This window comes from Aeromicrobium changchenzhani, assembly GCF_057586615.1.
Map to the genome: position 1 here is coordinate 3139042 of NZ_CM172480.1, position 57303 is coordinate 3196344.

At 61.0% G+C, this 57303-nt stretch carries 57 protein-coding genes and 1 tRNA gene (2 of these 58 cut by a window edge); 9 read left to right on the plus strand and 49 right to left on the minus strand.

From position 1 onward, the window contains the following. From AC2YB9_RS15830 to AC2YB9_RS15850, 5 genes are all read right to left on the minus strand, one after another. Window positions 1-82, minus strand: partial view of a hydroxymethylglutaryl-CoA reductase, degradative gene (locus tag AC2YB9_RS15830; RefSeq protein WP_487266324.1) — the start only. 1202 nt of this gene lie to the left of the window's left edge; only the first 82 of its 1284 coding nucleotides appear in the window; the start codon lies at window positions 80-82; its stop codon lies off the left edge, out of view. Between the two features lie 143 nt (window positions 83-225). Further along, window positions 226-2175, minus strand: a complete 1950-nt coding sequence (locus AC2YB9_RS15835) for a helix-turn-helix domain-containing protein (protein WP_487266325.1) — start codon at window positions 2173-2175, stop codon at window positions 226-228. Further along, complete coding sequence (locus AC2YB9_RS15840; RefSeq protein WP_487266326.1) at window positions 2163-3629, minus strand: FAD-binding oxidoreductase; 1467 nt, start codon at window positions 3627-3629, stop codon at window positions 2163-2165. The genes AC2YB9_RS15835 and AC2YB9_RS15840 overlap by 13 nt, the downstream gene beginning before the upstream one ends. A gap of 31 nt (window positions 3630-3660) precedes the next feature. Then, window positions 3661-4587: a cytochrome b/b6 domain-containing protein gene (locus AC2YB9_RS15845; protein ID WP_487266327.1), complete on the minus strand. Its 927-nt coding sequence runs from the start codon at window positions 4585-4587 to the stop codon at window positions 3661-3663. A gap of 189 nt (window positions 4588-4776) precedes the next feature. Continuing rightward, window positions 4777-5079, minus strand: coding sequence for a CBU_0592 family membrane protein (locus AC2YB9_RS15850; RefSeq protein ID WP_487266328.1), 303 nt, complete (start codon window positions 5077-5079; stop codon window positions 4777-4779). Window positions 5080-5194: 115 nt separating this feature from the next. On the opposite strand from AC2YB9_RS15850, the gene AC2YB9_RS15855 reads away from it, so the two are divergent. Then, on the plus strand, window positions 5195-6118 hold the full coding sequence (locus AC2YB9_RS15855; RefSeq protein WP_487266329.1) for a LysR family transcriptional regulator: 924 nt from the start codon (window positions 5195-5197) through the stop codon (window positions 6116-6118). A 100-nt stretch (window positions 6119-6218) separates the two neighbouring features. Here AC2YB9_RS15855 and AC2YB9_RS15860 read toward each other — a convergent pair. Continuing rightward, window positions 6219-6300 (minus strand) — tRNA-Tyr (locus AC2YB9_RS15860). Between the two features lie 91 nt (window positions 6301-6391). Here AC2YB9_RS15860 and AC2YB9_RS15865 point away from each other — a divergent pair. Next, on the plus strand, window positions 6392-6883 hold the full coding sequence (locus AC2YB9_RS15865; RefSeq protein WP_487266330.1) for a YajQ family cyclic di-GMP-binding protein: 492 nt from the start codon (window positions 6392-6394) through the stop codon (window positions 6881-6883). Between the two features lie 41 nt (window positions 6884-6924). Further along, window positions 6925-8100, plus strand: a complete 1176-nt coding sequence (locus AC2YB9_RS15870; RefSeq protein ID WP_487266331.1) for an aminotransferase class I/II-fold pyridoxal phosphate-dependent enzyme — start codon at window positions 6925-6927, stop codon at window positions 8098-8100. Window positions 8101-8157: 57 nt separating this feature from the next. Here AC2YB9_RS15870 and AC2YB9_RS15875 read toward each other — a convergent pair whose 3' ends face one another. From AC2YB9_RS15875 to pdhA, 4 genes are all read right to left on the minus strand, one after another. Next, window positions 8158-9207 carry a Glu/Leu/Phe/Val dehydrogenase family protein gene (locus tag AC2YB9_RS15875; RefSeq protein ID WP_487266332.1) on the minus strand — a complete coding sequence of 350 codons (1050 nt, stop codon included), beginning with the start codon at window positions 9205-9207 and terminating at the stop codon, window positions 8158-8160. A 13-nt stretch (window positions 9208-9220) separates the two neighbouring features. Continuing rightward, on the minus strand, window positions 9221-10513 hold the full coding sequence (locus AC2YB9_RS15880; RefSeq protein WP_487266333.1) for a dihydrolipoamide acetyltransferase family protein: 1293 nt from the start codon (window positions 10511-10513) through the stop codon (window positions 9221-9223). Between the two features lie 162 nt (window positions 10514-10675). Further along, complete coding sequence (locus tag AC2YB9_RS15885) at window positions 10676-11659, minus strand: alpha-ketoacid dehydrogenase subunit beta (RefSeq protein ID WP_487266334.1); 984 nt, start codon at window positions 11657-11659, stop codon at window positions 10676-10678. After that, entirely contained in the window at window positions 11659-12744 is a 1086-nt protein-coding gene (pdhA, locus tag AC2YB9_RS15890) for a pyruvate dehydrogenase (acetyl-transferring) E1 component subunit alpha (protein ID WP_487266335.1), read from the minus strand. Before pdhA ends, AC2YB9_RS15885 begins: the two co-directional genes overlap by 1 nt. 157 nt (window positions 12745-12901) lie before the next feature. Here pdhA and AC2YB9_RS15895 point away from each other — a divergent pair, with 157 nt between their 5' ends. Continuing rightward, the gene (locus AC2YB9_RS15895) at window positions 12902-13351 is read left to right on the plus strand and encodes an Lrp/AsnC family transcriptional regulator (protein ID WP_487266336.1); all 450 of its coding nucleotides are present in this window, start codon (window positions 12902-12904) and stop codon (window positions 13349-13351) included. Window positions 13352-13378: 27 nt separating this feature from the next. On the opposite strand, the gene AC2YB9_RS15900 is transcribed toward AC2YB9_RS15895, so the two are convergent. Both AC2YB9_RS15900 and AC2YB9_RS15905 read right to left on the minus strand, forming a co-directional pair. After that, window positions 13379-13942, minus strand: coding sequence for a TetR/AcrR family transcriptional regulator (locus tag AC2YB9_RS15900; protein ID WP_487266337.1), 564 nt, complete (start codon window positions 13940-13942; stop codon window positions 13379-13381). A 50-nt stretch (window positions 13943-13992) separates the two neighbouring features. Then, window positions 13993-14817 (minus strand): esterase/lipase family protein, encoded by an 825-nt coding sequence (locus tag AC2YB9_RS15905; RefSeq protein WP_487266338.1) that lies wholly within the window; start codon window positions 14815-14817, stop codon window positions 13993-13995. 59 nt (window positions 14818-14876) lie between these two features. On the opposite strand from AC2YB9_RS15905, the gene AC2YB9_RS15910 reads away from it, so the two are divergent. The 3 genes from AC2YB9_RS15910 to AC2YB9_RS15920 are packed head-to-tail and all read left to right on the plus strand — an operon-like array spanning window position 14877 to window position 19078. After that, entirely contained in the window at window positions 14877-16679 is a 1803-nt protein-coding gene (locus tag AC2YB9_RS15910; RefSeq protein ID WP_487266339.1) for a multicopper oxidase family protein, read from the plus strand. A 32-nt stretch (window positions 16680-16711) separates the two neighbouring features. Beyond that, window positions 16712-17983 (plus strand): oxygenase MpaB family protein, encoded by a 1272-nt coding sequence (locus AC2YB9_RS15915; RefSeq protein ID WP_487266340.1) that lies wholly within the window; start codon window positions 16712-16714, stop codon window positions 17981-17983. 33 nt (window positions 17984-18016) lie between these two features. Further along, window positions 18017-19078: a lipocalin-like domain-containing protein gene (locus tag AC2YB9_RS15920; RefSeq protein WP_487266341.1), complete on the plus strand. Its 1062-nt coding sequence runs from the start codon at window positions 18017-18019 to the stop codon at window positions 19076-19078. A gap of 37 nt (window positions 19079-19115) precedes the next feature. Here the strand turns inward: AC2YB9_RS15920 and AC2YB9_RS15925 are convergent, their stop codons facing one another. From AC2YB9_RS15925 to AC2YB9_RS16015, 19 genes are all read right to left on the minus strand, one after another. Next, complete coding sequence (locus AC2YB9_RS15925) at window positions 19116-20297, minus strand: MCE family protein (protein ID WP_487266342.1); 1182 nt, start codon at window positions 20295-20297, stop codon at window positions 19116-19118. After that, entirely contained in the window at window positions 20294-21454 is a 1161-nt protein-coding gene (locus tag AC2YB9_RS15930) for an MCE family protein (RefSeq protein ID WP_487268628.1), read from the minus strand. The genes AC2YB9_RS15925 and AC2YB9_RS15930 overlap by 4 nt, the downstream gene beginning before the upstream one ends. After that, the gene (locus tag AC2YB9_RS15935) at window positions 21454-22659 is read right to left on the minus strand and encodes an MCE family protein (protein ID WP_487266343.1); all 1206 of its coding nucleotides are present in this window, start codon (window positions 22657-22659) and stop codon (window positions 21454-21456) included. The genes AC2YB9_RS15930 and AC2YB9_RS15935 overlap by 1 nt, the downstream gene beginning before the upstream one ends. Window position 22660: 1 nt before the next feature. Continuing rightward, the gene (locus AC2YB9_RS15940) at window positions 22661-23632 is read right to left on the minus strand and encodes an MCE family protein (RefSeq protein ID WP_487266344.1); all 972 of its coding nucleotides are present in this window, start codon (window positions 23630-23632) and stop codon (window positions 22661-22663) included. Further along, window positions 23629-24687, minus strand: coding sequence for an MCE family protein (locus AC2YB9_RS15945; protein ID WP_487266345.1), 1059 nt, complete (start codon window positions 24685-24687; stop codon window positions 23629-23631). The genes AC2YB9_RS15940 and AC2YB9_RS15945 overlap by 4 nt, the downstream gene beginning before the upstream one ends. Beyond that, the gene (locus tag AC2YB9_RS15950; RefSeq protein ID WP_487266346.1) at window positions 24684-25871 is read right to left on the minus strand and encodes an MCE family protein; all 1188 of its coding nucleotides are present in this window, start codon (window positions 25869-25871) and stop codon (window positions 24684-24686) included. Before AC2YB9_RS15950 ends, AC2YB9_RS15945 begins: the two co-directional genes overlap by 4 nt. Beyond that, complete coding sequence (locus tag AC2YB9_RS15955; RefSeq protein ID WP_487268629.1) at window positions 25835-26623, minus strand: MlaE family ABC transporter permease; 789 nt, start codon at window positions 26621-26623, stop codon at window positions 25835-25837. Before AC2YB9_RS15955 ends, AC2YB9_RS15950 begins: the two co-directional genes overlap by 37 nt. Window positions 26624-26647: 24 nt before the next feature. Then, on the minus strand, window positions 26648-27427 hold the full coding sequence (locus AC2YB9_RS15960; RefSeq protein WP_487266347.1) for an MlaE family ABC transporter permease: 780 nt from the start codon (window positions 27425-27427) through the stop codon (window positions 26648-26650). 152 nt (window positions 27428-27579) lie between these two features. Next, complete coding sequence (locus AC2YB9_RS15965; protein WP_487266348.1) at window positions 27580-28977, minus strand: NADH-quinone oxidoreductase subunit N; 1398 nt, start codon at window positions 28975-28977, stop codon at window positions 27580-27582. Then, complete coding sequence (locus AC2YB9_RS15970) at window positions 28974-30506, minus strand: complex I subunit 4 family protein (protein ID WP_487266349.1); 1533 nt, start codon at window positions 30504-30506, stop codon at window positions 28974-28976. The genes AC2YB9_RS15965 and AC2YB9_RS15970 overlap by 4 nt, the downstream gene beginning before the upstream one ends. Further along, window positions 30503-32200 (minus strand): NADH-quinone oxidoreductase subunit 5 family protein, encoded by a 1698-nt coding sequence (locus AC2YB9_RS15975; RefSeq protein ID WP_487266350.1) that lies wholly within the window; start codon window positions 32198-32200, stop codon window positions 30503-30505. The genes AC2YB9_RS15970 and AC2YB9_RS15975 overlap by 4 nt, the downstream gene beginning before the upstream one ends. Further along, complete coding sequence (nuoK, locus tag AC2YB9_RS15980; RefSeq protein ID WP_487266351.1) at window positions 32197-32499, minus strand: NADH-quinone oxidoreductase subunit NuoK; 303 nt, start codon at window positions 32497-32499, stop codon at window positions 32197-32199. Before nuoK (AC2YB9_RS15980) ends, AC2YB9_RS15975 begins: the two co-directional genes overlap by 4 nt. Next, on the minus strand, window positions 32499-32999 hold the full coding sequence (locus tag AC2YB9_RS15985; protein ID WP_487266352.1) for an NADH-quinone oxidoreductase subunit J family protein: 501 nt from the start codon (window positions 32997-32999) through the stop codon (window positions 32499-32501). The genes nuoK (AC2YB9_RS15980) and AC2YB9_RS15985 overlap by 1 nt, the downstream gene beginning before the upstream one ends. Then, window positions 32996-33559, minus strand: coding sequence for a NuoI/complex I 23 kDa subunit family protein (locus AC2YB9_RS15990; protein WP_487266353.1), 564 nt, complete (start codon window positions 33557-33559; stop codon window positions 32996-32998). The genes AC2YB9_RS15985 and AC2YB9_RS15990 overlap by 4 nt, the downstream gene beginning before the upstream one ends. Then, entirely contained in the window at window positions 33556-34515 is a 960-nt protein-coding gene (nuoH, locus tag AC2YB9_RS15995; protein WP_487266354.1) for an NADH-quinone oxidoreductase subunit NuoH, read from the minus strand. The genes AC2YB9_RS15990 and nuoH (AC2YB9_RS15995) overlap by 4 nt, the downstream gene beginning before the upstream one ends. Continuing rightward, the gene (locus AC2YB9_RS16000; protein WP_487266355.1) at window positions 34508-35044 is read right to left on the minus strand and encodes an NADH-quinone oxidoreductase subunit C; all 537 of its coding nucleotides are present in this window, start codon (window positions 35042-35044) and stop codon (window positions 34508-34510) included. Before AC2YB9_RS16000 ends, nuoH (AC2YB9_RS15995) begins: the two co-directional genes overlap by 8 nt. After that, window positions 35041-35628 (minus strand): NADH-quinone oxidoreductase subunit B, encoded by a 588-nt coding sequence (locus AC2YB9_RS16005; protein WP_487266356.1) that lies wholly within the window; start codon window positions 35626-35628, stop codon window positions 35041-35043. The genes AC2YB9_RS16000 and AC2YB9_RS16005 overlap by 4 nt, the downstream gene beginning before the upstream one ends. Further along, the gene (locus AC2YB9_RS16010) at window positions 35616-35984 is read right to left on the minus strand and encodes an NADH-quinone oxidoreductase subunit A (RefSeq protein ID WP_487266357.1); all 369 of its coding nucleotides are present in this window, start codon (window positions 35982-35984) and stop codon (window positions 35616-35618) included. The genes AC2YB9_RS16005 and AC2YB9_RS16010 overlap by 13 nt, the downstream gene beginning before the upstream one ends. 75 nt (window positions 35985-36059) lie before the next feature. Continuing rightward, window positions 36060-36659: a class I SAM-dependent methyltransferase gene (locus AC2YB9_RS16015; protein WP_487266358.1), complete on the minus strand. Its 600-nt coding sequence runs from the start codon at window positions 36657-36659 to the stop codon at window positions 36060-36062. 123 nt (window positions 36660-36782) lie between these two features. Here AC2YB9_RS16015 and rarD point away from each other — a divergent pair, with 123 nt between their 5' ends. After that, window positions 36783-37691 (plus strand): EamA family transporter RarD, encoded by a 909-nt coding sequence (rarD, locus tag AC2YB9_RS16020; protein ID WP_487266359.1) that lies wholly within the window; start codon window positions 36783-36785, stop codon window positions 37689-37691. 37 nt (window positions 37692-37728) lie between these two features. Here rarD and AC2YB9_RS16025 read toward each other — a convergent pair whose 3' ends face one another. From AC2YB9_RS16025 to AC2YB9_RS16100, 16 genes are all read right to left on the minus strand, one after another. Further along, window positions 37729-38721 (minus strand): polyprenyl synthetase family protein, encoded by a 993-nt coding sequence (locus tag AC2YB9_RS16025; protein ID WP_487266360.1) that lies wholly within the window; start codon window positions 38719-38721, stop codon window positions 37729-37731. A 25-nt stretch (window positions 38722-38746) separates the two neighbouring features. Continuing rightward, window positions 38747-40354, minus strand: coding sequence for an NADH-quinone oxidoreductase subunit NuoN (nuoN, locus tag AC2YB9_RS16030; RefSeq protein ID WP_487266361.1), 1608 nt, complete (start codon window positions 40352-40354; stop codon window positions 38747-38749). Beyond that, a complete protein-coding gene (locus tag AC2YB9_RS16035) occupies window positions 40351-41883 on the minus strand; it encodes an NADH-quinone oxidoreductase subunit M (protein WP_487266362.1) in 1533 nt (510 codons plus the stop codon). The genes nuoN and AC2YB9_RS16035 overlap by 4 nt, the downstream gene beginning before the upstream one ends. Then, window positions 41880-43799, minus strand: a complete 1920-nt coding sequence (nuoL, locus tag AC2YB9_RS16040) for an NADH-quinone oxidoreductase subunit L (RefSeq protein WP_487266363.1) — start codon at window positions 43797-43799, stop codon at window positions 41880-41882. Before nuoL ends, AC2YB9_RS16035 begins: the two co-directional genes overlap by 4 nt. A 7-nt stretch (window positions 43800-43806) precedes the next feature. Further along, window positions 43807-44100 (minus strand): NADH-quinone oxidoreductase subunit NuoK, encoded by a 294-nt coding sequence (nuoK, locus tag AC2YB9_RS16045; RefSeq protein ID WP_487266364.1) that lies wholly within the window; start codon window positions 44098-44100, stop codon window positions 43807-43809. Continuing rightward, window positions 44097-44858 carry an NADH-quinone oxidoreductase subunit J gene (locus tag AC2YB9_RS16050; protein WP_487266365.1) on the minus strand — a complete coding sequence of 254 codons (762 nt, stop codon included), beginning with the start codon at window positions 44856-44858 and terminating at the stop codon, window positions 44097-44099. The genes nuoK (AC2YB9_RS16045) and AC2YB9_RS16050 overlap by 4 nt, the downstream gene beginning before the upstream one ends. Next, entirely contained in the window at window positions 44858-45439 is a 582-nt protein-coding gene (gene nuoI, locus AC2YB9_RS16055; protein WP_487266366.1) for an NADH-quinone oxidoreductase subunit NuoI, read from the minus strand. Before nuoI ends, AC2YB9_RS16050 begins: the two co-directional genes overlap by 1 nt. Continuing rightward, a complete protein-coding gene (gene nuoH / locus AC2YB9_RS16060; RefSeq protein WP_487266367.1) occupies window positions 45432-46679 on the minus strand; it encodes an NADH-quinone oxidoreductase subunit NuoH in 1248 nt (415 codons plus the stop codon). The genes nuoI and nuoH (AC2YB9_RS16060) overlap by 8 nt, the downstream gene beginning before the upstream one ends. Beyond that, a complete protein-coding gene (locus AC2YB9_RS16065) occupies window positions 46676-49060 on the minus strand; it encodes an NADH-quinone oxidoreductase subunit G (RefSeq protein WP_487266368.1) in 2385 nt (794 codons plus the stop codon). Before AC2YB9_RS16065 ends, nuoH (AC2YB9_RS16060) begins: the two co-directional genes overlap by 4 nt. After that, window positions 49057-50391 (minus strand): NADH-quinone oxidoreductase subunit NuoF, encoded by a 1335-nt coding sequence (gene nuoF, locus AC2YB9_RS16070; RefSeq protein WP_487266369.1) that lies wholly within the window; start codon window positions 50389-50391, stop codon window positions 49057-49059. Before nuoF ends, AC2YB9_RS16065 begins: the two co-directional genes overlap by 4 nt. Next, a complete protein-coding gene (gene nuoE / locus AC2YB9_RS16075; protein ID WP_487266370.1) occupies window positions 50388-51137 on the minus strand; it encodes an NADH-quinone oxidoreductase subunit NuoE in 750 nt (249 codons plus the stop codon). The genes nuoF and nuoE overlap by 4 nt, the downstream gene beginning before the upstream one ends. Continuing rightward, window positions 51134-52456 carry an NADH-quinone oxidoreductase subunit D gene (locus AC2YB9_RS16080; protein ID WP_487266371.1) on the minus strand — a complete coding sequence of 441 codons (1323 nt, stop codon included), beginning with the start codon at window positions 52454-52456 and terminating at the stop codon, window positions 51134-51136. The genes nuoE and AC2YB9_RS16080 overlap by 4 nt, the downstream gene beginning before the upstream one ends. Continuing rightward, complete coding sequence (locus AC2YB9_RS16085; protein WP_487268630.1) at window positions 52456-53121, minus strand: NADH-quinone oxidoreductase subunit C; 666 nt, start codon at window positions 53119-53121, stop codon at window positions 52456-52458. The genes AC2YB9_RS16080 and AC2YB9_RS16085 overlap by 1 nt, the downstream gene beginning before the upstream one ends. Before the next feature lie 77 nt (window positions 53122-53198). Continuing rightward, complete coding sequence (locus AC2YB9_RS16090; protein WP_487266372.1) at window positions 53199-53753, minus strand: NuoB/complex I 20 kDa subunit family protein; 555 nt, start codon at window positions 53751-53753, stop codon at window positions 53199-53201. A gap of 4 nt (window positions 53754-53757) precedes the next feature. Further along, complete coding sequence (locus AC2YB9_RS16095) at window positions 53758-54117, minus strand: NADH-quinone oxidoreductase subunit A (RefSeq protein WP_487266373.1); 360 nt, start codon at window positions 54115-54117, stop codon at window positions 53758-53760. Window positions 54118-54352: 235 nt separating this feature from the next. Beyond that, window positions 54353-55045 (minus strand): demethylmenaquinone methyltransferase, encoded by a 693-nt coding sequence (locus AC2YB9_RS16100; protein ID WP_487266374.1) that lies wholly within the window; start codon window positions 55043-55045, stop codon window positions 54353-54355. Window positions 55046-55078: 33 nt separating this feature from the next. Between AC2YB9_RS16100 and AC2YB9_RS16105 the strand changes: the two genes are divergently transcribed. Next, on the plus strand, window positions 55079-56338 hold the full coding sequence (locus AC2YB9_RS16105; protein ID WP_487266375.1) for an isochorismate synthase: 1260 nt from the start codon (window positions 55079-55081) through the stop codon (window positions 56336-56338). Window positions 56339-56413: 75 nt separating this feature from the next. Here the strand turns inward: AC2YB9_RS16105 and AC2YB9_RS16110 are convergent, their stop codons facing one another. Together AC2YB9_RS16110 and AC2YB9_RS16115 are read right to left on the minus strand one after the other, a co-directional pair. Next, window positions 56414-57172 (minus strand): SGNH/GDSL hydrolase family protein, encoded by a 759-nt coding sequence (locus AC2YB9_RS16110; protein WP_487266376.1) that lies wholly within the window; start codon window positions 57170-57172, stop codon window positions 56414-56416. Window positions 57173-57176: 4 nt separating this feature from the next. Next, window positions 57177-57303, minus strand: partial view of a cupin domain-containing protein gene (locus tag AC2YB9_RS16115; protein ID WP_487266377.1) — the 3' portion only. 167 nt of this gene lie beyond the right edge of the window; 127 of the gene's 294 nt are visible here — the last part of the coding sequence; its start codon lies off the right edge, out of view; it ends in the stop codon at window positions 57177-57179.

A 57303-nucleotide genomic window follows, 5' to 3' on the forward strand; every position in this document is an offset into this window, starting at 1 on the left:
CGAAAGCGAACTCCGCGGCAGCCAACGACCGGCGTGCCACCGGACCTTGATGTCGAAAATCTTTGATCCTGCTGCTTCGCACTGAGTATCTCCCTGTCATTGCGCCGCAAAGTTCGGAGTCGGGACTCCCATTCGGATCCGGGACCATTCCGCGACGGCGCCTAACTAGCCTAAAGCGACAGTGAGGTAGAACACATGGATTGAGAATCCATCATTCGTGTAATTTTATGGATGTTTTCTCCATTTCGGCGTCTCTGAAGCGATGGTGTGCATGCGAATCGCGACTTCAATACGAAACATCGCTTCGGATTGCCGCCAATTTGATCCCAGCAGTTTGGCAATGCGATCCAGCCGTTGCAGCACCGTATTCACGTGCAGATGAAGCTCTCGCGCAGTTCGAGTCGGGCTTGACTGAGATTCAACGAAAGCCTTCACGGTGATGACTAGGTTCCCCGGGTGCTTTTCATCCCACCGCAGAATCGGGCCAATGACGGAGTCGATGAAGCCCGCCAGTCCAGCACTACCTGAGCCGAACATCGCCATATATGGCTCATATTCGCGCGCATCAAAGACGCCAGACGGACTGTTCAGACTTGAGAGTAATTCAGTGCAACGTACGGCCGCCTCAAATGCCATTGGGGCTTGTTCGAAACCAAGAAACGGAGCCGCGACGACAACCGATACCGGCCCCGTCAGCACCGAAGCGACGGTCCGTTCAATGCGGGTTGCAATCTCCGTCGAGTCCGCGTCAACGGACAGCATGACAAGTACGCCGGCTTCTTCGCCCACAAGAAAATCTGGTCCAGTTCGACGCAATGCGTTCAATGCCGTTCGTCGTTCTGCCTGTGCAACAGGTACGACTACGAGCGTTCGAATCTGGTCAAGCTGGAAGCGGAGGCCGCGGGCACGCTTCCGCAATGCGTCTTGGCTATTAGTTCGCGGATTCAGAAGATCCGAAACAAGTTCGTCGTCGATTCGGTTCGCGGCGCTGTCGATTGCGTCCTGTTTCAATGCAACAAGTGTGATGATTTGCGCGGCTCGCTCGACCGTTCGGCGCTCGACTTCACCAAGCTCAGTGGCGCCGGAACCAACAATCAAGCCGCCCAAAAAAATGTCTTTAGAACCTACTGCGACAGCGCATTCAAAGTCGATTTCGGCTGCCGAAACACACATGCCGGTATGGCGGCTTGTTGCAATCGCAGCTTCAACCGCCGCAGCTAGCTGCGCAGGTTGACCAACGTGCGAGTCTCCACTCTCCGATGCTGTCTCTGCGACGACGAACCACTCTCGATCGACAATGACAATCCGCCGGTCGAGCGCGATACTTAGAGTTGTTGCTATCCCGCGTGCCGAGCCGCCTTGCACAACAACCGCGGTTAGGTCTTCGTGCACGACGCTTGCACGTTTCATTGCTTCCAGGTTGCTTCTCAAGACCTCATTGGCTTGCTTTGCCTCGTTCGCCCGCTCCTGAGCATTCTCAAGTAAGCGCGCGGTCTGCAACACAACGGCCGCATGATCTGCGAACGACCCCAGGAGTGCGACTTCATCGGGGCTAAACTCATAGACCGTTCGATTCGCCGCGAACAGCGCGCCGAGAATTTCGTTGCCGGCCAGGAGCGGCACACCCAGCAGCGACACCAGCCCCTCGGCCGTGACGGCATCGTCTACAACGTCATCATGGGATACGTCCTTGAGCTGCTCATAAGACGACGTCCACTGCGGCCGATGGGAAGAAACAACTTTGCTCGCAAGACCCGTCCCGGCGGGAACGAGCAGATCGCGCAGTTCAACCGTCACGACGCCAGATGCGGTCCGAACTTTCAGATGATCGCCGCGATATTCAGTTAGATAGGCGACATCGGCATTCAGCAGCGCTCTCGCTCGGTCAACCAAACGATCGAGCAGCGTGTCGACATCGCGCAGTTCGGACAGCTCTCTAAGCCCAGCCAGGATCGATGCAAGTTCTTGCTCACGGCGCCGCCAGCGATCGAACGCGTCGCGAGACTCGTCGACGTGCTTCAACAGCAATTCGATCTCATCCGCCGTCAACGATTCCGAAGCCAGCTCCGACCGGAGATTCGATCTTGCGGGCCGGCCCTTGGCGACAATGAGGTCGATCAGAGCCAGCGCTGCCCCAACGGACAACGTGGACTCACCAGCACTTACTTTAGGCATGATCTTGAAATGATATCTGCTGGCTGCACGCGCACGCCGTGAGATGCGGCGGGACGAGATCCAGCAAAAATCGTTCCCGGCGAAAATAGGTTGTCGGGATCAAGCGTCATCTTGATCGCATGCATAACGTCAATATCTTTTTGGCTGCGGCTGAGATTGAGCCAGCGAGCTTTGGCCCTTCCTACGCCGTGTTCGGCGCTTACGCTCCCGCCAAAAGCGCTTGTTAGCTGCAAGACCGCGTCCGAAAGGCTTCCATCGGTGTCGGCGTTCGCCGCGCCAAGAAGGTTTATGTGTAGGTTGCCTTCGGCCAGGTGGCCAAAGATGATAATCCCCGTTTCAGGTGCAATGTTCTGGATTGTGTCGCGCAAGCGCGCCTCAAATTCGGGCAACCGAGACAACGGGACGGCAACGTCCAACTTGATCGGCGTGCCGGCGGCATTGATGGCCTCCGAATGCGATTCCCGCAATTTCCACAGGTTGCGGCGACCTGTGAGGTCGTCAGCCACGACCGCGTCCAGCACTTGGGCTTGGCCTTCCAGAGCAGCGACTAGGTCATCGGTTGTTGACACCTGACCGGCGGTCTCAAACAAAACGTATGTCGGATAGTCATCGCGAAATGGCGCAGGCGTGCCAGTGTGTTCGAGGACCAGGCGCAACCCGTTGTGGTGGAACATTTCAGCAGCTTCTAATGCCGGCAGCAGGTGTCGCACGCCGGTGACGAGGCGGCAGGCGTCCTGGGTGTTAGCAACCGCAACAAGCGCAACTGTTCGCATGGGTTGAAGCGGAATGAGTTGCAGCAGTACTCGGGCGATGATCGCCAGAGTGCCTTCACTGCCGATCAGGATTTGGGTCAGGTCATAGCCGGCATTGTTTTTAGGTAGACCGGACATGTGGGTCAGCAGCGAACCATCGGGAAGAACAGCCTCGAGCCCCCGGACTTGAAAGCGCGTCATACCGTGACGCAGGACGCGTTCGCCGCCTGCGTTGGTCGCTACTATTCCCCCTATCGTCGCGCTGTCGCGCGCGGCGAAATCGATAGCAATATCAAAGCCATGCGCTCGAACATGCGATTGCACGGTAGCCAGGCTCGTGCCTGCACCAACCGAGATTGTTTGCGCATCCACATCGATCGGGCCCACATCGTTCAGCCGCTGAGTGCTGAGGAGGATTTCACCGGGTTGTGGCGTCGCTCCGCCAACGAGGCCAGTGTTTCCGCCCTGTGCGCGAAGTGGAACTTTGGCTCCGACGCACAGTTGCACGACCCTGGTGAGCTCATCGACACACGCTGGCCGCACGACCGCCAGCGCGCCGCCCTGCCAACGACCCGTCCAATCCTGGACGTAGCCCAACATAACCTGAGCATCGATGAGGACGTGCTGTTCACCAACAATGCTGCACAACTCGTCGACCAGGTCTGCCTCAGCCGTCTCCATGTTGCAGGGTTCTCCTTGCATTAACCGGCACCATGCCGATTGGTTGTGAACATCAGCGGCTGGTGACTTTCCCGGTGGGTCGTGCGAGCGAGCTCATGAATAGCGGGCGTGCTGCGATCCAGCCGACGACGAGAACAAGTATCCCGATCACGAAGATAATGAATCCGAGCCAGCTGGTTGAGCCTTCGCTTTGCCAGCTGTACATGTTATTGAGGTTCGAGCGCATACCCGTAGCGAATACAAGGGTCACATGCGCAACGATGAATCCGGCGAAATAGAACATCGTTGGCAGATGAAGGAGTCGAGCCAACTCCATCGGATAAATCCGGTTGATCTTCCACTTTGGCGACCAGCTGGCCGACATGCGCAGGCCGGTGATGATCGCTAGCGGAGCGGCCACGAACACCGTGACGAAATAGGCGATGACCTGTAATGCGTTGTAGTTCGTCCAGGCGCTCTCCGCTGGCCAATCCAGCGATAAATACTGCAACGCCGCCGACATCGCATTGGGGAAAATGTCCCAACTGGTCGGCAGGATGCGCCGCCAATGCCCCGAAGCGAACAACAGGATATAGAAGATCAGCCCATTCAGGACCCAAAAAATGTCGAGCACATAATGCAGCCACAGGTAGAGGCTGATCTTCACCGCTGATTTACGCCGTGGCCCGACTGTCCGCTTCCAAAAGGCCTCGGGCCGCCGATCGGCCCTGACTCGCCAACCCGATCGGATAATCAACACAATCATGAAAAAATTCAGAAAATGTTGCCACTGCAACCAGCCCGGGAAACCCGTCGCCGCGACCGTTGCTGGCGAGTGCCCCGAATAATTATCCAAAAAGCGCTGCCCAGTCGGGCTGTCTACAAACCAGCGCGATGCCAAAACCGCCGCACCCAACACGACGACGACGGCAGGGACAATCCATACGAGTTTGAACCACCGGGAGTGCACAACTCCGGGGCGCGGCGGGTTGCGTGGCATAGTCAAGAAACTTCCAAACGAGAACAGATGGCACAAAAATCACCAACAAATAACACGGTCACGACCGTAAATATATCAGCGGGGCTACACCGGACAAACCTGCCAAAGCGAATTACCACCCACCCCACCGGGTCAGGCCCCCAATAGAGCACGAACGTAACCGCGGCGGGACACACCATGCGCCGATGTTCAGAAGGCGTTGACCGGGACATCATCGAGATCTGGCGCCACCGGAGGCCTGACGATCTGGCGCCGCCGATTGCCCGCCACTACAAGCGATTGAATCCCGAACAATATCCACACGATATTGACGCATGCGCTTGGCAACGCACCACTATGAAAACACGACACCGACAGCAGCGTCGCGCCAACGATATTCAAGCCTTGGAATAGTGCTCTGTCGGGCGCGATACGCCGTCCGGAAACCAACACATAGGCCGCTGCGCACAACATGCCTCCCATCCACCCGAAGAGATCCAGACCGAATAACACCACACGCTCCCTACACCACGATCAGCCACTGACCCCATGCTTATGCTCCCAGTCTGGACTTCCGCACCGTTCAGGTCTAGCGGAAGAAATTGAATTCTGGGTTTATAATTTGTGGATGGAGTTAAATCTGCGACGGCTACGAATTTTCCGCGAAGTGAGTCATCACGGCGGGATGAGCGTGGCGGCGCGCGAGCTGCAATATTCAACATCGGGAATCTCCCAGCAGATTGCTGCGCTGGAGCATGAGGTCGGCGCTTCGGTGTTCGAGCGGAGCGGCCGCGGCCTCGCCGTCACCGAGGTCGGTCGAGTACTCCTCGAACATGCCGAAATCCTGTTGGCCGCAGAACAGGATGCACAAACAGCGGTCGAACGGGTACGCGACACACTGGCGGGCGCGTTGACTGTGGGTGTGTTCAGCACGGTGGCAGCCGGCTTGATGCCTGGCATTGTTAAGGACCTCGCACTGCATCATCCCGAGATCCGTCTACGGACGCGCGAGATCGACCCCGACGACGCCGGCATGGAACTGCGGCATGGGCACTTGGACCTTGCCTTCTTGATCGACTATCCGTATGCCACCGAACCTTGGGCCCCCGGCATCACAATTGTCCCGTCGATGCACGATGAGCTCCACCTCGCCGCGCCCACAGGCTGGTTCACGGGCGCCACGGTACGGCTCGCCGATCTCGCAGACCATGACTGGGTGATGTCTGGCCCCCGCACTTACTACGGCCGCGCCGTCCGATCCGCATGCCAGCAAGCAGGGTTCGACATCCGGATCGTCCATGAGGTTGACGAACAGGCCACCGCCCTCGTCATGGTCGCGGCGGGACTCGGGATCACTCTCATTTCTGACCTCAGCCGCGCTTTCGTACCCGATGCCGGCATTGACGTTCTCGATCTTTCCCGTCGCTTGCGGCGCCAAATCCTGGTCGCCCACGCGGACGCTGCCAAAGGCCGCCCCGCCATCAACATGTTCCTAGCGAGCGCCGCCCGAGTCGCGAGTCAACTGTCCAGACTGACAGACCCACAACTGTGAAAACCTACGACAATGCAGACTGACTTGCATGTCTCGACACGTATGCAGAAAGGGCCCCCACTCAGCGTTTCCGCTGTTCAGAGGCCCTTCTGTTGTGCTGTGGCGGGTGTAGGGTTCGAACCTACGTAGGCGTTGCCGTCTGATTTACAGTCAGATCCCTTTGGCCACTCGGGCAACCCGCCAAACGCTGCACCCCGTTTCCGGGGGCAACAGCAAGCAACAATAGCGCAGCACCATAGGTTGGACGCAAACGGATATACCTCAGGAGGACTCATGGCCGACTCATCATTCGACATCGTCAACAAGATTGATCGACAAGAAGTCGACAACGCACTCAATCAGGCGGCGAAAGAGATCGCCACGCGCTACGACTTCAAGAACACCGGTGCTTCGATCGACTGGAGCGGTGAATTCGGGATCGAGGTCAAAGCCAATGCCGATGAGCGTGCGCTCGCGATCCTCGATGTGTTCAAGGAGAAGTTGATCAAGCGCGGCATTTCACTCAAGACGCTTGAGGACGGTGAGCCCCGCCAGTCCGGCAAAGACGTACGGATCTCGTCGACGATCACCGAGGGAATCAACCAGGAACAGGCCAAGAAGGTCTCGAAACTGATCCGCGACGAAGGCCCCAAGGGTGTCAAGGTACAGATCCAGGGCGATGAACTTCGCGTGTCCAGCAAGAAACGTGATGACCTGCAGGCAATCATCGCGCTCGTCAAGGGTGCCGACCTCGACTTCGCGGTGCAGTTCACCAACTACCGCTAACAGCGGCTAGCTGTTGCAATGAGAGAGTCCAGAGCCACTGCATGAAGATCTCCGAACGCGCAAACAACACCTCCCCGTTTTATGCGATGGAATTCGGCAAGAAGGCCGCGGTCCTTGAAGCACAGGGGCATCACGTCATCAAGCTCAGTCTTGGCGAGCCGGATTTCGGCGCTCCCTCCCCGGTTGCGGATGCCATGCGGGAAATCATGGATGGCAGACCACTCCCATACACCCCCGCGCTCGGAATTCCAGAGTTGCGGGCAGCGATCGCCAGGTTCTATCTGGAACAGCACGATGTCGTGGTGGATCCGGCCCGAGTCGTCATCACCGCAGGAGCTTCTGCCGCCCTGTTATTGGTTTTGGCGGCAGTCGTCGATCCCGGCGACACGGTCATCATGGGAGATCCTTCCTACCCCTGTAACCGCCAACTCGTCGAAACATTTGGCGCACAGGTCACCCTTGTCCCGACCTTCCCCGAGACACGATTCCAACTGGATGCGGAACTGGTTCGTTCCAACTGGACAGACCGCACGCGCGCACTCATGGTCGCAACGCCATCGAACCCCACTGGAACCTCGGTACCCACCGGTGAACTCGCCGCGATGTGTCAGTTCGCGCGGGAACAGGGCGCGTGGCGCATCGTCGATGAGATTTATCTCAATCTCAGTGATCATGTCGAAGGCGGCAAATCCCCCAGCAGCGTGCTGTCCTTCGATCCCGACGCCATCGTGATCAACAGCTTTTCCAAATACTTCGGCATGACTGGCTGGCGACTCGGCTGGTGCATCGTCCCCGACGTGCTCGTGCCGGTAATCGAACGCCTCGCGCAGAATTACCTCATTTGTGCATCCACGCCCGCCCAGAATGCTGCTCTCGCCTGCTTCACCCCAGAATCGCTCGCAATCTGCGAGACTCGCCGGGATATCTTCCTACAGCGGCGCGCGGTCGTTCTCGAGGGCCTGACTTCAATCGGCCTCCCAGTACCGGTACAACCCGATGGTGCTTTCTACGTCTATTTCGACGTGTCCCAAACGGGTCTGACGTCCTGGGAGTTCTGCGAACGTGCGCTGCTGGAGGAGCATGTTGCTCTGACCCCCGGCAAAGACTTCGGTCGCCACACTGCCGATTCATACGTACGACTTTCTTATGCCGCATCGATCGATGACCTGCACGAGGGAATCTCCCGACTCGGAAGATTCATGACCGCCCTTCAGTGAGCATCATCCTCAGGCAGGGTGCTGTCGAGGTCTGATCAGCGGCTCAGCCTTCAGGATTCAGACCAGGGCAAGACGCGACTCAGCAAGTTGTCGGGCGGCCTTGTCCGTACCGGTCCGACCTTCATGTGCTTTGCTGAAGATATCCCTCAACGTCGACGCAATTCCCTCGACATGCTCAGACACATCATCGGGCGTCCAGCCGAGAACTTCGCGCCCAACCAAGTGGATGGCTCCCCCACCGTTCGCCACGAAATCCGGCGCGTAGACGATGCCGCGTCGGGCGAGCTCGTCCCCGGCCGACGCGTCGACAAGCAGGTTGTTGGCGGCCCCGGCGATAACCCGTGCCCGGATGCGACGTGCGATCTCCTGATCTAATACGCCGCCCATCGCGCACGGCACGAAAATGTCGGACTCCCGTTCGAGGATCTCCTCGGGCGACACGACAAGCGCACCGAGGTCACTGGCCCGGCGGCACCGCTCGGCGTCAACATCGGTAACGATCAAATCCGCTCCGTCCTTGCGGGCCAGGTCGAAGACGTCCATGCCGACTGCCCCAAGGCCCTGGATGGCAATGCGCTTGCCGGCAAGATCGTGGATGCCCGCCTCGGCTGCCGCGGCCTTGATGGATACATAAACACCATGCGCGGTCTCCGGCGCACTCGAACCGGGTCCGCCTGAAGCCTCAGATCGGCCGAAGGCAAAGCCCGATGCTGCGTGCAGGACATCCATATCGGCCGAAGTCGTACCAACGTCAGGACCGGTCCAGTAGCTGCCGTTGAGGGTGGAGAGGTTCTCGGCGTGGATCTCGAGGATGCGGCGCCACTGATCATCGGGGATCTCATGGCGTGGCAGTGGAAGGGCGATGACCGATTTGCCGCCGCCCATCGGGAGGTCAGCGGCGGCCATCTTCAGGGTCATGGCGCCCGCAAGCCGCATCGCATCGGCGACAGCATCGGCATACGACCCGTAGTGCGCGGCCCTCGTCCCACCGCCCGCCGGCCCGCGCTGTTGCGAATGCACAGCGATCGCGAAGAAGGTTCCGGTCTCTTGGTCGAACCGGGTCGAACATAAAGATCCGTCCCAAGTGGTGATGACGTCTTCGAGCATGGCAATTCCTTAGCTAGAGATGGCTGATGGCGGTGAGTGGCTGTTCGATTGAATTAGCGACGAGTCGCATGAAGCCCGCGGCGGTTCCGCCGTCGCAGACACGATGATCGAATACGAAGGACAGTTGGCCGATCTTGCGGATCACGATCTCCCCGTTGACGACCCAGGGTTTGTCGATGATGCGGCCGAAGCCGAGGATCGCGACCTGCGGGTGATTGATGATCGCGGCGCTGCCGTCGACGTTGAATGATCCGTAGTTGTTAAGCGTGAACGTGCCGCCGGTGAGTTCGCCCTGCGTTGCTTTGCCGTCTCGAGCAGCGTCAGTAATGCGTCGGATCTCAGTGTCGATCTCGATAGTCGTGAGGCCATGGGCAGCCATGACTGCGGGCACGACGAGGCCCCGATCGGTCTGTACGGCGAGCCCCAGATTAGTCTCCGCATACTGGATGAGCTCCTGGCGAACGCTGTCGACTTCACCGTTGAGCGCTGGATATGCCCGCAGCGCAGCAACGGTAAATCGGGCGAGATAGGCCAGCAGGCTCGGAACGGAGCCGCCCGTGGCCTTGGCAGATTCGCGCAGTGCGAACAGTTCGGTGAAGTCGACATCGACCCAAACCGTTGCTTCAGGGATCTCGCTGCGGCTGCGAGTCAACGCGGCTGAAACCGCCTTGCGGAATCCGTTCATCGGCGTGCGGTGTGCAACGGTCACCCCCGTTCGCGTGGTCGCTGCAGTCGGGGCGGAGCTGGCGCCGATCGCGGTCTGCACGTCACGGCGGGTAATGAGCCCGTCGATGCCGCTGCCCGGGATCGACGGGATCGATAAGCCGGCCGATCGTGCAAGGTTGCGCACCAGCGGTGAGGTCACCCGTGAAATCGTCCCGACAGTGCTGGCGATCGGCGTGGACGTGGACAATGGGTTCGTACGCGGGCGGCGACGACGGCGTGAAGCTCCACCGACATCTGAGGTTCCGTAGCCGATCAGCACATTTCCTGAGCCGGCCTGTTCCTCTTCGCGGTAGACCTCTGCTGCAGGCTCTACCTGAGGTTTGGTCGCTGGAGGCGCTTCGGTAGCGCTGACGGAGATAAGCGGCTTGCCGACATCGACGGTTTCGCCTTCCGTGCCATGGAGCTCGGCAACACGGCCCGCATACGGCGAGGGAACCTCGACAATCGACTTGGCCGTCTCGACCTCGACAATCGCTTGGTCGACCACAATGACATCGCCGACTGCCACCAGCCAGCGGACGACTTCGGCCTCGGTCAGGCCTTCGCCGAGGTCGGGGAGCGTGAAAGTCTGCATGCTCATGCCGCAGCCTCCCTGAAAAGCCCACAATAGGGACACGACGGCATGATCCACGCCTCATAGTTCGTTCGCTGGCGCTCACTCATGCCGCAGCCTCCCTGAAAAGCCCACAATAGGGACACGACGGCATGATCCACGCCTCATAGTTCGTTCGCTGGCGCTCACTCATGAGTCCTCCCACTGAAGGGTGTCGACGGCGTCGAGGATGCGATCGACACTGGGCAGGTGAAACAGTTCGAGTTTCGGTGGCGGGAAAGGGATGTCGAAGCCCGTGACTCTGCGGATGGGTGCGGCAAGTGAATGGAAGCAACGCTCGGTGACCCGGGCGACGATCTCCGAAGACACGCTCGCGAATCCTGGCGCCTCAGCAATGACCACCGCGCGGCCGGTCGAGTTGACGGCGTCACACACAGTCTCATCATCAAACGGGACTAGCGATCGCACGTCGACGACCTGCAAGCTGCGGCCTTCGGCAGCGGCAGCCTCCGCGGCTTCCAACGCGATCGGCACCGAGGTGCCGTAGGCAATGAGAGTCGCATCGGTTCCCGCCCGCAGAACAGCCGCTTTGCCAATGCCGGGCCGCGCTTGATCCAGATCGGCTTCTTCGTTGCTGAAGTAGAGCTTTTTGGGCTCAAGCACAACCACCGGATCCGGCGACTTGATGGCTTCGCGCATGAGCGTGTAGGCATCGGCAACCGTTGCCGGCGCCACAACGGTGAGACCCGGGGTGTGGACGTAGTAGACCTCAGAAGAGTCGCAATGATGTTCAACGCCACCGATTCCGCCGGCATACGGGATGCGAATCACGATCGGCATTGACAGCTTGCCTTTGGTCCGATTGCGCATTTTGGCGACGTGGCTGACTACCTGTTCGAAGGCCGGATAGGCGAAGGCGTCAAATTGCATCTCGACGACCGGGCGCATGCCATTCATCGCGAGCCCAATCGCCATGCCCATAATTCCCGCTTCGGCCAGTGGGGTGTCGAAGCAGCGCTGTTCGCCGAATTCCTCGGTCAGGCCTTCGGTGATGCGGAAGACTCCGCCGAGCGGTCCGACGTCCTCGCCGAAGACTAGGACCGAGTCATCTTCGGCCATAGCGTCACGCAGTGCTCGGTTGAGGGCGGCCGCCATCGTAATTTTGCTAGTCATCAGCGGGGTTCCTCTCGGCTTAATTCCTCGGCAAGGAAGGCCGCCTGTTCGGCCAGTTGCGGAGTCGGTGTCGCATAAACATGGTTGAACAACTCCTGCGGATCAACCTCCACCTCGGCCATCAGACCGCTACGCATCTGCGCGGCAACGGCTTCGGCCGCGTCGGTGATCTTGGCTTGGCGAGCTTTGGTCAGCAGGCGCTTGCTCAACAGATAAGCCTCGGCACGGATGATCGGATCGCGCGCCGCCCAGGATTCAACCTCGCCGTCAGGGCGATAGCGGGTGGCATCATCGGCATTGGTATGTGCCTGCATCCGATACGTGTGGGCTTCGACCAACTGCGGTCCGCCGCCGGCACGGGCAGAAGCGATCGCCTCACCCAACACCGAGAGCAATGCTGCAACATCGTTGCCGTCAACACGCTCACCGGGGACGCCATACCCAATGCCCTTATGGGCGAGCGACGGCGCTGCGCTTTGGCGCGCGAGTGGGACCGAGATCGCATACTCATTGTTCTGCACGAAGAAGACGACCGGAGTTTTAAAGACCGCGGCGAAGTTGAGCGCCTCGTGGAAGTCGCCTTCGCTGGTGGCGCCATCGCCGCACATCGCCATCACCACCGTGTCCTCACCTCGCAGCGTTGCCGCATGAGCGACGCCGACGGCATGGATCAACTGCGTGGCTAGCGGGGTCGACTGCGGGGCGACATGGCGCTCGGTGGGGTCATAGCCCGAGTGCCAGTCGCCACGTAAGAGCACGAGCGCCTCGACCGGGTCCACGCCACGAGCGATTACCGAAACGGTGTCTCGGTAGGTTGGAAACAGCCAGTCTTGATCTTCAAGCACGAGGGCGGCAGCAACCTCGCAGGCTTCCTGACCGTGCGAGGACGGATACACCGCTAGTCGCCCTTGACGCACCAACGCATAGGCCTGATCGTTGATCCGACGGCCGATGACGAGCGCCTCATACGCACGGACCATATCGGCGTTCGACGGCAGCGCCCGTCTCGAGTTCTTGACTGGGCTTCCGGCCTCGTCGATCAACCGTACCGGCGTATCACCTGGGAGCAGTTGTGCAGTGGACATGGATTGGCCCTTCGCCGAACTGTGTCCGCTAAATCTTCACCTGAACAGCCACTTGATCGCAATGGTTGCTAATAATCCGAGAAGACGTCTAATCATTTGTGCAAAGATGTGGCCAAACATCCAAATATTGTCAAACATTCGACGGAGTACGAGACACATGGCCGCACCGCAACTCGACGAGATCGACGAATTGATCCTCGTAGCACTCGAACGCGATGGCCGACTGTCTATGCGCCAGCTCGCCGAAGCGGTACACATTTCTCGCGCCAACGCCTACAGCCGGATCGAGCGGCTCCAGAACACCGGTGTGATCACGGGGTTCTCCGCATCCATTGATCCCGTCGCCCGCGGATTCGGCACCTCGGCGTACATCACGCTCAACGTCCACCAAACCGATTGGCGCGATGTCCACGCTCGGCTCCGCACTTTCAAAAGCATCGAACACATCGCTCTCGTCGGCGGCGAGTTCGACGTGGTCCTGCTCGTACGCGCGAAGGACAACGCCGACCTCCGCCGCCTTGTTCTCGAAGAAATCCAAGGCATCGACGGTGTGGTCAACACCCGAACACTGCTGATCTTCGAAGAGTCGCTTTCGTCAAAACCTTGACCCCCGCTCCGCTAGCGGCCGGTTCGGTCAGGAGTCGTCGCCGGCGATGAACTCCAAGAGGTCGTCAATGTCATCGACTGTGGGCCTGGGCAGCGACTGCTGGCCGTGGGCGAAGCCGATCCCGGCATAAACCAACAGGCCAGCGCGAAGCCGTGCCTTGGCGGGGCTACGGCCCAAATCCTCCAGCGATCGCTGGACCAGATCGAACACGAACTGATCGGACTCGACGATGACTGCTGCGACCTTGTCATCACTTCGCGCCCAGTCACGCAGCGCCCGTTCGACGCTCCACGATTCATCGTCGACAAGCCGGAGCGTCATGGCACGTAGCCGCTCCAGCGGCGGCAAATCGTCCAGTACGGACAACTGTTCGAGAACCTCGCGGGTCAGCGAACACCAGCGCTCGGCAACGGCTGCCTTGAGACTTTCCAGATCAGCAAAATGCCAATAAAAACTGCCTTTGGTGACCTCAAGTTCGGCACACAGCCGGCTGATCTTGACCGCGCTGACGCCTTCCTTCATGAGGAGTTCAAGCGCTCGAGCTGTCCAGTCATCCAGCGATAGCCGTTTCGATGGCGATTTCGATCCCACAGTTGTCTCCGCATTTTGGTCGGCTGCTGTCGCGTCGAGCATACGGAATCTCAGCTCCCAATCAACTGGACGACTCGCCTAATCACTGGAGCCGATCTCGGCATGCCGCCGTGCCCAACTCGCGTCGAGGGGTCCAGGTCTTGGAGCACGATGTTCGCCATCCCTGCCGCCGAACCACTCGACACTGGGACCACGAACCAATCATCGACGGTCATGATATTGGTCTGCCGCACGCCCGGTATCACTATGCCTCTAGCCCGCATCGCCCGGATAAAGTCCGAACCCATGATCATCTCGCGGCAGACAGTGCAGATGGGATCCTCGAGCGGTGCCTCGATCGACAGAACGAGTCGATAGGTCCCGGCATCACGACTGAGTTGCTCGAGTGTGCCCAGTCCACCCACGTTCGTACCGTTCCAGAGCGGCCCAAGCGAAATCAAGGACCGCACGGCGTGATCTCGGCGATGTGCCTGCAGATAGGACATGGCCACGAGCGAACCGGTGCCATGCGCGACCAGGTCGATCCGCACGTCGGGAGCATTGTCACGGAGTTGAGTAAGGTCATCGGCCAACTCTTGGCTACTCGCCGCAATCGATGTCAGCCCACCGGGAAGCAAGCCGAAAAGTCCGGGATTTCGACCGTACTCGAAAATCTGCACGCAGCGCCCCTGAGCTCTCAGCGACGCAGCCATTTGACGCCACACCGCTCCGCTCGCGGCCACGTCATGAATCAGCACGACGGGATTCTGCTGGGCTGCCAATCCACATGCCTCAGCGGCCGAAGCAGCCGAAGTAAGCGTGATCGCCGGGCCGAGCCCAAACAGCAATGCCAGCAGAGCCGTGCCGACACGAACTTTCACCGTTTTGCTTGTCACATCCCGAACCATACCGTAGGGTATGGAATTCCACCACCGTTTTTTGATAGGACCCACGTATGGTGCCTGAGCTCAGCCGCCGGAACGTTCTCCGGGCCAGCGCGATCGGCGTTGCTGGCGTTGCTGCGGGAGCGACCGGGTCCGCATTCGGTCTGAATCTGCCCTTCCCCTCGCCACTTATTTTCCATTCGCCCAAAGTCGCACCGTTCACCGACGCGATGCCTGTACTGCCCTATCTGCGCGGCAGCCGGCTCACGATCGACGCCAACAGCACGTCACACCAGTTCCATTCTTCGTATGGCCGGTCACCGGCGTTCGGTTACGGCGGCATGAATTACCTCGGCCCGGTTATCGAGGCCCAAAGTGGCGAACCGACGGAGCTGACCGTGCGCAACCGGCTCGGCGCGCATCCCTTTGCAGCCGACATTGACACGACGCTTCATGGGGCCATGGTCAGCGATAAAGTCTCACCGCACAGCGTTTTTCACCTGCACGGCGGAGTAACCCCGCCAATCTCTGACGGACATCCAGATACCGCCACCGTGCCGGGCATGGACTACACCCATCATTTCCCGAACAACCAGGACGCCGGCAGCCTCTGGTACCACGATCACGCGATGGGCATCACTCGGCTCAACGTGTATGCCGGCTTGGCCTCGTTCTATCTGTTGAGGGATGACTGGGACACCGGCCGATCCGGCAATCGCCTCGGCTTGCCGCACGGCAAGTTCGAAGTTCCGCTGGTTCTTCAAGAAAAAATCTTCACCAAGGGCGGTGTACAGAGCGTCCGCTCAACGCCGATCGTCCCGCAGGGCGGCTGGGAAGGCGGTGCTGTCGGCGACGTCGGCGTCGTCAACGGTGCGGTCTGGCCCGAGCTTAAAGTTGCCCGCGGTCTTTACCGATTCCGAGTCATCAATGCTGGCTCCTTCAGTGTGTGGAACCTCTTCTTCAGCAACTCAATGAAATTCTGGGTCATCGGCAATGACGCCGGCCTTCTTGATGCGCCCGTTCAAACGAAGTCGCTCCGGCTCGCTCCGGCCGAACGGGTCGACATTCTCGTCGACTTCAATGGCCTCGCTCCTGGTGAGACCGTAACGTTGTGCAACAACGACCCGGTGCCAGGCCAGGCAGCCGTCCTCGGCGAGAAGATCATGCCGTTCTTCTGCCGCTTTCGTGCGACGACGGCACGCGGCTTCCGCGGAACCGTACCCACCGTATTGCGCGGACGTCGCCGGCTACCGCCCGCAACTCCCAGAATCGGTAAGCCAGACCGAGTTCGCGATGTCACCGTGAATCAGGGCTTCCAACTCCGCATCCCCCCGGCCATGATGAATCTCAATAACCTGCCGTTCAGCAGCGATGACGTCGAAATGCCCCGGCAGGGGACCGTTGAGCAATGGAACTTCATCAATACGACCTCTGACCCCCACCCGATGCACCTGCACCTCGTTCACTTCCGCGTGTTGGGGCGCCAGGCCTATAACGTTTCCCGCTACATGCGCGCGAACCCAGTGCCCGCTTTCGGTCAGCGCTGGACTAACTCCGCCGAGCGTTTTACGACCGGTCCGATGATGCCCGCGGCGAGCTGGGAGTCCGGCATGAAGGACACCGTCCTGGCCGACGGCAACACGATCACCCGCATGCTCGTCCGGTTCCCCACCGCCGATGAACTCGGCTTCGATCCCGATGCCGCCTTCCTGCCCCCGGCAGGCGTTCCAATGGATCACGGCGCTTCCCGCACGGACCGTATGCACAGCCATCCGGACCCGGATAAAAAGCTCCAAGGCTACATGTGGCACTGCCACATCCTGGACCACGAAGACCACGAAATGATGCTCAAATATCGGTCGATCGCGCAATAACCCGCATGATCCGCACCGCTCAGGAGAACAATATGACTGTCCAAGATACTGACCGTGGAATTGCGGCCGCACGCTGTCCCACCGACTTCCGCTATTGGGAAGCAAAGGAAGAACCCGTCTGGAAAAAACGCGAAAAGCTCGCCAAAAAACTATTCCGCCACGACCTGTTCCCCACCGATGAACAGGCGCATGCGCTGTGCGACGACCTCTATGGCGGAGATCCGGTGGCCGAGGCCTACGTTGCCGAGGTGTTCTTTGGCGACAAGGGCCATCAAAAGGGCCGCGCGGAGTTATTGCAGGCACTCGATCACGGCATTGAATCGCTGCCCGACGCACCCCAATCAATGAAAGACCTGTTTGCCGAGTTCGATGCGGTCCCCGACTGGGTCGACCGTGACATGGTGGAAAAGGGCGCCGAGATCTGGCGCCGTTGGGGCACGATGCTGTTCAGCGTCGCCGGCGCGATAACGCTTGAGATCTACACCGAAAACGGTGTCGCAACTCCCCTGTCGCTATCTGGCGGCTACGCCGGCGACAACGCGCTGCGACGCTTCCTTGAATCGGCGAAGTTCTGGATCGACGTCTCAACTGCAGACGATCTGTTCAACCCCGGCTCCGAGGGCCGCTCGACCGCGATGCAGGTACGTGTCATGCACGTGGCGGTGCGCAAGCGGGTCGGCGAACACCCCGAGTGGGACCACGAAAAATGGGGTCTGCCGATCTGCCAGACCTACATGATGCTGACCCAGATCGGCGGTAGCGTGGCGCCTGCCATGGCCTTGTGGCTGCTGGGCTATCAAACCTCCGCCAAGGAAATGCGGGCTCTGCTGCACTTCAACCGCTACATGGGTTATCTCCTGGGCGTCCAACCGAAATGGATGCCAACAACGGTCCGCGAATGCCTCCAGGTCCTCGCTTTGGCGACCGCAGCGCGCTCCTACAACTCCGGCGACTACGGCAAGGAACTCATCGAGTCTTTCCCGCAGGCCTTCGCTCCGCGGCCCGGCCAAAAAGGGCTGGCTCGTCTGCGCGCGGCCTACAACTACCGGATCTACTCGGCCTACTGCGCGATCTGGATGGCGCCCGGCACCCGAAAAATGTATGCCATGCCGCGCGCATTCCCCTGGATCCTGATCCCGATTGCGCGCTTTCCACTGATCACGGTCGTCGAACTCCTGCGCCGTCTGCCGGGCCTCAAACAACTACACGAACGCGTCATGGTCAAGCATCGATTGAGCTGGCACACCGCACAGATGGACGGCCGCCAGGCCGAGTTCGACGCCAGCAGCGCGCTGCGTCGCTGACCCACCCCCTTTCAATTGACCCGGAGCACCTATATGACCCCCACGATCGTCGAAGGCTGGAACGGACCCGGCAGCAAAGATGCTGAGCTGACCGTCGTGACGCCGGCGCACAATGGCTGGCACGACTCAACCAGCAAGAAGGCCTTCGAACACTGGTATTTCGATGCCCATCTGAACAGCGGGCATACCGTGATCGGCTTTTTCACGAAACGCCGTCCCGAGGAGCGCGCCAACTGCGATCCGTCGGTCGAAATGCTGGTCTATGGACCAGACGGGTCACGCCGGCAGATTCGCAAGTCCTACCCCAAATCGCAGGCATCGTTCTCGACCGAGCAGTGCGATGTGACGATCGGAACGAACACTGCCCTGCAGAGCACCGGAGCCAACGGCCTCCCGACGTTCACAATCCACCTGGCCGAGGACGGTATGGCATTCGATCTCGAATTCCAGAATGAACTATCCAGTTGGATGCCCGGCCGCGGTGACACGTTCTATGGCGAGGTCGACCATTTCGGTTGGTGCGTTGGCGGACCCCGCGAACGCGTGACCGGCTCAATCACCCTCGATGGTCAGACCACCCAGGTAACAGGCATCGGGTATGCCGACCACAACTGGGGCGTCGGCGATATGAAGCGCATTATCGACCGCTGGCACTGGGGCCGGCTCTACCTCGACGATTTTTCCTTGATCTTCGCAAGTGTCCTGACCCAGAAGCGGATGGGCGCCCACATGTCGCGGCCGTTGATGCTCGCGAAGGATGGCGAGATCATCCTGAGCACCGGCGAAGTCAAGGTCAGCGAAGGCCCCCTAGTGTTCAGTCCGGCGGCCAATCGCAGCTATCCGACGTGGCTGCGCCTCCAGGTTCCCGGCCAAATCGATCTGACCTTCACGATCGAACGCATCATCGATCAGCAGGATCTGCTCGACGAGATCCCGATCGCGCGGACCAGGCTGATCAAGCCCCTCATCAACAAATTTATCGGCCGGCCCGGCTATTTCCGCTTCGACTCAACCTATAAACTCGACATCACGCTCGACGGCGAAACTGTCACTCGTTCGGGGCGGACGCTCCATGAAATGGTCGCACTGAGCTGATTCGATCCAAGCTGAGCTGGTGCCATTCGTCGCCGAATTATTCGGCGACGAGCGGGAGTGTCAGCAGGGTGGTCCACGGGCGACTGCCCGATGGAGTCCCGATGATGGCCGAACGATTCAGCTGTTGTTGACCGCCCAGCACGCTTGCCGAGCCCCGCGGTACGACCGACAATGGCTCTTTGCAACCGATCTTGTTGTCCAGCGGAATGGCTGATTCATCACTCGGCGAACGCCATTGCGAAGCGGGGACATAGCCGACCCGGCAGGGCGCCGGATCTTGTGAAAGATCGAGCGCGAAGTGGGCACGCCCATCCCGCCCGGGGGTCTGGGCGCTCGCCAGTGCATACGGCAGGGCAACGAGGGTTTCTTCGAGCCCGTCGGTTCGCTGGTAGGCGATTCCGCTGAGCGACGTGAGATCGGCGAGCAGCGGTTTCAACTGCGGCTCGATTTGCTTGAGCAGCAAGGTGATCTGGCCAGCCGCACGAGAACCATCGCGCAGGATCACCCGCAGGTCCCCGTCCTGAGTACTCAGCACACCGGACACCTCCGCCAAATTATCGAGATAACTCGCAATGATCGATGCCTGCTGGTCCTGCCGCGCCAGCACCACCTCACCGGCCCGCAGCAATGTCTGCGTCTCTGCAAATGATTGCGTCGCCCGCGCCACGATCGTGGATCCGCCGTCGATCAAGGTGCTCAGATCGAGAGCGGAATCGTCGAAGGCATTACCCAACTCATGAACGACCGTTTGCAAATCTTTGCTGTCGATGGACTTGAGGAAACTGTCAAGAGTCAATAAGAGTTCTTGATCGCTGACCGGCAACACCGTCTTATCGGCGTTGATTTGATCACCTGCGACCAGGTATGGCCCGCCATCTTGTTTGGGCACCAAATCCAGATACTGCTCGCCGACAGCAGAACGGTTATGGACCTCGGCCATCAGATTATTGGGGATTTTCCATTGCTTGCCGATTGCCAAATGGGCCGTGACACCGCGGCGTTGGAACTCAAGATCTTTAACCCGCCCGACGGTCACGCCTCGGAACGTCACTTCGGCCCGATCAAACAACCCACCGCTCGCGGCGAGCTGCACGTCGACCGCAAATGTCGTCGGGCGAATAATTTCGGCCAGCCCCGCATACTTCACGCCGGCTTGGACGACCGCAATCGCGCCAATGACTAGGAAGATCAGCAGCCTCAACCGCACCGCCGCCTTCATCGAGGCAGTCCTTGCAACGGCGTCAACAACAGCTCCAGCAACGTCGGCGCCGGATTGGCATCCAGCTTATTCGACGGTGCCGGCGACCCAGCGCCGCCGGACGACCCAGCACTCCACGACAGCTCGGGTCCGGTCGGCAATAATCCGGGAACAACCTCATCAATCCCAGGCAACGTCAGCCCGCCTCCGGTCACGCTCGAGATGATGCTGGTCGACAGATCGACCTCAACGGCCAGGTTCACATAATCGCCCTTGACTGCATTGAGGACTTCATCGGGGAAGGGGAAGCTGAGCACATCCTCAAGCGTTTGCGGAAGTGTGTCACCGGCCTTCTCCAGCTCGGCCAGAACTGGCTCCAGTGCTTTGAGGTCGGCGGTCAGATCGGCCCCAGATTTCCGTATAACGTCGCTGCTGACATCGCCGAACGACGACAGGTGCTTGAACATCGACACCAACTGCTTCTGCTGCGAATTAAGTGTTTTGACGCCCGGTGCGATGTCTTTAAGTGCCGCGGTGACGGTCGAGTGATCGGCGTTGATCGTCGCACTCAGCCGGTCCACATTTTTGAGTGCGCTGACGATCGTCGACCGATTGCGATCCAAGGTCGTGACGAAATGATCGAGTTCACGCAGAAAAGTCCGGGTGTCGACCGAGTCGCTATCCAGCGCGGCGTGCAGCTCCTGGGAGATCGTTTTGAGTTGTGCCACGCCGCCCCCGTTGAGCAGCAGCGACAACGCACCCAGGACTTCCTCGACTTCACTTCCCCGGCTGGTGTTGGCGATCGGAATATTGGCGCCTGCGGCCAGCCGTGGTCCGGTGCTTGCCGACAGATCCACATACTTCTCACCGAGGAGGCTCGTCTGGGCAACAGTCGCCTGTGTGGTCGACGTGACCGGAACATTCTTACGTAGCCGCAGCCGGACTCGCGCCTTCCAGCCATGTCGAGTGATTTTCTCAACGCGGCCGACCGTGACACCATCGACGCGCACCGTGGACTGCTCCGCAAGGTCGAGGACGTTATCGAAATCTGCAGTGACCGTGTACGAGTCGGCGCCAAGATTGGCACCGCCGGGCAGCGGCAGATCCTGCATTCCCGAATAGCCGCAACCGGTGGTCAGCAGGACCAACAAAGCAATCAGCAGTGCGCGTAGCTTCATCACGAACTACCCCCGAGGAGGCCGGTAAGACCGCCCAAGAGATCAGGAAGCCCGGTGGGATTCGACTCCGGTGACGGGGCCGAACGATCAGGTGTGGCACCCGATTTGGTCGGTGCCGGCACGCCAAGTCCGTTCCGCAGCGGCAATTGATCAAAAATGGTCTTGAGCAGATCGCAGGCGGGCTGCACATTGTCGCCGCCCTGCTTCCGCAGCGCCTCGCATGCGGTGAGATCCAATGCGCGCAGGATCTCACCGAAATTCGCTCGCGTCCGCACTGCCGCCGACGATGGCTCGTAGGCTTGGACCAAGTTGGTGAAGCCGAGCGGCGCCAGATCGAGTATGTCGGCAAGTGCTTGACGCTCGCCCTCGAGCGCGCCCGCGACGGTCGTCAAGGATCCGACATTGGCTCCCACCGATTCACGGTTATCCCGAACAAATCCCTCGACTTCACCGAGCGATCCCGCCAGGGTCTTCAGCAGCTCGGAAATATCGCCGCTCTGTGCCGCGAGGCTGTCGGCGACTCGTCCCAGCCGCTCGTTGAACGCACCAATTTCGTTGTCATATGTCGACAGCGTCGTCGTCACACGGCTAAGCTGGTCGATCGTGCCGAACGCATCATCACTGCCTTTGCTCAGGGTGTCGGTCACCGCGGCAAGGTCGCCAATCGTGCCGCGGATCGACGTACCCTGTCCATCGAGAGTCTTTGCTCCGACCGCCAGCAGGTCCGACAGCGCGCCATGTCGGTTCGCGCCGTCGGGGCCGAGCGCGCTGAGCAATTGTTGAGTCGCCGAGAACGTACGATCCAACTCAACTGGAGCCCTAGTGTCAGCTGGGCCGATGACCGATCCGCTCGGCAACACCGCTCCGCTGCCGTATGCCGGGGTCAATTGAACGAAGCGGTCGCCAATCAACGACGGCGAAATGATCACCGCTTTGGCGTCAGCCGGAAGATCGTATTGCCCGTCATATTCCATGTCGACGCGAACCCCAGTGCCGGTCGGGGTCATCGCCGTGACCTTGCCGACCGAGAGGCCCAAGATGCGCACATCCGAGCCGACAAAAAGGCTGATGGTCTTGGGGAAGACCGCGCTGATCTGTTTGCTGCCATCGCCGCCAAAGAGTTTGCCGCCGCCGATCAGCATCGCGGCAATGAGGATGAGAGGGACGATGATGGTGATCGGTCGCAACTGTCGCATTCGATTCATGTCATTTCCTTCCAAGCATCGGCTTGTCGGGAATGTTGGCGATGTACGAGTCGAACCACGGGCCGCTGCCAATCGTGTTGACGAAGACCTTGGTGAACGCCGCAAGATTGTGCAGCGTTTTGCCCAATTGTTCCTGCCGATCGGACAACAACTTCGTGACCTTCTCAAGATTCTGCAGCGCCGGACCGATCTGTTTTTTGTTGTCCCGCACCAAGCCGTGCAGTTGTTTGGCCAAGTCATCGGTATGGCTGATGAGCGCACGCAACGTCTCGCGCCGGTGATCAATTTCAGCGAGGAATTTCGACGCCTCAGTGATCAGCGCAGCGATGTCCTTCCGTGAGCCGTCGAGCGAAGCGGTCAGTGTTTGGGAGCGCTGCAGCAGTTGGCGAACCTCCGCATCACGCGATGCGATTGAACGGGATACCGCGGACAGCCCGCTCACCGCGGCCCTGACATCACTCGATGATCCGCGGAACGTGTCAGCCACGGCGGTGAGTGCCTTCTCCAGCTCGCCGGAGTCGATCGGTTCAACGGTCTCGGTCAAGTCCCCGAACGCGGCAACGACGTCGTATGCCGGCTGGGTACGAGCGAGCGGGATCGGTCGATCCCTATCGATATTTCCTGAACCGCGCGGGCGGACTTCGAGGTACTTTTTGCCGAGTAGGTTGCCGGCGCCAATGGCTGCGGAAGTCTGCACGCCGAGCCGTGCCTTTGAGTCGACGATGAACGTGGCGATCACCCGACGATGGCCCATTTTCAGATCAGTCACCGATCCAACATCGACACCGGCTATCTCAACGCGATCGCCAACCTTCAACCCACTCGCATCAGAGAACTCAGCAGTCATGGTGTGCCCACCGACGCCGATGAACGGCAGCGATGAGGCCCGGAAGGAGCCGACCACGATGAGCGCCAACAAGGCCAGTCCGATCAGCGCGGCGACCGCAGGATTGCGCCGCAATGTCGAGGTCATGACGCACACCGCTTCGCCGAATCGACAAGGACAATGCCATCGAGCAGCTTATTCAGTTGCGCATCAAGGTAGCTCGAGCCGACGCCGGTCCGCACCTTAACGGAGCAGACGTAATAGTTGAACCAAGAGCCGTAGGAAGCTGTGCGCGACAGCCGACTCAGTTTGTCCGGGAGATGGCTCAGCGCATGCTCGACCAACTTCGTATTCGCCGGACGGTTCAGCGTCTCGGCGACGCCGCGCAGGTGCGCGATGTCAGCCTTGACCGCCGGCCGATTGGCCTTCAATAGCCCGGCTGAGAGTTCGGTCATTGTGTCGATGTGGCCCAATGCCTTGCCGACGGTCTCTCGGTCCCGCGCCATACTCGTGGCAAATGTGGCGAGCTGCGAAATCAGGCCCTCGAGCTGTTGATGTTTGGTCGCCACGAGACCGACCGTCGTGTTGAGATTTGAGATCACGCTGCCGATCACCTGATCGTTGTCGGCCAGTGTTGAGGTCAGCGACGCGGTTCGGGCGATCAGATCACGGACCGTCGGCCCATCACCTTGGAAGGTCTTCACAATGTCGAGGGCCAAGTCGTTGACATCATTGGGCGAGAGCGCGGCGAATAACGGTTTGAAACCATTGAGCAGGACGTTGAGATCAAGCGCTGGGCTCGTACGTGTGACCGGAATGGATTGGGCGACGGGCTGGGGGCGGTCAACGGAGCCGTCGTCAATCAGTTCGACATAGCGGTCGCCGACCAAATTGAGATATCGGATTTCGACCTTCGTGACGGTGCTGAGCGCCAAATCCTGCTCGACGCTGAAGCGCACCCTGGCTTTGGCGTCGCGAGTGACTTCAACCGCGCCTACCTTGCCGACCTTCACCCCGGCGACACGGATGTCATCGCCGACTTTCAAGCGACTGGCATTGGTGAAGAGCGCGACATAATCACGCGTCGGAGTCGACGTCCCCAACGGCCGGATTGTGGCCGCGATCGTCACCGTGACGGCGATCGACACCAGCGCGAAGATGATCAGTTTAAGACCGGGCCGGCGCACGTCAGTCGTATTCATGGCCTCGCTCCGACCGACTCGCCACCGAGCATCAGCCCCATGAGATTGGCACTCGACTTACCGACGCCGTCATTGAGCTGAACTGCTGGATACGGCACCTGTGGATCAGGTAGCCCTCGGCACGACGGACCCGTGCCGACGTCGCCGAACTTCAGCGCATCCTGACGGCTATAGCCGGGCTTCTGAGTTCCTACCGTGAAGTCGCCCTGAATAGATCCATCGACAACCTGTGCTGCGGCCAGCTCACCATTGGTTTTGAAGCCTTCAAGCACGCAGACCAGCTCCGGCGAGTATTCCGCGAGAAGTTCGACTGTGGGCCTGGCCAGACGTGCTGACTCAGCGATATTGACTTGGTTGGCACGCAGCAGGCGCTCGCCAACGGTCGACACAGCAGTAACATTTTTGAAGAAACCGGCCAGGTCTCCGTTGCGCTGATTCAGGGTCCGAAAGGTAGTGGTCAGATTGCCGGTCGTCGCCAACAGATCGGGCGCAACATCGGCATACTGCCCGCTGACCGTGGACAGCAGCGAAAGATCGCGCTCGAATTCTGGCGTGAGCCCGTTGAGCGAGCCGAGATAGGGGCCCGCGGAGTTGATCAGGCCCCCGAGCTTTTGGCCACGGCCATCGAGCCCCGTCGAAAGCGCGGACAGCGTCTTCGCCAAGTCGGCCGGCTCGACTGCCGTCAGGACCGGTTCAAGCCGATTGAGCACGTCGGTCAGTTCCGCGGACTTGGCCGTCCGATCCTCGCGCAGCGTCGCGCCATCCTCAAGATGGCCGGTTGCCGGGTCGGCGCTCGAATTCAATTCGACGAACTTCTGACCGAACAGAGTGGTCGGCAAGATGCTGGCTACTGCCGTCCGTGGGATCTTCTGCGCATCGGATCGATCGATCTGTATCGCGATCCGAGCACCCGATGATCCAGTCGATACCCGCGAAACACGGCCGACAATCGCGCCATTCATCCGGACATCACCACCCACATTGAGTTGGCTGCCCGCATTACCCGCGTCGATCTGAACGGTGATGTGATCAGTGAAAACCTTGTTATACGAAGCGATCGACGCCCAGATAAGCACTGCCAAGACCGCGAGATAGACGATCCCCAGCCCTTGCAGCCGGAACGATTCGGCACGTGACTCGGCCCGGATCATCCAGTTATCCGTACGGTCGTGGTCGATCCCCACACGGCGAAGCTAATAAAGAAGTCCGACATCGTGAGCGCGACGATCGACGTACGGATCGCTCGGCCCACAGCAACCCCGACACCAGCCGGACCGCCAGTCGCAAAATAGCCGTAGTAACAGTGAATCAAGATGATCGCGATCGCGAAGACGATGACCTTCGCAAATGACCACAAAACGTCAACTGGTGCGAGGTACTGGAGGAAGTAGTGGTCGTACGTTCCGGTTGACTGACCGAAATAGCCGGTCGTGACAGTCCGGGTCGCCAAATATGACGAGAAGAGCCCGATCGCATACAGCGGGACAACCGCGAGGACCGCCGCGATCATCCGTGTGGTGACAAGGAACGGAATCGAGGGCAACCCCATGACCTCGAGTGCATCGACTTCTTCGTTGATCCGCATGGCGCCAAGTTGGGCGGTGAATCCACAACCGATGGTCGCGGCAAGAGCGATCCCCGCGATCAGGGGTGCGGCCTCGCGCGTATTGAAGTAGGCCGACAGGAAGGCGGAGAAGTTGGTGGCGCCGAGCTGATCCAGCGAGGCATGGCTCTGCAGCCCGACTTCCGCGCCGACGGCGAAGGACAGGGCCACCATCACACCGACAGTCCCGCCAACGATTGCGAGGCCGCCGCGGCCAAAGGCCACATCGGACAGGATGCTGAGAACTTCACGGCGATAGTTCCGGAGGGCACGTGGTGTCCAGGCGACCGAACGCCCATAGAACCGGAGTTGATGGCCAAATTGTTCCAACATCGCGGCCGGCGTCGGAATGCTCACTCAGGACCCCTGCGGAAACAGTTGGAAGTACGCGACGCTCAGGATGTAGTTGCAGGTGAACAGCAGGAGGAATGAGACAACGACCGCCTCGTTGACGGCCTGGCCGACGCCTTTCGGGCCACCACTGGCACGTAGGCCCTTGAACGAGCCGACAAGCGCTGCGATCATGCCGAAGATCATGCCCTTGAACAGGCTGGCGTACAGATCTGGCATCGTCGCCAGTTGGCGGAATGATTCGACATACACACCCGGCGTCCCATGTTGCAGGACCACGTTGAAGAAGTAGCCGCCGCCGATCCCGACTCCCATGACGAGGCCGGTGAGCAAGGTCGCGACAACCATCGCTGCAACGACACGCGGCAGCACGAGGCGATGGATGACGTTGATGCCCAGCACTTCCAAGGCGTCGATTTCTTCACGGATCTTGCGTGAGCCGAAATCTGCGCAAATCGCGGAGCCGCCAGCGCCAGCCAGCAACAGGGCGGTGGCGATTGGGGCACCTTCGCGCAGGATCGCGACTACTGATGCGGCCCCAGCGAAACTTTGTGCCCCAAGCTGCTGAGTCAGGCTGCCCACCTGAAGCGCAACGACCGCGCCGAGCGGTATCGAGACCAGCGCGGTCGGCACGATCACCACGCTGGCGATGAACCAGGCCTGCTGCAGCGCCTCGCGCAGATGAAAGGGCCGCTTGCCGATCGCCAAGACAACGTCGAAGACGAACACGAAGAACTCACCGATCGGATCAAGCGCACTCTTCGTGCGAACGCCCAGCGCCGTCATAGTCCTCCTGCACGGTCAACCCTCACACCGCCAACGATGCGGGTTCAATTCGGTCACGCCATGCACGTGTTTCCGTCGCGACGTGTGACCGGCACCACGGCTCGGTCGAGTTACCATACCATACGGTACGGTCGCGCACTAGGCCGTTGAAATCAGGGCAGATGGGCAAGCAGGAGGTCTGGCCAGATGCTCAGCGCAACGAGCCCGACCAGACCCAGCAGCACGCCGGTGCGGGCAATACGGACCGCATACGGCGGGGACGGACTCACGTATGCGGCTTCGGTCGGCGGCTCGAACACGATCACGAACAACCGCAGGTAGTAGACCAGACCGAGCGCAACATTGGCCGCCATGATGACTGCGAGGATGAGGTAGTCGCCCTCGACCACTGGCTTGAGCACGATGTATTTGGTCAGCAACCCGATCACCGCCGGTGGGAAGCCCGCGAGCGTCAGCAACGAAAAGCCGAGCGCCAGGCCGAGCAGCAGGTCGGTGCGGCCGAGGCCACGCAAATCGTCAAAAGAGGTTCCGCCGCGAACCCGCAGCACGATCGCAAGGACGCCGAAGGCAACAAGATTGGCCAGCGCATAGACCGCCAGGTACTGGATCGGCGCGCTCAGTCCGTCACTGGTGAACAAACCGACCGACGGCGTGATCAGGAAACCCGCTTGCGCAATCGACGACCACGCGAGCATCCCGACGCCATCGCGTTGACGAATCGCGCCGATGTTGCCGATTGTCATGGTCAGGGTCGCGACGACCGCCATGAGCGGCAGCCACGCAGCAAACACATGCGGGAACGCCACCGCCAAGAGCACAAACAAGGCACCAAGCGCCGCTGCTTTGGACACCGCGGAGAGATAGCCTGCAACCGGCACCGTCGCGCCCACATAGGCGTCGGGGATCCACATGTGCAGCGGGACCGCGCCGAGTTTGAATAGGAATCCAACGAGCGTCAGCACGACCGCCATCGCGATCACAGCCTTGGGCATCGTACTGGCGGCGAGCGCTGAGTCGATCTTGCGATAATTCAGTGAGCCGGTGATCCCATAAATCAGCGAAACTCCCATCAGCATGATCGCGGTCGAGACGACCGAGGTCAGATAGAACGTCCAGGCGCCACGCGTTGCACGGCGATCCCCAGATCTCAGCCCGACGAGCGCGATCGACGGCAATGCGAGCAGCTCGAGCGAAACGAGCAATGTCACCAGATCCCGCGCCGTCACCATCGCGAGCGCGCCAGCAACCGAGGCGAGCAATAAGAAGTGATACTCCCCTGGCGGGATCGATTCCTCATAGTTCATGACCGCCGACAGCAACAAGACCAGCAAAGCGCCGAGCAGCACGATTAGTGACAGCGCGAATGAATAGCGATCCGGACCGCCGGTATGGAAAAGCTCAGCACCAGCAACAAGAACTGCGACGAACCCGGCAACTGCCGGCGCTGTCCAGGTCCGCTTGGGCCAGAACGCCTCCAACAGCAGCGCGACAATCGCGCCGACTGCGATGAGCATCGCCGGGCCGATGGCGACCCAATCGACGGGGATCATCGTGCCCCCACAATTGCCGCAACGGCCGGTTCGATGACACCCATCAACAGCCCCGGTGCGACGCCAAGGACCACGATCGCCAGCACGAGAACCCCGGCAACCGACTTTTCGGTGACGGTCAGGTCTCGATCGGCGCTCTGGGGTTCAGGTTCGCCTTGATTGAGAGCCCGTATGGCACGGGCAAAATAGGCCGTGGCCATGACGATCCCGATGGCGGCAATCGCCATTAAAGGCCAAGCCAGCGCCCGGTCGAGGACGCCCAGACCATATGCGGCGCGCAGGGACAACATCTCGCCCCAGAAACCGGCAAGCCCGGGCAGCCCGAGGCTCGCAATCGCCGCGAACGCAAACAATGCACCCAACTGCGGCGCACGCGCATACAGCCCGCGACCGATGGCTCGGAGCGAAGCGGTGCCGTAGCGCTCTTTGAGCCAGCCGGTGTTGAAGAACAGCAGTCCGGTGATCAGCCCGTGTGCGACTGAGCCGAACACCGCCGCGGCCAGGCCAACCGCGCTCATCGTGGACAGACCGAGGACGACGAATCCCATGTGGCCGATGCTCGAATAGGCAATCAACCGTTTGAGGTCGTCCTGCGCCAGACAGGCTAGGGCCGAGTAGATGATGCCGACAACACCGGCGATCGCCAGCGCGGGCGCGATGCGGGCGGTCTCGGCGGGCAGCAGGTCGACACACATCCGGATCAGGCCGTACGTGCCGAGTTTGAGGAATACGCCCGCGAGCAGCACCGAGCCGACAGTTGGCGCTTTGGCGTGAGCATCGGGTAGCCACGTATGCAGCGGAACGATCGGCGTCTTGACCGCGAAGCCCAAAGCAATCAGCGTCACCGCGAGCAGCCCGGTCGAGCCGCCAAGGCCGGTGGCCACGATGTCATCGATTTGGAGCGAACCGGCATCTAGGCCAACGATCACGAAGCCGACCAGCATCAGCGCCGAGCCCAGCACCGTAAACAGCAGGAACCTCGTGGCCGCGTGTCGCGCTGTCTCATCTGCTGGAACGTTCTTGGAACCCGACCCCTCACTGTGGTGACCCGACGGGCTGGCTGTGGAGCTCCCCCACCAGGCGATAACGAACCACATTGGGACCAGCGCCAACTCGAAGAAAATAAAGAAAAGCAGCAGGTCGAGCGAGACGAAAACGCCGATTGACGCGGCCGCGATGACGAGGATAAGCGCGATCAGCGGCGGCGTGCCGATGTCGCCCTCGGTCAGCGACACGCAGGCGAGCAGCGCCAGCAGCGCCGTCATCAACGCGAGCGGCCACGACACTCCGTCGAGACCGACATGGAAGTGGATCGCGAGCGAGTCGATCCAGCTCGCATCGAATTCATCGCGCCAGCGGGAGTCGCCCACGGCCCCGACGTTCCAGGCGAAGACCAGCAAAAGAAGCGTCGCACCCATCGTGGCCGCGCCGATCCAACCGGCGATTCGGGTTGAGATGGTGTTGCGGGCGAAGAACAATTGCAGCGCGACGAACATGGGCACCGCGATCGCGGCGGCAATTAGATTCATCCGCGGATCACCGCCACCAGTACGAAGACAGCGATGCCAACCACCAGCGCGGTCGCATAGCGCTGGACATTGTGCGACTGGGCCCGAGCCAGCAGGGCCGACCCGCGGTCCGACACCAACGCCACCGCACGCGAATAGGCATCGACCCCATCGCGATCGAAGTCCACAACACTGCGCGCCCCAAACCCGAACGCCGCCGGAACCCAGGCGGTATAGATCCGATCAAAGCGCGCCTCAGCGCGAAGCGGTCCCCATACCGCCGTCAGCGGGAGCCGCAGCCGTTGCTTGCGGACCCACCAGATCAGTCCGATGCCCGCAGCGGCTAGCACCGTGGTCAGCACACCGACGCCCAAATGGAACGGCTTGCCGATGCTCAGCGCGATCGTCACCACGGCCAACAACAGGATTGGCCACGTCATCGCCGCTGGCGCCTCATGTGCCTTCTGCTCGGGTCCGAAGAACACCTTCAGCCACAACCGCATCGAATAGGCGGCAGTGATCAGCGCCGTGACGAGTGCGACGAGCAGCACCAGCCAGGCGATGCCGCCGGAGACCGGTCCCGAGCCGTCGGTGGCATGGCGCGCGGCCTCGATGATCGCATCCTTGGTGAAGAACCCCGAGGTCGGAATGATGCCCGCGAGGGCTGCGAGTCCTACCGTTGTCGCAACGAAGGTCAGCGGCATGGCTCGGCGCAGCCCGCCCATCGCGGCGAGGTCGCTGGTGCCAACCGCATGCATCAAACAGCCAGCGGCCAGGAACAACAACGCCTTGAACGCACCATGGGACAGCAGGTGATCGATCCCGGCTTTGCGGTCACCCATCGCCAGACCGGCAAACATGTAAGCCAACTGGCTGACCGTCGACCAGGCCAAGATGCGTTTGACGTCAGCGCCGGTTAGGGCAAACAGCGCTGCCATGAACATTGTGAAGCAGGCAATGAGCGCAAGCGTCGTCATGACCGCCGCAGATGCCGCCATCAACGGCAACATGCGAGCCACCAGATAGACGCCAGCGGCCACCATGGTCGCGGCGTGGATCAGTGCACTGATCGGCGTCGGGCCAGGCATTGCATCGGGCAACCACGTGTGGAACGGGAACTGCGCCGACTTGCCAACGACCGCGAGCAACAGCAGGAAGCCTATGCCGGTCGCGTTTTGCGGCGGTGCCGCGAGCACCTCGGAGATCCGATAGGTCCCGTAGGTCTGGCCGATCGAGATGACACCGATTAGTAGGCCGAGATCGCCGAACCGGGTGATCAGGAAGGCTTTGACCGCACCGGCGCGCGCCGGTTCACGCTCCCAGTGGTGGCCGATCAGCAGGTAGGAGCAGATGCCCATGACTTCCCAGCCGATGAGTAACACGAACAGATCATCGGCGGCAACGACCGTGATCATGGCGAGCATGAACAGGTTGATAATCGTCGCGTATGAGCGATAGCGCCTGTCACCCGCGAGATAGGCGGTCGAATAGATCTGCACAAGCAGCGCGATGCCGACGGCTAGGAGCAGCAGCGCGGCGGCCATAGAGTCGATGTGGGTTGCGAGCGAAACACCCAAGAGGTCACCGCCCTGGACCCAAGTCCGTGTCGCGCCACTGGAGCTGCCGGTCCCGTCACCCAGATGCGGGATCGCCCAGATCGCCGTCAACAAGGCAATGACCGCGGTGAACGCTACTTGCGGCCAGCGGCGGCTCATGCGTCCGGTCCCGATGCATCGACATCGACTGTTCCGGTGCTGCGGAACAGCGCGAGAACGATTGCCAATCCGAGTCCGATCTCGGCTGCGGCCAGCGCGATTGAGAACAACGTCAGCACCTGGCCGGTATGGAGCTGGTCGGCGAACCATGCATCGAAGGCGACCAGATTGAGGTTGGCGGCATTCAGCATGATTTCAACGCCAAGCAGCATCAGGACCGCGTTGCGGCGGGCGAGGACCGCATACAGGCCGATACCGAACAACGCGGAAGACAGCAGCAGGGGATACATGAGCGGCATCAGCGGCGATCCCCCGATCGGGTCAGGACGATCGCGCCGACGAGAGCGGCAAGCAACACGACCGACAGCAGCTCAAAACCGAGGACCCAGTCGTGGAAGAGCGCGTCGCCGATCGAGTTCGCGCTGCCAATGCGATTGCCGTCGATTCGTTCGCCCTTGAAGCCGGCGATCATGGTCGCCGCGAGCGCGGCCGAGGCGGTGGTGCCCACGCCAACCGCGAGCCAACGGTTGCCGGTCTCGGTCGCCGAACCCGGGCCAACGGGCGCGCGCGTCAGCATCAGCGCGAAGATCAGCAGCACAACGATCGAACCAACATAGATGAGCACCTGGACCCACGCGACGAACTCGGCGGTGAGCAATAAGTAACAGCCGGCGATGCCACCGAGCGTCACGATGAGCCACAGCGCCGAATGCACCATCTGATCGGTCGACACCGACAAGAGCGCTGACAAGATCGTCAGCGCCGCAAACAGGATGAAGACGATTTGGGGCAGGGTCACTCTGCCGTCCCCGGGGCGTCGTCGGGCCGGATGAAGAGTTTTTCGACGGCAATTAACTCCTTGGCTGGCGCGGCGTGCGGGTCAAGTGCCTGCGGCGGCGGAACGGTCCACAACCACTCACGCAGCCGGTCCTTGTCATGGGTCAGATCAGTGATGTCAGTTTCGGCATACGCGAACTCCGGCGACCAGTGCAATGCATCGAAGGGACAGACCTCGACGCAGATGCTGCAGTACATGCACAGTGAGTAGTCGATGTCGAAGCGGTCAAGAACGTTTTGGCTGCGCTCCCGGCCACCTTCAGCGGCGGCTGGGATCGTCTCTTTGTGTGAGTCGATGTAGATGCACCAGGCCGGGCATTCGCGCGCGCACAGCATGCACGACGTGCAGTTCTCCTCCTGCAGCGCGATGACGCCGCGGCTGCGTGGTGGCAGCTCAGGCTGGACTTCGGGATAGTGCGCGGTGACGCTGCGGTGGGTCAGGTTGTGCCAGGTGACCTTGAGCCCCTTCAACAGGCCAATGCCCCAGGGCTCCTTCGCCGGCGTAGGTGTCTGGTCGCTCATGCGATCAGCACCGCCACGACAGTCGTCAACACAAGTTGTGCCAGTGCCACGGGGACCAGAACCTTCCAAGCAAATGCGTTGAGTTGGTCTTCGCGCAGGCGCGGGTATGCGACCCGCACCCAAATCACGACGAAGGCGACCGCAGCGATCTTGAGCAGCGACCAGAGCCAGCCGAAGGTGTCCGAGAACGGTCCGGCCCAGCCACCGAGGAACAGGACCGTCGTCAGTCCACTCAGGACGACGATGCCGGCATATTCGGCGAGCAGAAACATCGCGAAGCGCATTCCACCGTATTCGGTCATCGGGCCCATGACGAGTTCCGAATCGGCGACCGGCATGTCGAATGGCGGGCGTTGCAACTCAGCAAGTCCGGCAGTGAAGAACACGAACAGTGCCGGCAGTTGCCACAGCAGCCACCATGGCTGCCAAGCATCGACGATCCCGGTCAGCGACAGTGTGCCGGCGGCCATTGCCACGCTTGCGGCGGACAGCACGAACGGCAGTTCGTAACTCATGAGTTGGGCGGCAACGCGCATACCACCCAACAGGCTGTATTTGTTGGCGCTCGCCCAGCCGCCCATCAGTGAGCCGAGCACGCCGACACTCATTGCGGCGAGGACGAAGAACAAGCCGAGATCGAGGTCTTGGCCGACGAGTCCGGGGCCTAGCGGGATGGCGATCATCGCGACGAGATAGGGAACGAGCGCGATCTGCGGGGCGAGCGCGAACACCCGTCGATCCGCAGCGGCGGGGATCGTGTCTTCCTTCTGGATGAATTTGACCCCATCGGCAAGCAATTGCGCCCAGCCGTGGAAGCCGCCGGCATACATCGGCCCGACTCGGCTCTGCATGTGTGCCATGGCTTTGTGTTCCATTTGGCCGACCATCAGCGGAAGCGTCAGGAACGCCGCCACGACGATGAGACAGCGCAACAAGATCTCGAGGAAGTCACCCATCAGGATCCTCACCTTCGGGAGCACGCTCGTCGGCCCAATCTTCAGGAACTCCGGGTGGCTTCATCCGGCGCCGGCTTGGCGACGCCCCATCGCCCTCGCCCGGCTCCTTCGCACCCGGCCACTGCTTCGCGACGCGCGCGGCAAGGACGAACTCTTTACGCAGCGGATTGCCCTCGAAACCGTCGGGCAGCAGCAGTGGCTCGAGCGGGGTGTCGTCAGTGCCAGTGAAGTTGATGCCGAACATCTCATAGGTCTCGCGCTCGTGCCACCCAGCCCCAGCGAACACATCAGTGACCGATTCGATCGCAGCACTTTCTCGATCGATATAGGTTGCGACGAGCAGATGATCTAGGGGCTTCAGTCGGGCGAGGTGGATGACGAGTCGGAAGCCCTCGGGATATTCATCGACTGCGGACAGCCAGTCAAAATAGGTGTAGCCCTGATCGCGCAGCGCTCGGATCGACGAGCGCCAGTCAGCGGATGTGACAACGCGATGGGGCGGACCGAAGGGGTTCGTGTCGAGGCTCATCGCGGTGCTTTCAACGTCGGACCGAGCAGCGATGTGACTGAGCGCGGCTTGGGCGCATAACGCTCGGCGAGGTTTTCCTGCGCGATCTTGTTCTGCAGCGTCACGATGCCGTTGAGCAATGCTTCAGGCCGGGGCGGGCAGCCCGGCACATACACATCGACCGGGATGATCTGATCGACGCCCTTCGTCACGCAGTAGGAGTCCCAATATGGCCCGCCGGAGTTGGCGCAGGAGCCGAAGCTGATGACGTATTTGGGCTCAGGCATCTGATCATAAAGCCGCTTAATCGCGGGCGCCATCTTGTCGGTCACGGTGCCGGACACCACCATCAGATCGGCCTGCCGCGGACCCGGGGCAAATGGGATGACGCCGAGGCGGATGAAATCGTGGCGTGACATCGACGTGGCAATGAATTCGATCGCGCAACAGGCGAGGCCGAAGTTGAACACCCAGAGTGAATAGCGCCGACCCCAGTTGAGCAGATAGCGGGCGGGTTTGGGCGCAAGGCTCGCACCCGCGCCCAGCGTCGGCGGGCTCTGGATCGGCGGGCCGATGGTCGGCATGTTGAGCGCTACTTGGTCCATGCAAGCACTCCTTTGCGCCAGGCATACACGAGGCCAACCGCGATGAACCCGATGAAAATGCCCATCTCGGCCACTGCCGCCCAGCCGATCGCGGCATAGACGACGGCCCAGGGGAAGAGGAACACCGCATCGACGGCGAAGATCACGTACAGGAACGCATACACGAAATAGCGCACATTGATTTGCGCCCAGCCGTCACCGACCGGATCGACGCCCGATTCGTAGGTGAGCAATTTTTCGTATGACGGAACGCTCGGCCGGAATAACCGGTTGGCGCCCATCATGGCCGCCGCGAGGCCGATGCCCACCACAATGATGACGCCGACGGCGGCATAGTCATCCAAGTAGTGGCGCATGGAAGCAGTCTAGGGATGTCCGCGGCTGCTGTCGGCCCTCCGAGCCGATTGTTCCTGTGGGTTTTCGCGCGGCGGTTAGGAAACCCGGATAAATGTGACCGCGAAGTCTGCGTCCGGTGTGAACGGCATCAGATCCCAGGTCGCGAAACGCTGTTCGATCTCGAGGCCAGCCGCCGCGAGATCGGCGTCGAATGCCTCGAGCGCATAGCCACGGTCGAGGCCGAACCCGACGACGATTCGTCCGCCGGTTCGTACGTGGCGGGCCAAGCCGCTCAGGATGGCCGATTCAGTGCCGGCGGCAACAAAGGTGATCACATTACCGGCCATGACCGCTGCGTCGAAAGGTTCTTCATGACCCGCCGCCGCAAGATCCAGAGTCGCAAGATCCCCGACCACCCATTCGGGCCCCGGATGATCCTCGGTGGCCGCGGCGATAAGTTCTGGATCGACGTCCACACCAACCACCCGGTGGCCGCGGGCAAAGAGCTCCGCACCGATCCGGCCGGGCCCACATCCCGCGTCGAGCAATCGCGATCCGGGCGCGACGACTGCGTCAATCAGTCGGGCCTCGCCGGCCAGATCCACACCCTCGCGGGCCATCTGGCGGAAGCGTTCGATGTACCACTGCGAGTGGCCTTCCTCGGTCTCGCTGAACCAGCGTGGGATGTCTGTCATAAACCCATGATCTCGCACCGGCGAAGCCGTGATTATGTCCCCATGACGCCACTCATCCGCGCGGACCGAATCCGCTCAGACCGTGCGGGAATAATTGGACGGCCGTGAGCGTAGTCTCCTGATGTGAAACAGTCTCGCGCGGGCATTGCCCTCGGCGCCGGTGCGTACTTGTGTTGGGGTTTCTTCCCGCTCTATTGGCCGCTCCTGGATCCGGCCAGCTCGCTCGAAGTGCTCGCCCATCGAGTGGTGTGGTCGCTGTTGTTCTGTGGGTTGTTACTGCTGGTCACATCCCGGTGGAAGACGTTCTGGACGATCTGGAAACAGCCTCGGCTGCTCGTCATCCTCGGTTTCGCATCCGTCTTTGTCGCAATCAACTGGGGGGTCTTCATCTATGCCGTGACGCATGATCACGTCATCGAGACATCACTCGGCTATTTCATCAACCCACTCGTCACGGTTCTGCTTGGCGTGTTCGTGCTGGGTGAAAGATTGCATCGCATGCAGTGGATCGCGGTCTCAGTTGGCGCTATCGCGGTTGTCATCCTAACCGTCGACTACGGTCGCCTGCCGATCATTGCGCTCGCCGTTGCGTTCTCCTTTGCCGGTTATGGTTTCCTCAAAAAGAAGGCCAACTTTGGTGCGATCGAGGGGCTCTCAATGGAGACTGCCCTGTTGGCTCCGGTGGCTCTGCTGTTCTTGATCTGGCTACAACTGCATGGATCGTTGGCGTTCGGGCATGCCGGCGTTTCGAATATGTTGCTGCTCGCACTGACCGGCGTCATCACAGCAATACCGTTGCTGATGTTCGGCGGCGCCGCAACGAGATTGTCGCTGACTACAATCGGCCTGTTGCAATACCTAGGCCCGATTGTGCAGTTCATCCTCGGCCTGCTCGTCTTCCACGAGACCATGACGTCCGCGCGTTGGATCGGCTTCTTCCTGGTCTGGATTGCCCTGGTCATCTTCACCTCGGACGCAGTGGCGGCCCATCGTCGTACGCTCCGCCAGTCCGCCGAAGCCCTCGCCCTCTAGCCGTGACAGTTTCCCACGGGCGGGCGGGGCGATGGGGTCAGGAGAGGCGGGTTGCCACGGCGTCGCAGAGCAACTCGAACGCGGCGCGAGCGGGCTGGTCGGGAAGTGTCACGAGCAATTTCCGCGCCGCATCCGATTCTGCCTGTACGTAGGCCCGCGCCTCATCCATCGCCGGATGTACGCGCAGGAGCGCAAGCGCCTCGGCGTGTTCGTCGTCATCGGTCAACGGCCTTGCGAGCAACGACAACAGCCGGGCATCGGCCGGATCGCTTGAGCGTATGGCGATCAGGGTCGGCAACGTCAAAACACCTTCACGCAGATCCGTGCCTGGCGTCTTGCCCGAATCATCGGTCTCGCTGCTGATGTCAATGATGTCGTCGCGCAATTGGAACGCTGCCCCGATGCGTTCGCCGAATTCGGCCAGCACATCCTGAACCGCCACGGGAGCATCGGCCATCATGGCGCCATAACGCGCCGAGGTCGCGATCAGGGAGCCCGTCTTGTCGGCCACAACGGACAGATAATGCTTAAGCGCATCGCCGTCACCGGGGCCGAGTGTCTCACGGATCTGTCCATGTACGAGCCGAGCAAATGTCTCGGCTTGAATCCGGACCGCGACTGGTCCGAGCGAGGAGACGACATAGGACGCCTGGGCGAATAGGAAGTCACCGACCAGGATTGCCAAGGAGTTGTCCCACCGCGCATTGGCGCTGGGCGCCCCGCGGCGAATATCGGCCTCGTCCATAACGTCATCGTGATAGAGCGTAGCCAGATGCGTCAGTTCGACGGCAACGGCCGATGGGACGACATCGGGGTTGAGCGGATCGCCGAACTCGGCAGCAAGCAGCGCAACAAGGGGCCGGAACCGTTTGCCGCCAGCATTCATCAGGTGGGCAGCGGCCTCGGCGACGAACTGCTCCGAGCTCTGGACGGCGACGGCCAACTGTTCCTCGGTGGCCGCCACGCCAGCATTCACCCGCGCTTCAAGTGCCGGGTCGTCAAATGAAACACCCAGGCTCAACACGGTCACGATCGATCTTCTCCTGCAGGTCTGGTCAGCGCACGAATGCGCCTGCGTGTTGCGCGAGCTCTAACAACGGGCCGGGGATGACGCCGAGTGCCAGAGTTGCCACAGCCGTTATGGCTACGACAACCGTAGTCAGTGGGGCGTGAACGACAACGGTCGGCCCATCGTCAATCGGATCGGTGAAGAACATCAGCACGATGACACGGATGTAGAAGTATGCAGCGATAGCACTGCTCAGGACGCCAATGACGACCAACGGCCAGGCGCCACCGGCATACGCGGCGCTGAAAACTGCCCACTTGCCGATGAAGCCCGCGGTCAACGGAATGCCAGCAAATGACAGCATGAACAGCGCAAAAGCACCGGCAATGTAGGGCGACTGTCGCCCGAGGCCAGCCCAACGTGACAGGTGAGTGGCTTCCCCACCACCATCTCGGACCAGCATCACGATCGCAAATGCGCCAATCGAAGCGAGCCCGTAAGCGATCAGGTAGAACACCACTCCGGAGAATGACGTGACGGTGTCGACACCCTTGACACCGATGTAGGCACCTTCAACGCCGACCAGAACGAACCCGGCGTGCGCGACCGAAGAATAGGCCAGCATACGTTTGACGTCGGTCTGCGGGATCGCGATGATCGAGCCGATCAGCATCGTGAGGACGGCGATGATCCAGATCGTCGGACGCCAATCCCAGGAAGAACCGCCGAAGGCGACAAACAGGATACGCATCAGCGCGACGAAGGCCGCAGTCTTGGTGCCGGCAGCCATGAAGGCGGTGACCGGTGAAGGCGCGCCTTGATAAACGTCTGGAGTCCAGGAGTGGAATGGTGCAGCGCTGACCTTGAACAGCAGGCCAACACAGAGCAGCGCAACCGAAACCAGCAACAGATTGTTGTCGCCGATTCGGTTGGTGACCGCGACGTTGATGTCCGCGAGGGTGAAGCTGCCCGCATAGCCGTAAGCAAGTGCGGCGCCATAGAGGAAGAACACCGACGAGAACGCACCGAGCAGGAAGTATTTGAGCGCGGCTTCCTGACTCAGCAGACGACGGCGACGCGACAGGCCGCACAGGAGATATAGCGGCAGGCTGATGACCTCGAGCGCAATGAACATTGTGAGCAGATCATTGGCAGAGGAGAAGAGCATCATGCCGGCGGTCGAGAACAACGCCAGCGGGAAGATCTCCGAGTGCTCGATATTCAACGCGATGGCTTCGGCTTCGCCAGCCGATCCCGGCGGGTCTGAGGCGCGGCCGGTGAATGAGCTCAGGCCGCCGTCGAGTTTGCGCTCGGCGAACAGCAGGATGCTCAAAATCGCGAACACCAGCAGCATGCCCCAAACGAAAACTGCGGGCCCATCGACAGATAGCGCGCCTTCAATTGCCAACTGGCCGCGAGCGGGAAGCCCGCCCTTGATGACATTGAGGTCAAGTCCCACCCAGATGGTGTCGGCGAGAGCAGCACCGAGGCCGACAACGGCGATAATCACCTGGACAGTGAAGCGGTGGCGGCGCGGCCAGAAGGCCTCGACCAACACACCGAGCATCGCGGCAGTGACCACGATCAGCAACGGCGCAATCAGCGAGTACTCGATCGTGGGCGCATCGATCACGGGAACGTCGTAGCCGATCACTTGCCAGCCCCCTCATTAGTAGCGATGCCGAGGTCAACGGCGGTGCGCGGTGGTGGATCGCCGATCCCGACATGCGTGGCGACGTCCTGGATGGCGGGGTTGATGACATTGAGCAGCGGCTGCGGGAAGAAGCCAAGTGCAACGATCAGCAGAACCGCGGGCGACAACGCCGCAATCTCACGCGGGCTCAAGTCATGTACGCCCTGATTGTCTTCGCGCAGCGGTCCGGTCATGGTCTTCTGGTACATGATCAGGATGTAGAGCGCGGCGAGCACGATGCCGATCACCGCAAACGAGCCCGCCCAGACCGAACGCGACAACGTGCCGGTCAGGACCATGAACTCAGAAACGAAGGGCGCAAGGCCAGGCAGAGACAAGCTCGAGAGTCCGGCCAGCAGGAAGATGCCCGCCGTGATCGGGGCGATCTTCTGAACCCCGCCGAAGTCGGAGATTTTGGCCGACCCGCGGCGCGCGATGAACATACCGGTGACGAGGAACAGCAATGCGGTCGAGAGCCCATGGTTGAACATGTAGAGCGTCGAGCCGGCCATCGACGTCGTCGTAAACACGAAGATGCCGAGCACGATGAAGCCGAAGTGCGAGACCGAGGTGAAGGCGATGAGTCGACGGATGTCGTCCTGACCCATCGCCAGCAGCGCCCCGTAGAGGATGCTGATCACGGCGAGAACAATGACGACCGGGCTGGCCCAGTCCGAAGCGTTCGGGAAGATGCCCAGGCAGAACCGGATCATCCCGAACGTGCCGATCTTGTCGATCACGCTGACCATCAGGACCGAAGTCGCTGGCGTACCGGCCGCACAGGCGTCGGACAGCCAGGTGTGCAGTGGCCACAGCGGCGCCTTGATCGCGAAGGCGATGAAGAAGCCGAGGAATAGCATCCGCTCGGTGTTGGTGCCCATGTCGAGATTCATCAGATCGGACAACAGATAGGTCGGGTTGCCGGCGCGCGATGTGACGACATACAGCCCGATCAGTGCAGCGAGCATCAAAAGCCCGCCGACCAGGTTGTAAATCAAGAACTTGACCGCGGCGTAGCTCCGGCCCGGCCCACCGAACGAGCCGATCAGGAAGTAGAGCGGGACGAGCGTCGCCTCGAACAGGATGTAGAACAAGAACACGTCGGTCGCCGCAAAGACGCCAATGGCAAGGCCCTCAAGCAGCAGCATCCATGCGAAGTAGGCGTTGTAGTCGGTCTTGCGCGGTAGCCGATCGCCCCAGGCCGCCAGGATCACGATCGGGGTGAGGACCGTTGTGAGCAGGATCAGCGTGACGCCGATGCCGTCGACGCCCAGCGAATAGTAGGCGCCGAATGGCTTGATCCAATCGTGTTTCTCGGCGAGCTGATAGCCCGAACCGCTGAGGTCGTACTGGGCCAACATCACGCAGGAGAGCACGAGGGTGATGAGAGAAGCCGCCAACGCGACGAACTTCGACGCATCTGTGCGCGGCATTACCGCGAGCAGGAGTGCGCCGACGATCGGGGCCGCGGCAAGGATCGTCAGGATCATGCGAGGTTCACCGCCAGGAGTGCGAGTACGACGAGGAATGCCCCGCCGAAGATGCCGAGCGCGTACGAACGCACGTAGCCGGTCTGAGTCTTGCGAAGTTGTGTTGCAGTATCACCAATTCGGTCGGCAAGTCCGGTGACGGCCCCGTCGACGAAGGTGGTATCGAGATAGACCAGCGCACGCGTCAGATGCCGCACAGGACGTACGACGACTGCGTCGTTGAACGCGTCACCGTAAAGGTCCCGCCGACCAGCACGGGCGAAGAACGAGACTTCGGCGTCGGCCGGGGTCTCGCCCACGACAGGTTCACGCAGGTAGATGGCCCAAGCAGCAGCCACACCGACTACGACGACCACCAAAATGATGAGCGTCAGAACGAACGCCGGAACCGCGAGTTCCTCGTGTGGGGCTTCCCCGACAACCGGCGCCAGCCAGTTTTGGATCCATCCGCCGATCACGAGCGCACCACCGAGTAGCGACAATGCGGCAAGCGCGATGAGTGGCCAGGTCATGACCTTTGGCGACTCATGCGGATCGACGTCTTTCTTCCAGCGCTGTTCGCCAAGGAACGTCATGATCATCATGCGCGTCATGTAGAACGCGGTGACTCCTGCGCCAAGCAGTGCGCCCAGACCGATCCAGAAGTTATGCGCGAACGCGGCCTCGATGATCTTGTCCTTGGAGAAAAATCCAGAGAAGCCCGGGAATCCAATGATTGCGAGATAGCCGAACGCGAACGTCAAGAAGGTGATCGGCATGGCCTTGCGCAAGGCACCGTAATGACGCATGTTGACGTCGTCATTCGTGCCATGCATGACTGAGCCAGCGCCAAGGAACATATTGGCCTTGAAGAAGCCGTGCGTGATCAGGTGGAAGATCGCGAAAGCATAGCCGGCCGGGCCGAGGCCTGCGCCGAGCATCATGTAACCGATCTGGCTCATCGTGGAGCCGGCGAGCGACTTCTTGATGTCGTCCTTGGCGCAACCGATGTAGGCACCGAACAGGACCGTGACCAGACCGACCGCGATGACCGCATTGCGTGCGACCTCGGAGGCGTCGTAGATGCCGGCGGAGCGAACCACGAGATAAACACCGGCAGTGACCATCGTCGCGGCGTGGATAAGGGCCGACACCGGAGTGGGGCCCTCCATCGCATCAAGCAACCAACTCTGCAGTGGAACCTGTGCGGATTTGGCGCAAGCGCCCCACAAGAGCAACAGCCCGAGTGCAGTGGCGACACCACCGGAAGCATTGCCGGCGGCCGTGTTGACACCCGAGATCGCGGTCGTGCCGAACTGCGCGAACATCAGCATGATCGCGAGCGACATACCGACATCGCCGACACGGTTGACGATGAAGGCCTTCTTGGCTGCGGCAGCGGCGGTGTTCTTGTGTTGCCAGAAGCCGATCAACAGGTAGGACGCCAGGCCGACACCTTCCCAACCAAGGAACAGGACCAGATAGTCGGCCGCGAGAACCAGCGTGAGCATCGAGGCCACGAACAGATTGAGATAGGCGAAGAAGCGCCGACGACGGTAGTCGTGCTCCATGTAGCCGATCGAATAGATGTGAATCAGCGTGCCGACACCGGTGATGAGCAGCACGAATAACGCCGATAACTGGTCGAAGGTGAACGCCATCTCCACGTGATAACGACCCGAGTCGATCCACGTGTAGAGATTTGTGGTCACGGACCGGTCGCCGCTGTCGCGACCCAGCAACTGGATAAACATAATGAGGCCAACCACGAACGCCGCCGCCGAAGCGAACGTCGCGATCAGGTGGCCGAATCGGTCGGACTTGGGGGCGCCTCCCTGCTTGGAGCGCAGCGGAAAGCTTGGGGGATTGCCCCACACCAGCAGCAATGCTGCGCTGGCAAGTGGAATGGCAATCGGGAGCCACATCAGCTCGAGCATGTCTCCCTCAGAACTTCAACAGGCTCGCCTCGTCGACCGAAGCCGAACGACGCGTGCGATAGATGGACACGATGATGGCGAGGCCGACGACGACTTCCGCGGCGGCAACAACCATGACGAAGAAGGCCGCCACCTGACCGTCGAGATTGCCATTCTGACGGGAGAAGCTCACCAGCGCGAGATTCGATGCATTGAGCATGAGCTCGATGCACATGAACACGATGATGGCGTTGCGACGTACGAGGACGCCGGTCGCTCCGATCGTGAACAGGATCAGTGAGAGTGTGATGTATTCGTTCATTTTTCCTCATCAACTCCCGGTTCGAGCTGTCTGCGAAGCTTCTCGACGTCACCGTCGAACTCATCGCGGACCTGACCTCGTGAGGAGATCGACGGTGGGATCGAGAGCTCCGAGGGAGACCCATCGGGCAGCAGAGCCGGGGTATCGACCGCATTGTGTCGGGCGAATACGCCGGGCGTCGGCAACGGGCCGGGATGTTTGCCGGTCGCGGCATAATCACGGATGCGTTGGGCGGCGCGTTCGGCCTGACCGGGGCGTTTGACGAACTGTTCACGGTGCGCCAGAACCATCGCGCCGAGCGCAGCCGTTATCAGCAGCGCGCTGGTGAACTCGAAGGCGAGGACGTACTTGCCGAATAGCAGTTCGGCCAAACCAAAAGTGTTGCCGTCGGCATTGGCCTTGGTTAGGCCAACAACCGATCCGGTGATCGTCTGCCCCACCGCAGTGACCGCAGTAATGCCGAATAGGAGGCCAACGACCGTGGCTGCGGCGCGCTGTCCTTTGATCGGCTCGACGAGCGAGTCGATGCTTTCGACACCAACCAACATCATCACGAACAGGAACAACATCATGATCGCACCGGTGTAGACGATGATCTGCACCGCGAAGAGGAATGGGGCGTTCTGCGCCGCATACAGGACCGCGAGACTGATCATCACAACTGCGAGGGAAAGCGCAGCGTGCACCGCCTTGCGGGCGAAGATCAGCCCGAGGGCAGCGATCACCATGACCGGCGCGAGTATCCAGAAGGCAACCACTACTCTGTCTCCTCAGTCGCAGTCTTCCCGTTCGTCGTTTCCACGATGGGCAACTGCATACCCTTGTAGTAGTCGTGTTCGTCGTCGCTGATCATCTGCTCGTGCGGCGGCTCGACCATTCCGGGCAACAACGGCGCCAACAGGTCGGACTTTTCATAAATGAGCGCTTCACGACTGGTGTCGGCCAATTCATACTCATTCGTCATCGTGAGCGCGCGGGTCGGGCACGCCTCGATGCACATTGCGCACAGGATGCAGCGCAGGTAATTGATTTGATAGACACGGCCATAACGCTCACCGGGGCTGAACCGCTCGCCCTCGGTATTGGAGGCACCTTCGACATAGATCGCGTCAGCCGGGCAGGCCCAAGCGCACAACTCACAGCCGATGCACTTCTCCAGCCCATCGGGCCAACGGTTGAGTTGGTGACGCCCGTGGTACCGCGGCGCGGTTGGCATCTTGACAAATGGATACTGCTCGGTGACCGTCTTGCGGAACATCGTGCGGAACGTGACGCCGAAACCGGCGATCGGATCCCACAGCGATTCCTTGAGTGGCCCACTGACTGGCTGTTCAGACATCTACAGACTCCCCCAATTCTGAGGTAGGTTTTTTGGCGACCTGACCGGGCATCGGCGGGACTGGGTAGCCCCCGGCGAAGGCGTCGAACTCCGGTTCGGGCTCGATCACCGGCTTCTTCTCAGGAATGAAGAAACTGAGTACCAGGATGATTCCGACCGCGACAGCAACCCAGGTGAGCACCTGCATGTTGAGCACGTCCTCGCTACGCGCCTTGCGGATCGCGGCGACCGCGACGGTCCAGGCCAGTGCCGCCGGGATGAGAACCTTCCAACCGAACGTCATGAACTGGTCATAACGCAGGCGCGGGAGCGTTCCACGCAGCCATACGAACACGAAGATAAAGCACAAAGTCTTGCCCAGGAACCATAGGACCGGCCAGTAGCCGGTGTTGGAGCCTTCCCAGATCTGGGCGATGCCGAACGGTGCTCGCCAACCGCCGAGGAACATCGTCGTGGCAAGGGCCGAAACCGTGACCATGTTGACGTATTCGGCGAGAAAGAACAGGGCGAACTTGAGCGAGGAATATTCGGTATGGAAACCGCCGACGAGCTCGCCTTCGGCTTCGGGGAGGTCGAACGGTGCACGGTTGGTCTCGCCGACCATCGCGATCATGTAGATCACGAACGACGGAAACAGCGGCAGGAAATACCACGTGTCGGACTGCGCGGCCACGATCTCGGAGGTCGACATCGTGCCGGCGTACATGAACACCGAGACCAATGCCAAGCCCATTGCGACTTCGTAGGAGATCATCTGCGCGCTGGAGCGCATCCCGCCGAGCAGCGAGTAAGTCGAGCCGGACGACCAGCCGGCCAACACGATGCCGTAGATGCCGACTGAGGTGACCGCAAGGATGTAGAGGACCGCAACCGGCGTGTCGGTCAGTTGCAGCGGCGTGACGGTGTCGGTGAATGGAATTTTGGCGTCGGGGCCGAACGGGATGACCGCCCAGGCCAGGAACGCAGGAACTGTGGCCAGGATCGGGGCTAAAACGTAGACAACCTTGTCGGCTGCCTTGACGACGATGTCTTCCTTGAGGGCGAGTTTGACGCCATCGGCGAGGCTCTGCAACAGCCCGAACGGCCCGTTAACGTTGGGGCCGATGCGGTGCTGCATCTTGGCCACGACGCGGCGCTCGAACCAAATGTTGAACAGCGTGTAGACCACGAGGATGACGAAGATCAGAACCGCTTTGAGTGCGATGACCCAGAACGCTTCATTGCCAAAGAGCGGATTCATTTGCGGCCTCCTTCGAGCGACACGACATCGGCGTAGCCGGCAGCGAGGTTTCGTCGCAGCGACGCGCCAGCCGAGTTGGTCGGTGCCCAGACAACCCCATCAGGAAGATCGGCGATCTCGGCGGGGAAGCTGACCTCGCCCGATGCCGTCGATATTGTGACGGTGTCACCGGCTTCGGCGCCCACCGCGGCGAGTGTTGCGCTGCTGGCACGTACGACCGCAGGTCGCGCGGTGGCGAGGTATTGCTCCTGACCGTCTTGGCCGCGTGCGTCGTCAATCATCAGCCGCCAGGTGTCGAGAACAACCGCACCCGCCTTGGCCTTGATTGGCTTGGGCTCGACTGTCGGTGCCTCCGCACGGTCGCCATCCCATGGTCCGAGCTGCTGCATATCGGCGCGGGCCTGTTCGACCGTACGGAAGCCGATCGGCGTGTCCAGTTCTTCGGCGATGCCAGCGAGAACGCGGATGTCGGTGAGCGAGTTGGGCGAGCTGAGAACGGCTGGGAATGGCCGCACTCGACCTTCCCAGTTGACGAATGAACCGGGGCGTTCGACCATCGGCGCGACCGGCAGCACGACATCGGCAACAGCGGTCACATCGCTTTCACGAACCTCGAGGCTCACGACGAAATCGGCAACTGCGAGTGCCGCCCGCGCCTTGGCTGGATCTGGGAGATCGTCGATCTCAACGCCACCGACAACCAATGCCTTAAGCGCACCGGACTCGGTAGCCGCGATGATCCCCGTCGTGTCCCGACCCTTTTTGGCCGCAATCGTTTTGATTCCCCACGCAGCAGCCAGATCGGCACGCGCCGATGCATCGGCAAGCGGGCGGGCACCGGGCAAGAGAGCTGGTAGGCAACCTGCCTCGACCGCGCCGCGGTCACCCGCACGACGCGGTATCCAGGCGAGACGCGCCTTGGCTGCCGAGGTCGCGGCGAGCGCAGCGCTGAATGCACCCGGGGCCGACGCCAACCTTTCGCCGGCAAGGACGATCGTGTCGGCATCGAGTTCGAGCGCCTTGAGTGCTTCGGCTTCGCCACCGGGGGTGATCTGAACCAGTTGCCCGTTCATCTTGTGCAAAGCACGGGTGGCATGGGTCGCGATCGCGGTGATCTTGACGCCGTGGCGTGAGGCTTTGCGCAACCGCAGGAACACCACGCCACCCTCATCTTCGGGCTCGAAGCCGACGAGGACGATCGATTTGGCCTTTTCCAGATCATCGAATGTGACGGTCAGCGACGTGGCCGCCACATGCGCGGCCAAGAAGTCAGCCTCTTCGGCCGAATGGGCACGAGCACGAAAATCGATGTCATTCGTCTTGAGCGCAACGCGGGCAAACTTTGAGTACGCATAGGCGTCTTCGGTGGTCAGGCGTCCACCGGTGAGTACGCCCACCTTGCCCTCGGCGCGTTTGAGTCCGGCGGCGGCAGCGGCGAGCGCGGCTGGCCAGGAGACTGCTTCGAGTTCACCGGTCTCGCCGTTGCGCACCATCGGACGAGTCAACTGATCGCCCTGAGTCGCGTAGGTGAATGCGAACCGATCTTTGTCGGTAATCCACTCTTCATTGACTTCGGGATCGTTGCCAGACAGGCGGCGCATGACCTTGTTACGGCGGTGGTCAACGCGGATCGCCGCGCAGGTCGAGTCGTGCTCGGCAATCGACGGCGTAGATACGAGGTCGAATGGGCGGGCACGGAAACGATAGTCCGCGCTGGTCAGGGCACCAACTGGACAGATCTGAATGGTGTTGCCCGAGAAGTAGGACGAAAACGGCTCGTTTTCGTAGATACCAACCTGCTGGTAGGCGCCACGTTCGAGCATGTCAATGAACGGGTCACCGGCAATCTGCTCGGAAAAGCGTGTGCAGCGGGCGCACAACACGCAACGCTCACGATCGAGCAATATCTGCTCCGACACGTTGGTCGGCTTGCGGAAAGTTCGCTTGGTCTCAACGTAGCGGGACTCCCCGTAGCCGTGGCTCATCGATTGGTTCTGCAGCGGGCACTCCCCGCCTTTGTCGCAAACCGGGCAGTCGAGCGGGTGGTTGATGAGCAGGAACTCGAGGTTGCCGTTCTGGGCCTTTCTGGCAACCGTCGACGTCACTTGCGTCTTCACAACCATGCCAGCGGCGACTTGAATCGTGCAGGAAGCCTGCGGCTTGGGGAAGCCGCGGCCATTGCCGGCATCGGGGATGTCGACCAGACACTGGCGGCAGGCACCGACCGGATCAAGCAGCGGGTGATCACAGAAACGCGGAATCGCGACACCCATGAGCTCAGCGGCGCGGATCACGAGGGTGCCCTTGGGGACGCTGACCTCGACATCATCGACGGTCAGTGTGATCAGATCGTCGGTACCTTCGGTCTCGGCGGCGGTCACTTCGCACTCCCCACGGTGGTCTTGTCGAGCGGTGTCTTCTCGAACAGTGTCGAAGCGGCCGGCGGGAACAGTTCCGCTGACGGCGTATGCATCCCGGCTTCGAACTCTTCGCGGAAATATTGAATCGCCGACATGACCGGGCTGGTCGCGCCGTCACCGAGCGCACAGAACGCGCGGCCCAAAATGTTCTCGCACATGTCGAGCAACAACTCAATGTCGCCCTCGTTGCCCTCACCCTTGTCCAGGCGGGTAATGGTCTGGGTCAGCCACCAGGTGCCTTCACGACATGGTGTGCATTTGCCGCAGGACTCGTGCTTGTAGAACTCGGTCCAGCGCAATACCGCACGAACAACCGAGGTCGTCTGATCAAAGATTTGCAGCGCACGGGTGCCGAGCATCGAGCCCGCCGCGCCGACGCTTTCGTAGTCGAGCGGCATATCGAGGTGTTCGGCGGTCAACAATGGGGTCGAAGATCCGCCCGGCGTCCAAAACTTCAACTCTGAGCCGTCGCGCATACCGCCACCGAGCGCCAACAGTTGGCGCAATGTGATGCCTAACGGCGCTTCATACTGGCCGGGCGTCTTGACGTGACCGGACAGCGAATAGAGGACCATGCCCTTGGACTTTTCGGTGCCCATCGCGTTGAACCAGCCACTGCCGCCACGGATGATACTGGGGACCGACGCAATCGATTCGACGTTGTTGATGACGGTCGGGCAGGCATACAAGCCTTCGACCGCCGGGAATGGTGGGCGCAAGCGAGGTTGACCGCGGCGGCCTTCGAGCGAGTCGAGCAGCGCCGTCTCCTCGCCGCAGATGTAGGCGCCCGCGCCAGCGTGGATGACCAGTTCGCAGTTGATGCCCGAGCCGTGAATGTTCTGGCCCAAATGACCGGCTTCGTATGCCTCGGTCACTGCGGCGCGCAGCCGGCGAATGACATGGAGGACTTCACCGCGTACGTAGATGAAAGCCTTTTCCGCGCGAAATGCGTAACAGGAGATGATGGCGCCCTCAATGAGGGTATGCGGCGTGGCCATCATGAGCGGGATGTCTTTGCAGGTGCCCGGTTCGGCTTCATCGGCATTGACGACCAGATAGTGGGGCTTGTCGTCACCCTGTGGAATGAAGCTCCACTTCATTCCGGTCGGGAAGCCTGCGCCACCGCGGCCACGTAGGCCCGAATCCTTGACCGCCGTGATGACTTCGTCCGGTGCCATTGCCAGCGCCTGCTTGAGCGCCGAATAGCCACCGGCCTTCTCATAGGCGGCAAGCGTCCAAGATTTTTCATTGCCCCAGTCGGCCGAGAGAACGGGGGTAAGAGTGTCGGTCATGCCTTGTCCTCTTCCGCTTTGGTCTCGGATTCGGCACGGGACGTATCCGCGTTTTCGACCGCTTCGACCTTCGACTCGGTGGCCTGCGGTGCGGGTTCGCGTGTGTCGACGTCAACTGCCGGAGCCGCCCAGCCTTGTTCCTTGGCGATGTTGAGGCCAGCCAGCGAAGCCGTCCCGGCGCCAATACCTTCATTGGCCAATCCGTCTTCGAAGCCAGCAATAACCCGCTCGGCCTCGCGCCAGTTGCCGATTTTGGCGCCGCGGCTCGCGCAGACCGGCTTGCCGGCACGAAGATCGTCGACGACGCCGACGGCCGATTCGGGAGTCTGGTTGTCGAAGAATTCCCAGTTGACCATCATGACCGGCGCGTAGTCGCAGGCCGCGTTGCATTCGACGTGCTCAAGGGTGATCTTGCCGTCCTCTGTCGTCTCGTCGTTGCCGACGTCGAGGTGGTCCTTCAGCCGGCTGAAGATTTCGTCGCCGCCCATGACCGCGCACAGCGTGTTCGTGCAAACGCCCACGTGATAATCGCCAACCGGACGACGTTTGTACATCGTGTAGAACGTGGCAACGCCGGACACTTCTGCGGCACTGATGTCGAGGATCGTCGAACAGAGTTCGATGCCCTCATTGGTCACGTAGCCTTCTGAGGATTGGATCAGATGCAGCATCGGCAGCAGTGCCGAACGTGCCTGCGGATAGCGACCGGCCAGCTCGTGCAACTCATCGACAGTCTTGGCGTTCAACGGTCAACTCCTCCCATAACCGGATCGATGCTCGCGATCGCCACCACAATGTCGGCGATATAGCCGCCTTCGGCCATGACCGACGTTCCTTGCAAATTTGTGAAGGACGGATCGCGGAAATGCGCTCGGAACGGCCGGGTGCCACCGTCAGACACGGCGTGACAAGAAATCTCGCCACGCGGTGCCTCGATGCTGGTATAGACCTGACCGGCCGGAACCCGGAAACCTTCGGTCACGATCTTGAAGTGATGGATCAGCGCTTCCATCGACTGGCCCATGATCTTCTTGATGTGCTCGGGTGAATTGCCTTGGCCGTCTGACCCGACCGACAGTTGGGCTGGCCAGGCTATTTTCTTGTCATCGATCATGACCGGGGCACCCTCAAGTTTGGCGAGGCGTCCGGTGGCCTGTTCGACGATGCGAAGCGATTCCCACATCTCGTCAAGGCGGATACGAAAACGGCCGTAGGCATCGGGTTCATTGCGCGTCGCGACCTCGAAGTCGTAGGTCTCGTAGTCCCAATAAGGTTGTTTCTTGCGCAGGTCCCAGTCATAGCCGGTCGAACGCAACACCGGACCGGTGATTCCCAACGCCAGACAACCGGCAAGGTCGAGGTGACCCACCCCTTGCAGGCGGCCCTTAAAGATCGGGTTCTGATTACACAAATCAGCATATTCGGGCAGCCGCTTCTTGAGCAGTTTGACCGCATCGCGAATCTTCTGAAGCATGCCGTCCGGTAGGTCCTGAATGACGCCGCCGGGACGGAAATAGGCGTGATTCATCCGCAACCCGGTGATGCCTTCAAACAGGTCAAGGATGATCTCGCGGTCGCGGAATCCGCAGGTCATGACGGTCAGCGCGCCGATCTCCATACCGCCGGTCGCGACCGCGACGAGGTGCGAGGAGATGCGGTTGAGTTCGAGCAGAAGGACGCGTAAGACCTTTGCTTTTTCGGGGATTTGGTCCTCGATACCGAGCAGTTTCTCCACCGCGGCAACATAGACCGCTTCGTTGGAGAACGGCGCGACATAGTCCATGCGGGTGCAGAACGTGACGCCTATCGTCCAGGTGCGAAACTCCATGTTTTTTTCGATGCCGGTATGCAGGTAGCCGATACCGCAGCGGGCTTCGGTCACCATTTCGCCGTCGATCTCGAGAACGAGGCGGAGCACGCCGTGCGTCGACGGATGTTGCGGACCCATGTTGATCACGATGCGGTCGCCGATGCCACCGGCGCCGATCTGGTCCCAGTCCTGACCGGTAACGGTGTAAACCTTGCCGCCGCTGGTGTCCGTTGAGCTTGCGTAAGGATCGGTCATTAGTTGTACGCCCTTCGCTGATCCGGGGGCGGGATCGTCGCACCCTTGTACTCCACCGGGATGCCGCCGAGCGGATAATCCTTGCGCTGGGGGTGGCCGGGCCAGTCATCAGGCATCAGGATCCGGGTCAGGGCAGGATGCCCGTCGAAGATGATCCCGAACATGTCGTAGGTTTCGCGCTCGTGCCAATCGGCCGTCGGGTAGATACTGACGACGCTCGGTATGTGCGGATCGCTATCGGGGGCGGCGACCTCTAGCCGAATTCGACGGTTGTGGGTCATCGACATCAGGTGATAAACCGCATGCAGTTCGCGGCCGGTTTCATGCAGGTAGTGAACGCCAGAGACGCCACTGCAAAACTCAAAACGAAGCACTTCGTCGTTACGCAGATGCGTCACGACCTCGAGAATGTGCGCGCGCCGGATATGGAAGGTGATCTCACCGCGATAAATAACAACCTTTTCGATTGCTTGTTGCCCGCCAAGAAGCCGGTCCAGTTGATCGGAGACTTCGTCGAACCAGCCGCCATAAGGCTTTTTCGCGGCACTCGGCGCAACGACCGGTTGGGTCAGCCCGCCGTAGCCCGATGTGTCACCCGTGCCAGCAACGCCAAACATGCCTTCGCGGACTTCGACGATTTCTAAGTCGCGAGCCTCGCTCCGCACGAGTCCGGCGACGGTTTCTTTGCTCGCGTCCTGGGTATCGTTCTTGACGCCGGTGTAGTCGGACTTCTTATCCTCGCTCAACGCATGAGTCCCTTCATCGCTGATGTGGGAGTTGCGAGCAGTGCAACTTTTTCCTGCTCGGCAATTTGGGCAAGCCGGTTGACGCCGAGTTTCTCGTGCTGGATATTGGCGTGCAATTTGAGCACGGCGTCAATCAGCATCTCCGGTCGTGGCGGACAACCGGGCAGGTACATGTCGACCGGCACGATGTGGTCAACACCCTGAACGATCGCATAGTTGTTGAACATGCCACCCGAACTCGCGCAAACACCCATCGCGAGGACATATTTGGGCTCCGCCATCTGGTCGTAGATCTGGCGAAGGACGGGGGCCATCTTCTGGCTCACGCGGCCGGCGACGATCATGAGATCGGCCTGGCGCGGCGATGGCCGGAAGACCTCCATGCCAAAGCGAGCCGAGTCATAGCGCGGGGCGCCGAAGGTCATCATTTCGATCGCGCAGCAGGCCAGACCGAAAGTGGCGGGCCAGAACGAGGCCTTGCGGAAGTAGCCGGCGAGTCCTTCGACCGTCGATAGGAGCACACCGCTCGGCAGCTTCTCTTCTATTCCCATGGGCTCAGTCCCATTCCAATCCGCCGCGGCGCCACACGTACGCATACGCAATGAACACCGTGAGCATGAAGACGAACATCTCCGCGAGCGCAAACCAACCGAGCGAGTCGAAAGCGACCGCGAACGGATAGAGGAAGACAATTTCGATATCGAAGACGATGAACAGCATCGCGATGATGAAGTAGCGGACCGAAATCTTGCCGCCGCCCTCAGGCAATGGGCTCGGCTGAATGCCCGATTCGTAGCGGTCCAGCTTGGCTCGGTTGTAGCGACGCGGGCCAATGAACGGCGCGATGCCGACGCTGCCGACGGCAAAGGCTGCGGCGATGGCGCCGAGGACGAGGATCGGCGTGTAAACGTTCACTGCTCGATCCCTCCTTCCTGACTTCGTGAAAAGATTCACGAGCGTGAGTACTGATTTAGTCTAGGCCCGCTTAGAGGCACGCTATCAGGGGGGTGACGGCGTGCAAAACCCTTAACGGGGGCCTAGTTGCATATCTGCAGTGCAGGCTATTTACGCAACATTTTCATGCCCAAATTGAGTGCTGCGATCACTGCGGCGACCGCAACAGCGCGGGCAGCGGAAAAGTGCAAGCAGGTCAGGGTTTGACCGAGTGGTGCAGCGCTACCACGCCGCCGGAAAGGTTGTGCCAGTCAACTTTGCCCCAGCCGGCACCGTTGATCGTCTCGGCGAGAGCACGTTGATCGGGCCAATCCTGGATCGACTCAGCAAGATAGACATAACTATCGGGATTGGAAGACACCCGCGTCGCAATCGCGGGCAGCGCTTTCATCAAGTAGTTGCGGTAGACGCTGCGGAACGGCGCCCAGGTCGGCTGGCTGAACTCGCATACGACCAGCCGCCCGCCCGGTCGGGTGACTCGCAACATCTCTTTGAGCCCGGCCACCGGATCGACAAAGTTGCGCAGCCCGAAGGAGATCGTCACCGCATCGAAGGAGTCATCACCGAACGGAAGCTTCGTGCCATCGCCGGCGGCGAACGACAGCCCCGGATAGGTCTGCTTCCCGACGTCGAGCATGCCCTGGGAGAAATCGCAGGGGACAACAAATGCGCCCGCTGTCGCGAATGGCACGCTCGAGGTGCCGGTGCCAGCGGCGAGATCCAGCACGCGCTCCCCGTGGCGGGGTGCAACGAGGTCGACGACCTTGTCGCGCCAGCGGCGGTCCTGGCCCATCGAAAGGACGTCATTGGTGATGTCATAACGCTTCGCGACGTCATCGAACATCGACGCGACCTCATGCGGCTGCTTGTCTAAAGTGGCTCTGCTCACCGGCTTACCATCCCACGAGTAGGCTTCTGGGTTGTGACCAACCCTGCCATCGAGGATGCACCCGTCCCGCTCCTCGTGCGCACCGTCCCGATCAAGGATCCGGGCGAGCTCATCGCCCTACTCCCGCGTACCGAACCACTGGCTTGGGTGCACGGCGGTGATGGCATCGTCGGCTGGGGTCATTGCGCGGCATTTACCGCTTCTGGGCCCGACCGGTTCGAAGCCGCCGCCACGTGGTGGCGCGAGTTGGCTGAGATCTCGGTCGTCCGTGATGAGGTCGGACGACCTGGCAGCGGATTGCTGGCATTTGGATCGTTTGCCTTCAGCGACAATTCCAACACCAGCACATTGGTCGTGCCCGAAGTCATCGTGGGCCGCCGCGACGGGATCTCTTGGCTCACCATGATCGGCACCGGCATCACCGCCCAGCCCATGCTCGCCGAGGCCGATGCCCCTGCCGCACCGGTTGGCACCCGGTTCAATGACGGCTCTGTCGACAGCACCGCTTGGCAGCAGATTGTTGCCGCCGGCATCGCCAATATTGCCGCGGGACGCCTCGACAAAATCGTGCTGGCCCGCGATGTCGAAGCCCGGCTCGATGCACCCTTGGACGTACGCTGGCCGCTTGCCAAGCTGGTGGGTGAGTATCCCAACTGTTGGACTTTCCACATCGACGGCTTTTTCGGCTCGACACCGGAGATGCTGGTACGCCTCGAGCGCGGACTCATCACGTCTCGCGTGTTAGCTGGCACGATCCGGCGGACCGGCGATGACGATCACGACAGCGCACTAGCCGGCACGCTTGCCCGCTCATCGAAGGATCTCGAAGAGCACGAGTATGCGGTCCGTTCGGTTGCCGAAGCGCTCGCACCGCATTGCACGTCGATGAACGTGCCCGAATCACCGTTCGTGCTGCATCTGCCGAACGTCATGCACCTAGCCACCGATGTGACCGGCGTGATCAAGGACGATGCGTCGGTACTGTCGCTCGCGGCTTCACTACATCCCTCGGCGGCGGTTGGCGGAACCCCCACGAAAGTCGCGGTCGAGTTGATCGACCAGCTCGAAAACCTGGACCGAGCGCGCTATGCGGGTCCGGTCGGCTGGATCGACGCCTCTGGCGACGGCGAATGGGGCATCGGGCTGCGATCGGCCCAGATCTTGGACGGCGGCCAGCTCGTACGCCTATTCGCCGGTTGCGGCATTGTCGCCGACTCTGTTCCCGAGGATGAGCTTGCCGAGTCGAACGCCAAACTCATACCCGTGCGCGATGCATTGGCGCCTCAGCAGTAAAACCACGCCCCGCAGGTTGAGTAGTCCGAGGTACGAGGGTGTATCGAAACCAAGGATTCGAGCCGATAGCGAATGTCAGACCGGCGCGAGTCCCGGTCGTCTGGGTGACAGTGAATCACCCGAGGACGCCCCAGTCAGCCGCCGTTTGATCCACGGCGCAGCATGTGATTTAGCCCAGTCGAGATTGTGCCCGGTCTGCTGAAACCGGCTGAATTTGACCGGTGCATCGAGTGGCAGCGGTTCAAATCCATGGCTGATGCCCAGGGTGTTGAGCACCTCAATCGCCATACGTTGGTGGCCAGCGCTCGACATATGCATGCGGTCGGCGGCCCACATACGATCATCGCGATAGTCGCGAAGTCGCCAGAAATCCACGACCACCACACCATGCTGCTCGGCAATCTCACGAACGAGTTCGTTGTAGATTGCGAATCGGCCGCGCAACGCGCCGAAGATCGCTGAGTCGCCCGGATCGTACGCAGTGAACATGACCACCTGCGCGCCGCTTGCGGCAAGCCGGCCGATCGACTCCGAATAGGCCGTCGCCAAGTCATCAATGTCGACCTTCGGCCGAAGTACGTCATTGGCTCCGGCATAGATGCTGACCAGATCGGGCTTCAGCGCGAGCGCCGGCTCAATCTGCTCGGCAAGGATCGGCAAGAGTTTGCGGCCTCTGATAGCGAGATTGGCGTAGCCGAAATCACTCTCGTGTGCCGCCAAGGCAGCGGCCATCCGGTCGGCCCAGCCCCGCACGCCATTGGGCAAATCGGGATCGGGGTCGCCGACGCCTTCAGTGAAAGAGTCGCCCAGCGCTACATACCGATGAAAAGTCACCAGCCTAGAATAACTGGCCTTCAGAATCACCGGCGCGGAACCGTGCTGATTCGGGCAGCTCGGACGTGCGCGCGTTCACCCCGTTTACCAACCAGGCTGAGGAACTCCACGGGTCCGGAACTGGTTGCTCC

Excerpts from the sequence above, each read along its gene's own strand:
- AC2YB9_RS15835 (WP_487266325.1), bottom strand. The coding sequence starts at position 2,175 with ATGCCTAAAGTAAGTGCTGGTGAGTCCACGTTGTCCGTTGGGGCAGCG.
- AC2YB9_RS15840 (WP_487266326.1), bottom strand. The coding sequence starts at position 3,629 with ATGCAAGGAGAACCCTGCAACATGGAGACGGCTGAGGCAGACCTGGTC.
- AC2YB9_RS15845 (WP_487266327.1), bottom strand. The coding sequence starts at position 4,587 with ATGCCACGCAACCCGCCGCGCCCCGGAGTTGTGCACTCCCGGTGGTTC.
- AC2YB9_RS15855 (WP_487266329.1), top strand. The coding sequence starts at position 5,195 with ATGGAGTTAAATCTGCGACGGCTACGAATTTTCCGCGAAGTGAGTCAT.
- AC2YB9_RS15865 (WP_487266330.1), top strand. The coding sequence starts at position 6,392 with ATGGCCGACTCATCATTCGACATCGTCAACAAGATTGATCGACAAGAA.
- AC2YB9_RS15870 (WP_487266331.1), top strand. The coding sequence starts at position 6,925 with ATGAAGATCTCCGAACGCGCAAACAACACCTCCCCGTTTTATGCGATG.
- AC2YB9_RS15875 (WP_487266332.1), bottom strand. The coding sequence starts at position 9,207 with ATGCTCGAAGACGTCATCACCACTTGGGACGGATCTTTATGTTCGACC.
- AC2YB9_RS15880 (WP_487266333.1), bottom strand. The coding sequence starts at position 10,513 with ATGAGCATGCAGACTTTCACGCTCCCCGACCTCGGCGAAGGCCTGACC.
- AC2YB9_RS15885 (WP_487266334.1), bottom strand. The coding sequence starts at position 11,659 with ATGACTAGCAAAATTACGATGGCGGCCGCCCTCAACCGAGCACTGCGT.
- pdhA (WP_487266335.1), bottom strand. The coding sequence starts at position 12,744 with ATGTCCACTGCACAACTGCTCCCAGGTGATACGCCGGTACGGTTGATC.
- AC2YB9_RS15895 (WP_487266336.1), top strand. The coding sequence starts at position 12,902 with ATGGCCGCACCGCAACTCGACGAGATCGACGAATTGATCCTCGTAGCA.
- AC2YB9_RS15910 (WP_487266339.1), top strand. The coding sequence starts at position 14,877 with ATGGTGCCTGAGCTCAGCCGCCGGAACGTTCTCCGGGCCAGCGCGATC.
- AC2YB9_RS15915 (WP_487266340.1), top strand. The coding sequence starts at position 16,712 with ATGACTGTCCAAGATACTGACCGTGGAATTGCGGCCGCACGCTGTCCC.
- AC2YB9_RS15920 (WP_487266341.1), top strand. The coding sequence starts at position 18,017 with ATGACCCCCACGATCGTCGAAGGCTGGAACGGACCCGGCAGCAAAGAT.
- AC2YB9_RS15925 (WP_487266342.1), bottom strand. The coding sequence starts at position 20,297 with ATGAAGGCGGCGGTGCGGTTGAGGCTGCTGATCTTCCTAGTCATTGGC.
- AC2YB9_RS15930 (WP_487268628.1), bottom strand. The coding sequence starts at position 21,454 with ATGAAGCTACGCGCACTGCTGATTGCTTTGTTGGTCCTGCTGACCACC.
- AC2YB9_RS15935 (WP_487266343.1), bottom strand. The coding sequence starts at position 22,659 with ATGAATCGAATGCGACAGTTGCGACCGATCACCATCATCGTCCCTCTC.
- AC2YB9_RS15940 (WP_487266344.1), bottom strand. The coding sequence starts at position 23,632 with ATGACCTCGACATTGCGGCGCAATCCTGCGGTCGCCGCGCTGATCGGA.
- AC2YB9_RS15945 (WP_487266345.1), bottom strand. The coding sequence starts at position 24,687 with ATGAATACGACTGACGTGCGCCGGCCCGGTCTTAAACTGATCATCTTC.
- AC2YB9_RS15955 (WP_487268629.1), bottom strand. The coding sequence starts at position 26,623 with ATGTTGGAACAATTTGGCCATCAACTCCGGTTCTATGGGCGTTCGGTC.
- AC2YB9_RS15960 (WP_487266347.1), bottom strand. The coding sequence starts at position 27,427 with ATGACGGCGCTGGGCGTTCGCACGAAGAGTGCGCTTGATCCGATCGGT.
- AC2YB9_RS15965 (WP_487266348.1), bottom strand. The coding sequence starts at position 28,977 with ATGATCCCCGTCGATTGGGTCGCCATCGGCCCGGCGATGCTCATCGCA.
- AC2YB9_RS15970 (WP_487266349.1), bottom strand. The coding sequence starts at position 30,506 with ATGAATCTAATTGCCGCCGCGATCGCGGTGCCCATGTTCGTCGCGCTG.
- AC2YB9_RS15975 (WP_487266350.1), bottom strand. The coding sequence starts at position 32,200 with ATGAGCCGCCGCTGGCCGCAAGTAGCGTTCACCGCGGTCATTGCCTTG.
- nuoK (WP_487266351.1), bottom strand. The coding sequence starts at position 32,499 with ATGCCGCTCATGTATCCCCTGCTGCTGTCTTCCGCGTTGTTCGGTATC.
- AC2YB9_RS15990 (WP_487266353.1), bottom strand. The coding sequence starts at position 33,559 with ATGAGCGACCAGACACCTACGCCGGCGAAGGAGCCCTGGGGCATTGGC.
- nuoH (WP_487266354.1), bottom strand. The coding sequence starts at position 34,515 with ATGGGTGACTTCCTCGAGATCTTGTTGCGCTGTCTCATCGTCGTGGCG.
- AC2YB9_RS16000 (WP_487266355.1), bottom strand. The coding sequence starts at position 35,044 with ATGAGCCTCGACACGAACCCCTTCGGTCCGCCCCATCGCGTTGTCACA.
- AC2YB9_RS16005 (WP_487266356.1), bottom strand. The coding sequence starts at position 35,628 with ATGGACCAAGTAGCGCTCAACATGCCGACCATCGGCCCGCCGATCCAG.
- AC2YB9_RS16010 (WP_487266357.1), bottom strand. The coding sequence starts at position 35,984 with ATGCGCCACTACTTGGATGACTATGCCGCCGTCGGCGTCATCATTGTG.
- AC2YB9_RS16015 (WP_487266358.1), bottom strand. The coding sequence starts at position 36,659 with ATGACAGACATCCCACGCTGGTTCAGCGAGACCGAGGAAGGCCACTCG.
- AC2YB9_RS16035 (WP_487266362.1), bottom strand. The coding sequence starts at position 41,883 with ATGATCCTGACGATCCTTGCCGCGGCCCCGATCGTCGGCGCACTCCTG.
- nuoL (WP_487266363.1), bottom strand. The coding sequence starts at position 43,799 with ATGCTCGAGCTGATGTGGCTCCCGATTGCCATTCCACTTGCCAGCGCA.
- nuoK (WP_487266364.1), bottom strand. The coding sequence starts at position 44,100 with ATGAACGAATACATCACACTCTCACTGATCCTGTTCACGATCGGAGCG.
- nuoI (WP_487266366.1), bottom strand. The coding sequence starts at position 45,439 with ATGTCTGAACAGCCAGTCAGTGGGCCACTCAAGGAATCGCTGTGGGAT.
- nuoH (WP_487266367.1), bottom strand. The coding sequence starts at position 46,679 with ATGAATCCGCTCTTTGGCAATGAAGCGTTCTGGGTCATCGCACTCAAA.
- nuoF (WP_487266369.1), bottom strand. The coding sequence starts at position 50,391 with ATGACCGACACTCTTACCCCCGTTCTCTCGGCCGACTGGGGCAATGAA.
- AC2YB9_RS16080 (WP_487266371.1), bottom strand. The coding sequence starts at position 52,456 with ATGACCGATCCTTACGCAAGCTCAACGGACACCAGCGGCGGCAAGGTT.
- AC2YB9_RS16090 (WP_487266372.1), bottom strand. The coding sequence starts at position 53,753 with ATGGGAATAGAAGAGAAGCTGCCGAGCGGTGTGCTCCTATCGACGGTC.